At 57.2% G+C, this 51,849-nt stretch carries 50 protein-coding genes and 2 pseudogenes; 26 read left to right on the plus strand and 26 right to left on the minus strand.

The window, feature by feature from the left end; translation table 11 throughout:
• The 8 genes from FHS49_RS19125 to FHS49_RS19160 all read left to right on the plus strand — a co-directional run.
• Nucleotides 1–398: zincin-like metallopeptidase domain-containing protein (locus tag FHS49_RS19125; protein WP_246351108.1), on the plus strand; the 398-nt coding region annotated here is incomplete at its 5' end.
• Nucleotides 391–1,428 (plus strand): HEPN domain-containing protein, encoded by a 1,038-nt coding sequence (locus FHS49_RS19130; RefSeq protein ID WP_343053041.1) that lies wholly within the window; start codon nt 391–393, stop codon nt 1,426–1,428. The genes FHS49_RS19125 and FHS49_RS19130, both read left to right, overlap by 8 nt.
• A 721-nt stretch (nt 1,429–2,149) precedes the next feature.
• On the plus strand, nt 2,150–2,455 hold the full coding sequence (locus tag FHS49_RS19135) for a hypothetical protein (RefSeq protein WP_184022162.1): 306 nt from the start codon (nt 2,150–2,152) through the stop codon (nt 2,453–2,455).
• Entirely contained in the window at nt 2,452–2,805 is a 354-nt protein-coding gene (locus FHS49_RS19140; protein ID WP_184022165.1) for a helix-turn-helix domain-containing protein, read from the plus strand. Before FHS49_RS19135 ends, FHS49_RS19140 begins: the two co-directional genes overlap by 4 nt.
• A 20-nt stretch (nt 2,806–2,825) precedes the next feature.
• On the plus strand, nt 2,826–3,656 hold the full coding sequence (locus FHS49_RS19145; RefSeq protein WP_246351119.1) for an ImmA/IrrE family metallo-endopeptidase: 831 nt from the start codon (nt 2,826–2,828) through the stop codon (nt 3,654–3,656).
• Nucleotides 3,646–4,449 carry a thymidylate synthase family protein gene (locus FHS49_RS19150; RefSeq protein WP_184022170.1) on the plus strand — a complete coding sequence of 268 codons (804 nt, stop codon included), beginning with the start codon at nt 3,646–3,648 and terminating at the stop codon, nt 4,447–4,449. The genes FHS49_RS19145 and FHS49_RS19150 overlap by 11 nt, the downstream gene beginning before the upstream one ends.
• Before the next feature lie 17 nt (nt 4,450–4,466).
• The gene (locus FHS49_RS19155) at nt 4,467–5,507 is read left to right on the plus strand and encodes a nucleotide kinase domain-containing protein (protein ID WP_184022173.1); all 1,041 of its coding nucleotides are present in this window, start codon (nt 4,467–4,469) and stop codon (nt 5,505–5,507) included.
• Nucleotides 5,494–6,411 carry a nucleoside triphosphate pyrophosphohydrolase family protein gene (locus FHS49_RS19160; RefSeq protein WP_184022175.1) on the plus strand — a complete coding sequence of 306 codons (918 nt, stop codon included), beginning with the start codon at nt 5,494–5,496 and terminating at the stop codon, nt 6,409–6,411. Before FHS49_RS19155 ends, FHS49_RS19160 begins: the two co-directional genes overlap by 14 nt.
• On the opposite strand, the gene FHS49_RS19165 is transcribed toward FHS49_RS19160, so the two are convergent.
• The 4 genes from FHS49_RS19165 to FHS49_RS19180 are packed head-to-tail and all read right to left on the minus strand — an operon-like array spanning nt 6,354 to nt 9,507.
• Nucleotides 6,354–6,749, minus strand: coding sequence for a holo-ACP synthase (locus tag FHS49_RS19165; protein ID WP_184022178.1), 396 nt, complete (start codon nt 6,747–6,749; stop codon nt 6,354–6,356). The genes FHS49_RS19160 and FHS49_RS19165 overlap by 58 nt on opposite strands.
• Nucleotides 6,746–7,597 carry a dCTP deaminase domain-containing protein gene (locus FHS49_RS19170; RefSeq protein ID WP_184022180.1) on the minus strand — a complete coding sequence of 284 codons (852 nt, stop codon included), beginning with the start codon at nt 7,595–7,597 and terminating at the stop codon, nt 6,746–6,748. Before FHS49_RS19170 ends, FHS49_RS19165 begins: the two co-directional genes overlap by 4 nt.
• 16 nt (nt 7,598–7,613) lie before the next feature.
• A complete protein-coding gene (locus tag FHS49_RS19175) occupies nt 7,614–7,802 on the minus strand; it encodes a hypothetical protein (protein ID WP_184022183.1) in 189 nt (62 codons plus the stop codon).
• Nucleotides 7,789–9,507, minus strand: a complete 1,719-nt coding sequence (locus tag FHS49_RS19180; protein ID WP_184022261.1) for a patatin-like phospholipase family protein — start codon at nt 9,505–9,507, stop codon at nt 7,789–7,791. Before FHS49_RS19180 ends, FHS49_RS19175 begins: the two co-directional genes overlap by 14 nt.
• Before the next feature lie 533 nt (nt 9,508–10,040).
• Between FHS49_RS19180 and FHS49_RS19185 the strand changes: the two genes are divergently transcribed.
• The 6 genes from FHS49_RS19185 (at nt 10,041) to FHS49_RS19210 (ending at nt 14,694) form a co-directional block, all read left to right on the plus strand.
• Nucleotides 10,041–10,916: a DUF4394 domain-containing protein gene (locus FHS49_RS19185; protein WP_184022263.1), complete on the plus strand. Its 876-nt coding sequence runs from the start codon at nt 10,041–10,043 to the stop codon at nt 10,914–10,916.
• Nucleotides 10,917–11,099: 183 nt separating this feature from the next.
• Nucleotides 11,100–11,660, plus strand: coding sequence for a PEPxxWA-CTERM sorting domain-containing protein (locus FHS49_RS19770; RefSeq protein WP_246351111.1), 561 nt, complete (start codon nt 11,100–11,102; stop codon nt 11,658–11,660).
• A 152-nt stretch (nt 11,661–11,812) separates the two neighbouring features.
• Nucleotides 11,813–12,388 carry a sigma-70 family RNA polymerase sigma factor gene (locus FHS49_RS19195; protein ID WP_184022265.1) on the plus strand — a complete coding sequence of 192 codons (576 nt, stop codon included), beginning with the start codon at nt 11,813–11,815 and terminating at the stop codon, nt 12,386–12,388.
• Nucleotides 12,389–12,479: 91 nt separating this feature from the next.
• On the plus strand, nt 12,480–13,088 hold the full coding sequence (locus FHS49_RS19200; RefSeq protein WP_184022185.1) for an anti-sigma factor: 609 nt from the start codon (nt 12,480–12,482) through the stop codon (nt 13,086–13,088).
• A 78-nt stretch (nt 13,089–13,166) separates the two neighbouring features.
• Complete coding sequence (locus FHS49_RS19205) at nt 13,167–13,724, plus strand: fasciclin domain-containing protein (protein ID WP_184022187.1); 558 nt, start codon at nt 13,167–13,169, stop codon at nt 13,722–13,724.
• A 337-nt stretch (nt 13,725–14,061) separates the two neighbouring features.
• A complete protein-coding gene (locus FHS49_RS19210) occupies nt 14,062–14,694 on the plus strand; it encodes a tyrosine-type recombinase/integrase (protein ID WP_184022189.1) in 633 nt (210 codons plus the stop codon).
• A 257-nt stretch (nt 14,695–14,951) separates the two neighbouring features.
• Here the strand turns inward: FHS49_RS19210 and FHS49_RS19215 are convergent, their stop codons facing one another.
• From FHS49_RS19215 to FHS49_RS19250, 8 genes are all read right to left on the minus strand, one after another.
• A complete protein-coding gene (locus FHS49_RS19215; RefSeq protein ID WP_184022191.1) occupies nt 14,952–15,722 on the minus strand; it encodes a hypothetical protein in 771 nt (256 codons plus the stop codon).
• Nucleotides 15,723–16,146: 424 nt separating this feature from the next.
• Nucleotides 16,147–16,338, minus strand: coding sequence for a hypothetical protein (locus FHS49_RS19220; RefSeq protein ID WP_184022192.1), 192 nt, complete (start codon nt 16,336–16,338; stop codon nt 16,147–16,149).
• Nucleotides 16,335–17,264 carry an IS1595 family transposase gene (locus FHS49_RS19225; protein WP_221240597.1) on the minus strand — a complete coding sequence of 310 codons (930 nt, stop codon included), beginning with the start codon at nt 17,262–17,264 and terminating at the stop codon, nt 16,335–16,337. The genes FHS49_RS19220 and FHS49_RS19225 overlap by 4 nt, the downstream gene beginning before the upstream one ends.
• Nucleotides 17,265–17,564: 300 nt before the next feature.
• The gene (locus FHS49_RS19230; RefSeq protein ID WP_184022194.1) at nt 17,565–18,473 is read right to left on the minus strand and encodes a hypothetical protein; all 909 of its coding nucleotides are present in this window, start codon (nt 18,471–18,473) and stop codon (nt 17,565–17,567) included.
• Nucleotides 18,474–18,530: 57 nt separating this feature from the next.
• Nucleotides 18,531–19,379, minus strand: coding sequence for a tetratricopeptide repeat protein (locus FHS49_RS19235; RefSeq protein WP_184022196.1), 849 nt, complete (start codon nt 19,377–19,379; stop codon nt 18,531–18,533).
• Between the two features lie 204 nt (nt 19,380–19,583).
• Nucleotides 19,584–20,492 (minus strand): hypothetical protein, encoded by a 909-nt coding sequence (locus FHS49_RS19240; RefSeq protein ID WP_184022199.1) that lies wholly within the window; start codon nt 20,490–20,492, stop codon nt 19,584–19,586.
• A gap of 227 nt (nt 20,493–20,719) precedes the next feature.
• Nucleotides 20,720–21,733, minus strand: coding sequence for an RNA 3'-terminal phosphate cyclase (gene rtcA, locus FHS49_RS19245; protein ID WP_184022201.1), 1,014 nt, complete (start codon nt 21,731–21,733; stop codon nt 20,720–20,722).
• Nucleotides 21,734–21,762: 29 nt separating this feature from the next.
• The gene (locus FHS49_RS19250; protein WP_184022204.1) at nt 21,763–22,995 is read right to left on the minus strand and encodes an RtcB family protein; all 1,233 of its coding nucleotides are present in this window, start codon (nt 22,993–22,995) and stop codon (nt 21,763–21,765) included.
• A 255-nt stretch (nt 22,996–23,250) separates the two neighbouring features.
• On the opposite strand from FHS49_RS19250, the gene rtcR reads away from it, so the two are divergent.
• Entirely contained in the window at nt 23,251–24,840 is a 1,590-nt protein-coding gene (gene rtcR, locus FHS49_RS19255) for an RNA repair transcriptional activator RtcR (protein WP_184022207.1), read from the plus strand.
• Nucleotides 24,841–24,939: 99 nt separating this feature from the next.
• Here the strand turns inward: rtcR and FHS49_RS19775 are convergent.
• Nucleotides 24,940–25,270 (minus strand): annotated as a pseudogene (locus FHS49_RS19775) (antibiotic biosynthesis monooxygenase family protein).
• A gap of 363 nt (nt 25,271–25,633) precedes the next feature.
• On the opposite strand from FHS49_RS19775, the gene FHS49_RS19260 reads away from it, so the two are divergent.
• Nucleotides 25,634–25,954, plus strand: a complete 321-nt coding sequence (locus FHS49_RS19260) for a DUF736 domain-containing protein (protein ID WP_184022209.1) — start codon at nt 25,634–25,636, stop codon at nt 25,952–25,954.
• Between the two features lie 52 nt (nt 25,955–26,006).
• On the opposite strand, the gene FHS49_RS19265 is transcribed toward FHS49_RS19260, so the two are convergent.
• Complete coding sequence (locus FHS49_RS19265; protein ID WP_184022211.1) at nt 26,007–26,237, minus strand: conjugal transfer protein TraD; 231 nt, start codon at nt 26,235–26,237, stop codon at nt 26,007–26,009.
• Nucleotides 26,238–26,253: 16 nt separating this feature from the next.
• On the minus strand, nt 26,254–26,586 hold the full coding sequence (locus FHS49_RS19270) for a conjugal transfer protein TraD (RefSeq protein WP_184022213.1): 333 nt from the start codon (nt 26,584–26,586) through the stop codon (nt 26,254–26,256).
• A gap of 171 nt (nt 26,587–26,757) precedes the next feature.
• On the opposite strand from FHS49_RS19270, the gene traA reads away from it, so the two are divergent.
• The gene (gene traA / locus FHS49_RS19275; RefSeq protein WP_184022214.1) at nt 26,758–29,745 is read left to right on the plus strand and encodes a Ti-type conjugative transfer relaxase TraA; all 2,988 of its coding nucleotides are present in this window, start codon (nt 26,758–26,760) and stop codon (nt 29,743–29,745) included.
• On the plus strand, nt 29,742–30,215 hold the full coding sequence (locus tag FHS49_RS19280; RefSeq protein WP_184022216.1) for a hypothetical protein: 474 nt from the start codon (nt 29,742–29,744) through the stop codon (nt 30,213–30,215). The genes traA and FHS49_RS19280 overlap by 4 nt, the downstream gene beginning before the upstream one ends.
• Nucleotides 30,216–30,242: 27 nt before the next feature.
• Here FHS49_RS19280 and FHS49_RS19285 read toward each other — a convergent pair whose 3' ends face one another.
• On the minus strand, nt 30,243–30,923 hold the full coding sequence (locus FHS49_RS19285) for a TetR/AcrR family transcriptional regulator (RefSeq protein ID WP_221240598.1): 681 nt from the start codon (nt 30,921–30,923) through the stop codon (nt 30,243–30,245).
• A gap of 335 nt (nt 30,924–31,258) precedes the next feature.
• Here FHS49_RS19285 and FHS49_RS19290 point away from each other — a divergent pair, with 335 nt between their 5' ends.
• Nucleotides 31,259–32,404: an LLM class flavin-dependent oxidoreductase gene (locus tag FHS49_RS19290; protein WP_184022219.1), complete on the plus strand. Its 1,146-nt coding sequence runs from the start codon at nt 31,259–31,261 to the stop codon at nt 32,402–32,404.
• A gap of 54 nt (nt 32,405–32,458) precedes the next feature.
• Here FHS49_RS19290 and FHS49_RS19295 read toward each other — a convergent pair whose 3' ends face one another.
• The 4 genes from FHS49_RS19295 to FHS49_RS19310 all read right to left on the minus strand — a co-directional run bounded on the left by FHS49_RS19295 (nt 32,459) and on the right by FHS49_RS19310 (nt 36,104).
• The gene (locus FHS49_RS19295) at nt 32,459–33,061 is read right to left on the minus strand and encodes a TetR/AcrR family transcriptional regulator (RefSeq protein WP_184022221.1); all 603 of its coding nucleotides are present in this window, start codon (nt 33,059–33,061) and stop codon (nt 32,459–32,461) included.
• Nucleotides 33,062–33,116: 55 nt separating this feature from the next.
• Nucleotides 33,117–34,052 carry an SMP-30/gluconolactonase/LRE family protein gene (locus tag FHS49_RS19300; RefSeq protein ID WP_184022224.1) on the minus strand — a complete coding sequence of 312 codons (936 nt, stop codon included), beginning with the start codon at nt 34,050–34,052 and terminating at the stop codon, nt 33,117–33,119.
• Nucleotides 34,053–34,071: 19 nt separating this feature from the next.
• Nucleotides 34,072–34,929: a crotonase/enoyl-CoA hydratase family protein gene (locus FHS49_RS19305; RefSeq protein WP_246351114.1), complete on the minus strand. Its 858-nt coding sequence runs from the start codon at nt 34,927–34,929 to the stop codon at nt 34,072–34,074.
• Nucleotides 34,930–34,994: 65 nt separating this feature from the next.
• Complete coding sequence (locus tag FHS49_RS19310; protein WP_184022227.1) at nt 34,995–36,104, minus strand: LLM class flavin-dependent oxidoreductase; 1,110 nt, start codon at nt 36,102–36,104, stop codon at nt 34,995–34,997.
• A 279-nt stretch (nt 36,105–36,383) separates the two neighbouring features.
• Here FHS49_RS19310 and FHS49_RS19315 point away from each other — a divergent pair, with 279 nt between their 5' ends.
• Together FHS49_RS19315 and ribB are read left to right on the plus strand one after the other, a co-directional pair.
• The gene (locus tag FHS49_RS19315) at nt 36,384–38,069 is read left to right on the plus strand and encodes a class I adenylate-forming enzyme family protein (RefSeq protein ID WP_343053043.1); all 1,686 of its coding nucleotides are present in this window, start codon (nt 36,384–36,386) and stop codon (nt 38,067–38,069) included.
• A gap of 31 nt (nt 38,070–38,100) precedes the next feature.
• Nucleotides 38,101–39,234: a 3,4-dihydroxy-2-butanone-4-phosphate synthase gene (ribB, locus tag FHS49_RS19320; RefSeq protein WP_184022230.1), complete on the plus strand. Its 1,134-nt coding sequence runs from the start codon at nt 38,101–38,103 to the stop codon at nt 39,232–39,234.
• A 62-nt stretch (nt 39,235–39,296) separates the two neighbouring features.
• Here ribB and FHS49_RS19325 read toward each other — a convergent pair whose 3' ends face one another.
• The 4 genes from FHS49_RS19325 to FHS49_RS19340 are packed head-to-tail and all read right to left on the minus strand — an operon-like array spanning nt 39,297 to nt 42,499.
• A complete protein-coding gene (locus tag FHS49_RS19325) occupies nt 39,297–39,614 on the minus strand; it encodes a 2Fe-2S iron-sulfur cluster-binding protein (protein WP_184022233.1) in 318 nt (105 codons plus the stop codon).
• Nucleotides 39,615–39,648: 34 nt separating this feature from the next.
• Nucleotides 39,649–40,140, minus strand: a complete 492-nt coding sequence (locus FHS49_RS19330) for a flavin reductase family protein (protein WP_184022236.1) — start codon at nt 40,138–40,140, stop codon at nt 39,649–39,651.
• Nucleotides 40,141–40,148: 8 nt separating this feature from the next.
• Nucleotides 40,149–41,402: a cytochrome P450 gene (locus tag FHS49_RS19335; RefSeq protein WP_184022239.1), complete on the minus strand. Its 1,254-nt coding sequence runs from the start codon at nt 41,400–41,402 to the stop codon at nt 40,149–40,151.
• Nucleotides 41,403–41,416: 14 nt separating this feature from the next.
• Entirely contained in the window at nt 41,417–42,499 is a 1,083-nt protein-coding gene (locus FHS49_RS19340; RefSeq protein ID WP_184022242.1) for a zinc-binding dehydrogenase, read from the minus strand.
• A gap of 344 nt (nt 42,500–42,843) precedes the next feature.
• On the opposite strand from FHS49_RS19340, the gene FHS49_RS19345 reads away from it, so the two are divergent.
• From FHS49_RS19345 to FHS49_RS19360, 4 genes and pseudogenes are all read left to right on the plus strand, one after another.
• Entirely contained in the window at nt 42,844–43,590 is a 747-nt protein-coding gene (locus FHS49_RS19345) for an SDR family NAD(P)-dependent oxidoreductase (protein ID WP_184022244.1), read from the plus strand.
• 22 nt (nt 43,591–43,612) lie between these two features.
• Complete coding sequence (locus FHS49_RS19350; protein WP_184022246.1) at nt 43,613–44,383, plus strand: enoyl-CoA hydratase-related protein; 771 nt, start codon at nt 43,613–43,615, stop codon at nt 44,381–44,383.
• Nucleotides 44,384–44,567: 184 nt separating this feature from the next.
• Nucleotides 44,568–45,338 (plus strand): annotated as a pseudogene (locus tag FHS49_RS19355) (SDR family NAD(P)-dependent oxidoreductase).
• A gap of 90 nt (nt 45,339–45,428) precedes the next feature.
• On the plus strand, nt 45,429–45,818 hold the full coding sequence (locus FHS49_RS19360; protein WP_246351117.1) for a VOC family protein: 390 nt from the start codon (nt 45,429–45,431) through the stop codon (nt 45,816–45,818).
• A 67-nt stretch (nt 45,819–45,885) separates the two neighbouring features.
• On the opposite strand, the gene FHS49_RS19365 is transcribed toward FHS49_RS19360, so the two are convergent.
• Together FHS49_RS19365 and FHS49_RS19370 are read right to left on the minus strand one after the other, a co-directional pair.
• Nucleotides 45,886–47,520 (minus strand): flavin-containing monooxygenase, encoded by a 1,635-nt coding sequence (locus FHS49_RS19365; RefSeq protein ID WP_184022250.1) that lies wholly within the window; start codon nt 47,518–47,520, stop codon nt 45,886–45,888.
• 225 nt (nt 47,521–47,745) lie between these two features.
• Nucleotides 47,746–50,100 carry a TonB-dependent receptor gene (locus FHS49_RS19370; RefSeq protein ID WP_184022252.1) on the minus strand — a complete coding sequence of 785 codons (2,355 nt, stop codon included), beginning with the start codon at nt 50,098–50,100 and terminating at the stop codon, nt 47,746–47,748.
• A gap of 870 nt (nt 50,101–50,970) precedes the next feature.
• Between FHS49_RS19370 and FHS49_RS19375 the strand changes: the two genes are divergently transcribed.
• Nucleotides 50,971–51,777: a tyrosine-type recombinase/integrase gene (locus tag FHS49_RS19375; RefSeq protein WP_184022254.1), complete on the plus strand. Its 807-nt coding sequence runs from the start codon at nt 50,971–50,973 to the stop codon at nt 51,775–51,777.
• The last annotated feature ends 72 nt before the right edge of the window (nt 51,778–51,849 follow it).

Here is a 51,849-nt window from a genome sequence, read left to right on the forward strand (position 1 = left end):
ACGATGATTATGCCGAACTGGAAGCGCGTGATCATGCCGCTGACCGCGCCAACTCGACGCCGCGCGGCATAATCCGGGTCGCGGCATTATGGGTCTTATGCCGATATCGGCATAAGACCCATTGGACCGGAAGTTATAAGCGCCTCGACCGGCCCCAGAACAAGCGTGGTGGCGAAGGCTGGTATGCACGTGAGGAGCTGGTTGCCGAAATGACCACCGCCTTTGTCTGTGCGCGGCTTGGGATCGCACCCACTGTGCGCCATGCGGATTACCTAGGACTATGGCTGCAGGAATTGCGTGAGGATCACCGCGCCATCTTCAAGGCAGCGTCGCAGGCCAGCAAGGCGGCGGATTACATCCTCGCCTTTGCCCAGCATGGGGCAAGGGGCGATGAATGATGTGGGGCTGCCCCTTAAGCTAGCTGCAATCCCCATATCCTCGGCCAGTTTCTTCGTCGCCGCTTGCTACGACTGTCGGTTATGTTCTCAAGTCCTTGCCAAAGAGCGCCCGGTCCGTGAAAGATTGAAATCCATGCGAAACGATCTCGACCATTTGCCCGAAGACAAGCAGCGCGAACTGGAGCGCGCCGTGCAGATATTGTTTGAGGAATTTGCCGATTCTTTAATGGGCCGCAGTGCGCCGCATCGAAAAGCCGGGCGCATCCTGAAGATCATCCTTTTTGGCAGTTTTGCCCGGGGCGGCTGGGTTGATGATCGCAAGAGCGGGCAGGTCTCCGATTACGATCTACTTGTGATCGTCAATCATGAGGAATTGACCGAGAATAACGACTATTGGAGCAGTGCGGGGGACCGGCTGGTGCGGGAATTCGCCATTGCCAAGAGTTTCCGCCACCCGGTCCATTTCATTGTGCACGAGCTGGGCGACGTCAGGCGTCAGCTCAAGCGCGGCCGCCCCTTCTTCAGGGACATCGTGCGGGACGGTATCGTGCTTTATGAGGCGGAAGGGTTCGAATTGCCCGAACCGGAAATCCTCTCCGAACAGGAAATGCGTGCGGAAGCGCAGGAATATTTTGACACCTGGTTTCCGAGGATTGGCGAGGCACTGGACCTTGCTCAGTTTGCAGTGACGCGTGGAAACGCAAAGGACGCTGCGTTTCTGCTGCATCAGGCCACTGAACGGGCCTATCACTGCGCGCTTCTGGTCCTCACCCTCTACTCGCCAAAATCGCACCGGCTTGAGGAGTTGCGGTCGCGGGCGGAGGGCATCGAGCCGCGGCTGTTTGAGGTGTGGCCGCGCGATGACAAATTCAAGCGACGCTGCTTCGATCGGATTCGTCGAGCCTATGTGGAGGCGCGATATTCAAAACTATATAAAATCACCGACGAGGAAATGACCTTTGCGATCGAACACATCGAGCAGCTTCAGGCTTTGGTCGCGATCGTCTGCGCTGAGCGGCTGGAAATCTAGGGGATTTCCGCCCAATCGCCGTTCTGTTTATGGCAAGGGCTGGGACATTTGCGACAGTCGGCTTCGGAGCAGCGCAGCGTCAATTCCGGACGTCACACAGAAGCATACTGGCAGTCCGCTGGCGCCGACAACTCGGTCATTTCCGGCTCGTTTTGGGCTAGTCAGAATCTGCAATTTCGTTCACCGCCAGAAATGACAGCAAATGGACAGGCCCATACCGAATGCATTCGGTATGATACCTGCATATAGGTTCCGGTCATGCCGGATTAGCTTTGTAACATTGCCAAGGTTGGGTTGAGGGTTCGAGCCCCTGCGACAACGTCAGCCGTTATTAATTACATTCTAGGCAAGGGCGGCCCCTCGCAAGCGCAGTCGCTTTTCACCATAGAGTCCGTACTAATTGGCCCGACGCTGCGCGGCAGCTGCTCAGTGAATGGGTGGCGCGATGGCCTGCCCCGCACATCTTCTCGTGTGCCAAAGAGAATAGCTACGGCCATAACGCGGCGAACCTCTATCCCAAGGTGGCGAAGGCACCGCGCGAGAGTTAGCCGAATCAGTTTGCGCCTTTGGAGTACACTACGTCGATCTAAGCATCTAAATCGAAGCGCGGATCAAACGGATGCTCCGATTCCTGTCAAATCCGCCGATTCTTCGTACCACTCTCCCATCTTGCAAAACGGTGATGGTAAGATTATCTTACCACTCGTAAGCGGAGGACGAAATGGACGAGTTTCAAGTCACGAACGCGCTTGTCGGCGTCTTGAAGAAGATTCAGGCCATTGCCGGTCAACCATGTCCGCCGCTCGACGGCGGCAGCGTGCCGCCTGACCTATTGCCCAAATTTGACAGTACCGTATGGCCTGCGGCGGCCACCATGGTGGCCAGGGTGCTGAAGGTGACGATCCCGAACGACGTTCACATCTTCGGCGGAGAAAAAGGAAGGCCGCTTTTGACCATCAACCAGACTGTCGCGCTGATCATTAAGAAAGCGACACCGAAGAAAACGGAAGAAAAGGTCGCGGCATGACCGGTGAAACCGACCTACGTGCGCTGATCGCCCAGCGTTTGCGCGAGGCTCGTACCCTCGCGGGCCTCAGCCAGGGCCAAGTCGCCAAGATTTTGAACATGCACCGTCCGTCCATCTCAGAGATCGAAGCCGGCAACCGGCGCGTGAGCGCGGAAGAGCTAGCCCGCTTCGCGGAGATCTACGGCGTCAACATCAGCTATTTGACCGGTGACGCGTCCGATACGCTGTCCATTGATGATCCGCGTCTCAAGCTTGCCGCGCGCGAGCTGCAGAACCTGCCTGCCGAATCGCTCGACGCCCTGCTCAAAGCGTTAGCTGCGCTGAAGCATAATGAGGACAAGAAGGGCTGATGGAGAGTCGGCGGTCATTGATGCTCAACGCAATCGATGCGGCCTCTAAGGTCCGCGATGCGATCGATGTCGATCAGTTCGTGCCCGTCGATCCCTATGAAGCAGCGCGGTCGCTGGGGGTCCGCGTGACCTTCCTCAGCGCCAGCATGGAAGGCTTCTACTATAACGGTAACCCGCCTTACATCCTGCTGTCCAACCAGCGGCCGCTCCCTCGCTTGGCCTTCACCTGTGCGCATGAACTTGGCCATCATTGGTTCGGCCATGGTTCCTCGCTCGACGAATTGCAGGCTGGCGACCGACCGCACAACGAAAAGCCCGAAGAGATCCTTGCCAACGCCTTCGCGGCCTTCTTCCTGATGCCCTCGACGGGCATCCGCGGTGCGTTCTCGCGCCGGGGGATCACCCCGCAGAGCGCTACTCCGCTCGAAGTCTACACTGTCGCCTGTGAATATGGCGTCGGCTATGACACGCTGATCAGCCACCTCGCCTACAGCCTGCGCGAGATTGACGAGCACCAGCGCAAGCGGCTCGATCGCTCGAGTCCGCAGCGCATCCGGTGGGATTTGCTCGCCAAAGACTATCCCGCGCTAGTGCGCCTCGACGCCATGTCGATGGGCGAAGCTTATGATATCGAAATTGGCGGCGCGATTACGCTGCCACCGGGCTGCACCGCTGCCGGGGCCGCCATCGCTCATGTCGGAAGCACGACCGATCATGAGCTGTTCGTGGGCGCGCGCCGCGGTGTAGCCCGGATCGCTGGCATGATCGGGGACTGCGAAATCCGCGTTCAGCCCGCCAATTATATCGGCTTGGCCGCCCATCGTTCCCTGGAGGATCCCGATGACGATTGATGCTCAACCTGTCACGCTCGAAGCCGACAATCTCTCGCTAGGCTGGGGGAAAGTTCTCGAACGCCTGACCCGACGCGGGGTTACCTCTATCACGCCGCTGACGCTTACCATCACCGGGTTCAATGACGACGGTGTCGCCGCCGAAGTTCCGGAAATCCGGACAGCGGTCGAGGCTTTTTTGGAGACGCAGGATAAGCGCGACAGCGAGAACGTCGCCTGGACGATTTTTCCGCAAAACTACTGGGACCTCGCCCAGGGCGACCGCGAATATTTCTTTGAACTCTACACCGAAAGTTTCCAGCGGGTGCAGGATTTTAACCCGCGCAACAACAAGCGCGGTTCGTATTTCCAGCGGCTCGTCGATCTCTACGGCGAGGGCAAAGGCCCCAACCAACTCAAGTGGATGCTCGACGATTGGGACGCCCATCCGAAAGCGCGTCGGACCTCGAAGTTCCAGGCCACCACGTTCGATCCGCATCGCGACTACACGTCGCAGAGCCTGCTCGAATTCCCCTGCCTGCAGCAGGTCAGCTTCGTCCATCACGGCGATACGCTGGGAATGAACGCTTTCTATGCGAGCCAGCAGATCGCCCGAAAGGCGTATGGGAATTATCTCGGCCTCGCCCGGCTTGGCGCCTTTATGGCGGGGCAGATGGGGCTGCGCTTCACGCGCTTGACGATCTTCGTCGGCCTTGCGCAGATGGATGTTGGCAAGACTGACCCCGATCTTCAGACCCTGCTTGCCGTGGTTCGCCGAGAGCTGAAAACCACCGGCGATCTGGTCGCGGCGTGAAGCGTGACAGGCCTCCTGTGATCCAGCCCGCGCGCCGCATAGCCGACGTGCCGACGACGCCGGTCTATGACCTCTATTGGCGCTTTGCGACAGAACGTCAGGCAATCTTCATGCGCCGGTTGCGGGGCGAAGCTGCCCCCTGGACCTATGATCCCATCTTCCAGCGTCACCGGTTCACCAATGCCTATCGCGCGTCGGACAGGGTCAGCCAATATTTAATCCGCGAGGTCATCTACAATCCGGCCCATCCCGATATCGCGATCGAAACCGTGTTCCGGATCCTGCTGTTCAAACTGTTCAACAAGGTCGAGACTTGGAACATGCTGGAGCGCGAGCTCGGCCCCCCAAGCTGGCAGAGCTTCGACATCGAACGCTATGCCAAGGTGTTGGGCGATGCGATCGATGCTGGGCGGCGAATATACTCGCCGGCCTACATCATGCCACCCGTATCGCTCGGTCGCGGCGGTCCCAAGCATGTCGGCCATCTCAAACTGATCGACCTGATCCTGCGGTCTGACTTCGTCGCCCGGCTCCAACAGAGCCGCTCGCTGGACGAGGTGTTCGGGCTGCTCAAGGCTTTCCCGTCGCTGGGCGACTTCCTCGCGTTCCAACTCGCGATCGACCTGAATTACTCGATGGTGATCAACCATGACGAGGCCGATTTTGTGGTGGCAGGTCCTGGCGCGCGTGATGGGCTCGCCAAGACCTTTGTCGACGCCGCTGGCGTTGATCCGGTCGATCTGATCCGCCTGATGAGGGATCGCCAGCAGGCCGAGTTCGACCGGCTTGACCTCGCCTTCGAGGATCTCTGGGGCCGTCCGCTGCAGCTGATCGACTGCCAGAATCTCTTTTGTGAGATCAGCAAATATACTCGCGTTTCGCACCCGGATATCATGGGGCTATCGGGCCGCAGCCGGATCAAGCAGATTTACCGGGGCGAAGAGCGTCCGGTCCAGCCCTGGTATCCTCCGAAGTGGGGGCTGAACAAACGCATCCCCATCTTTCCAACAACCGTCCTCTCGCGCGATCTTTTCGAGGTTCATCATGAAGCTGTCTGATTATCAGGCCGAAGCGCTCAAGACCGACAAGACGCCCGGCGGCCCGCGCGGCACCGAGGCGGCGATCCTGATTCCGCTGCTTGGTCTGGCCGGCGAAGCGGGTGGCCTGTTGTCCGAATATAAGAAGCGCCTGCGAGACGGGCCTGGCCATGTTCAATTTGTCGACAGGGTCTCAGAAGAGCTCGGCGATATCCTCTGGTACGTAGCCAATCTCGCTTCCAAATATGATCTCGATCTGGAGCGGGTGGCGGCGCAAAATCTTGCTAAGGTGGCAGCACTCCATGGCGTTCTCCCCGAGCCCAGCCTGTACGACCATAGCTATCAAGAGGACGAGCGCTTACCGCGCCAGCTGATGGTCGGTTTCACCGAGGTTTGCGAAGGATCGCGCACCCAGGTGCGCATGGAGATCAACGGCCGGCTGATCGGCGCTGCGCTGACAGATAATGCTTATGACGATGACGGCTATCGCTTTCACGACGTCTTTCACCTCTCCTATGCCGCGATCCTGGGGTGGTCGCCGGTGCTGCGCGGTTTGATGAAGCTGAAGCGCCGCAGCACGCCCCTGATCGACGAGGTCGAGGATGGAGGGCGGGCGGCTGTGATCGAGGAAGGAATCTCCGCGCTCGTCTTCGATTATGCCCGTCGCCATAATTTTCTAGCCGGGGTCGATGGGATCGACCAATCGCTCCTGAACATGGTGCAGGGCATGTCGAAACATCTCGAGGTGTCTGGCGAACCGGCTTCGGCCTGGCGCCGCGCAATCATCGATGGGTTCAACGTCTGGCGCCAGCTAATCAGCAATGGTGGTGGTATCGTCCTCGCAGACCTGGACGAGCGCAGCGTGCGCTATCTAGGGCCGCCCGAAAATGCGACAACGACCGCTGCTGCACTGAAATCCGAATGAGTGATGCTGACTAGGAAGCGGCTAACGCCGAGGGCGTCGGCCCGGTCTTTGGCTGCACCATGCAGCAACAGCGAAGGCGGCTCGCTTCCGCCGCCGATAACTTCGAACTGGGTGTCAGCGAGACCGGTGCCGCCCCCGATCGCCTTATAAGCGGCCTCCTTTACCGCCCTCCGCGCCGCAAGGCGTTCGATCCGGCGGGCGCCGTTTCCGACCAGTGCAAGCTCCTCGGCGGTGAAGATCGTTTCGAGCAGCTCGATGTCGTCTCCCCCGTAGAAGCGAGCGAAGCGGTCCAGATCGACCAAGTCGAGCCCGATTCCAAAGACGCTTTCGCCGGTCATCCGGCGGCGTTCGCCGGAGCGTCGGGGGGAGATTTCAACGGCGCCACCTGTTTTGGCCGGTCGGGCAGTGGTGACGGCACGAGCTGCGGCGTCATCGGCGGTAGCGGTGTCGGCGCTGTGATTGCTGGCGGCTGCGTCAGGACCATCGGGACTTGAGGGGTTTCCGGAGCGGCGAGCAACCAACGCAGCAGGACGCCGAGCAAGGCTACGCCCAGCATGCCTGCCAGAATTTCCATCCGGTGCGTGTGCTTTTCGACCGCGACAATTTTGTCATGTAGCTCGCGCTCGGTTTCACGCAGCTTGGTTGCCAGCCCGTCGAGCGAATGAAGTTCACCGGCGACATGGTTGAGAATGGACACATCCATCTTGGTGATTGGCGCCTTGGGTGTTTTGGCATATTCGCCGGCGTCGCCATCGAGATCGGAGAACCAGATCAAGAAAATTGGATCGCCTTGGCGCAGATGGATCGTGGCCGGACTGGCATTGAACACCGCGTAGGTTAGGCGGCCCCAAAACCCCGGATCGACATGGAAGCCCGACACATTGACGAGGCCCTTCCATTTCACCCCGGCTCGGATCGAAATCAAGGCGAGACTGTTGGTGGGGACGCGGACGATCTCGTCGGTCATCAGATAGGCAAACTGGCCCGGAGGGATCGGCAACGCTTCATCCGAAGCGAGCCGCGCGAGCGTTACGGTCTGCGGATTAGACGCCTTGTCGTTGGGCGTGACATAGTATTCATGACCGAGACGAAGCGTATAGGCGGCGCCATCGATGCTATCGGGATGAAAGGGTTCGACGAGGCTCTTACCGCGCGCTTTGAGAGTTGGACCGCTCCAGAATACCATACCGCTTGTGGAACGGTCAGCGCTTAACGCTGTCGCGCAGCTTCGTATCGCTGATCTCGCTCAGGAGACGCTCGCGTTCGAGGACCAGCGCCTTCGCTTCGGCGACCACCGTTTCGACCGCCGCCTCATGACGTTGGAGCAACTTCGCGCCGCCACGCCGCTTGGTTGCCGGGCGACGGAGAGCGAATGAGCTACTTTTCAGCACTGACACCGTCCTCCAGTTCCACGAGTTCATTCTGTATCAGACCGAAGAAACTCTTCACAGCCCCCTCGATATTGATCAGCGCGGCTTGAACCTGTTGGTCGTCGACCAGTTTGGCATTGCTGTCAATCTGAACGAGAACGAAGGGCGCGCCGTCTTTGTTCAATATAGGAACGCACATCACCCACGCCAGGTTGCGCCAGCGGGCCTTGCGTCTCAAGCGATTTGCCGGCCCCGGCAAGTCGGTTTCGCCGCTGAGTGGGTAGGTTTCGAAGCGGCTTTCCCGCTCACGCCAAGCGAGTCCGGCGACCGAACCTTCCAGCGGAAGTAGCATGGTTTCGTCGGCATCATTGGCGAACCCGGCTCCATGCGAAAAGCGAAGCGATCGAGTGTATCCGCGATCGAGGCGGGCAACGGCGACCCGTACGCGCTCGCGTTTGCCATCAAGCTTCAACTCATCCTGCGCGATCGACTGCACCACGCCGCACGCGTCGCGGTACAAAGCAGGCAGCCGCAACAGCCGCTTGTCGAGCCGAAGTGTCACCGCCAAGGCGACATCGTTCACGGCTTGGCATGCGATTTCGCCCGTCACATCAAAGTCGAGCAGGTTGAGGGTCGTCGGGAGCGCAAGCCGCTCAGATGGACCCGAAACGCGGAGGTTTAGCTCGCCCGAGCCCCATAGGGTCGTAGCCACAGCCGCCGACAGCCAATCGCGATGATCGGTCGGTCGCTCCTCACCAGCGTCAATCTCGACCGTTACCGTCAGGGCCTCGGGGTCGAGTTCACGCTCCTCGTCGAACGGCCAGGCAGGGAGGTTTGAAACGATGCCGCCATCAACATGGATATCGTCGCCGACGCGCCAGGGAGCGAAGATCATCGGCAGGCAGACAGAGGCCGCGACCGCGTCGGCGACCGGCGTGTCGGGAGTTCGGTCGGCCGAGAAGAGATGGAGCCGACGCGTCGACAGATTGGCGCTGACGATCTTGAGCGCCGGACGGCCCTCCAATCCAAAATCACCCATTTTGACAGTGCGATCGGGCTCGCCGGGAAAAACCTTTTGCTGGAGTAGCGTAGCAAGTGCGTCGCGGAACGCGCTGATGTTGGCCAGGCCCCGCGCGGCACCACGATAGCAGAGAAGCCCTATCAGTCCGAGCAACACCCAGCCAAAAAGACTGGTCCAGCGCCAGATGCTCGGCACGAACACCGCCGCGGCAATTATGCTGAGCGTGAGTATGCCCCAAATCCCAAGGATGGATGGCCCGAGTGGAATGGTGCGGGTCAGCAGCCAGCGAACAGTCCGAACTCGACGCCAGCCTCCAGGGCCAAAGATATCCACGGCACGGGTCAAGGCTGGATTGATTTCCGTCAAGCGGGCAAAAATCGATTGTCCGCTCTCGGTGTCGATCATCTCCTTTGCGGAAAAGCCGGCGGCGACAAGTGCGGCAACGATTGATCCGGCCGATGTGCCCGATACACCTTTGATGTCGATGGCCCGGGCTTCGAGTGCCTTTAACGCGCCGACGTGGACGATACCTTTCGCACCACCACCGGAGAAGGCAACGAATGCACGATGTAGTTCCTTTCCGCTATTCGGTGAAGCCGGAAGCGCCGCGTCTGGTTGTGCTTTTGTCAGTGCAGTTTCCTCGGTCGTCGAAAAGCCGATTGCCGCAAGCCCGGATAAAGCTGGTTGACACCGGCTGCCCGAAATTCGTCGAGAGTTGGGAAATCCGTACTCATCTTACTCGGCATCTAACCGATACGCCTATATTTTGTAACAAAAGAGCTCAGAAAGATATTTACTGTCGACGAACGGGCTGTCGCATTAGAAAGTGCCAGATTTAGGGATTTAAGTTCGCTGGGCCGAACGACCGATTATCCGGCGCATCGCTGACGCCGGCGTCTATGAGTGGGAACTGCGGCTTGCCTCCTCTCGCGTTTCCAAAGGAGCCATTCCGGAATGTCCCACATTGATGACATTGGACAGATTCGGCGTACGTCGGAAAATATGTCCGCTTTAGGGAAAGCACTAAGTGGACACGAACGTCCGGTAATGGTCGTCAATCACCGTGGAGCGCCGCTAACATAAGCTGCGCACAAGGCTGCGCGATCCCGTTAAGCAGCCCAAGGCTAGAAATAAAATTCTACCAGCTTGGTTAAACTATTTTAACCACCTTTGCATCCAGCTGTCGCGAACGTTCGTAGCTTCCTCTGCCGAACTTCGGCGCAACAGGGAGAAGCCGCATGTCTATATCGTGGAAATTGCTTGCCATTACCGCACTGACCGTCGCTCCGCTGTCTTCAGCCGATGCCGAGCAATTGATCGGCCTCACGCTGGATCAACGGATCGTGTCATTTGATTCAGCCACGCCGACGCTGATTGAAAGCTCGTTCGCTGTGTCTGGTCTGGCGTCAGGGGACGTGTTGAGCGGCATCGACCTGCGATCATCAAACGGCATCCTTTATGGGGTCGCCGCAGCGAGCGGCCGGATTTATTCGCTGACGACCTCAGGCCTTGCCACTTTGGTCAGCACGAGCTCGATCGTGCCAACCGGCGGCATTTTGGGGGTCGATTTCAATCCCGTTCCCGATCGACTGCGGATCATCGGAGCAGACGACCAAAATCTTCGCATCAATGTCGACACCGGGGCTGCCATTGCTGATACCGGCATCACAAAGTCGGGCGGGGGGAGCATCGATATCGTGGGATCAGCCTATACCAACAGCGTTCCCAATGCGCCCGCGCCGCTTACCACCATGTTGTTCGGCATAGATTCGATCACGGATTCGCTAGTCTTCTCGGCTGCACCAAATGGGGGCGTCTACACTAATGTCGGATCGCTTGGCGTTCAACTGACCAACTTGAATCAAGTCGGGTTTGATATCTCTGGCCGGACCGGCGCGGCATTCCTCAACATCGATAGCGCGCTCTACAGTATCAACCTCGGCACAGGGGCCACGACATTCATCAACACAATCGGAAGTGGGCCATTGGTTGGATTGACGGCCAGTGGCGCTGTGCCCGAACCGTCGACATGGGCAATGCTCGTCATGGGCTTTGGTATCACCGGATACGCGATGCGCGCAAAAACGCGTCGGAAAGTGCCATCATTCATCTGAGCGGCGGCGGTGGGTCTTGGGAGGTGTGGCCGCTTGAATGCGGGCTGCATCTCCCAATGCCCAAGAAATAAGCTTATCTTAAAATAATTTTAATCATCTCTGAAACTTATCGGGATCAGGATCCGTATCTCCAGAAACCCGATCATACGCAATATCGCGGTCGCACGGGTTCAGGGAGAGAGTATGAAAACGTCATTTCGGATCGCCATTCTGGCACTGTGTTTGGGATCAGCAGCGCCTGCGGTCGCTGCGCCCGTCATTGTATCGGTAAACACCAGCTTTGCTGCCAGCCCGTTCACCTTTACATCGGGAGACAGCGTCTTCACATTCAGCGCCACCGGAGATTTCACGGCTCCAACGGCGATCAAAACCGGAGGGACAGGCAAGGTCAACACGATCTTCGGCCAGCCGACCACCAATTTCGTCGACCGCAGCACACTGACATTTGGCCGCAATGATCAATATGGTGCCTTTGCCGCAGCTACACCAATCCGCTTTTCGAACGGAGAGAATTTCATCGGCCTTCAGGCAACCAGCGGCGGCAGCATCTTTTATGGGTTCGCCTACACGTCCGACAATATCCTCAAAAGCTATGGGTTTGAGAATGTCGCTGGCCGCGCCATCACAGCGACAACGGCCGGGCCTGTGCCGGAACCCGCAACATGGGCCATGATGCTGACTGGTTTTGGCGCTGTCGGCAGCGCGATGCGGCGCCGGCGCTCCTTGAAGCCGCAATTTGCCTGAAACTGTAACGTGACACGATCTATGGGGGCCGGCGACGCCGGCCCCCGTTCATCTGGCATAGTCTTGTTGCGGAGTTTCGCCTTGCAATGCGCACGCTATGAAATTTCATCAGGCTCGACTTCGGCTGGCCCTGCCCTACAGTCTTGCTTCTGATGACAATTCCGCAGTCCCGGCAGGCCGATTTGGCGCGAACCAAGCTGGTTGAGGCGCTCGCATGCGTTGGCCGACAGGAAACGGATGCGCTTCGTCAGGTCTATGACCTTACGTCTGCGAAACTATTCGGCATATGTCTCCGTATCTCTCAGGACAGGGAAGGTGCGGAGGATATTTTGCAGGAAGTCTACGTTAGCATCTGGAACCGCGCGGCGAGTTTCGATCCCGCTCGTTCCAGTCCGATTACGTGGATGTGTACCATCGCTCGCAATCGTGCGATCGACTGGCGCCGCGCGCAACGTCTCCCCGACGCACCGATTGAAGATGCTGCCTTAAAAATGGCGGATATCCGACCGCGCGCGCCCGAAATCATGCTGGCTGCAGAAAACCGCAAGCAATTGCACGATTGCCTTGATGCTCTGGAGAACCGACAGAATGCGGCGATACGCAGCGCCTTTCTGGACGGTCTGACCTATGCAGAGCTTGCCGCGCGTGCGTCGGTGCCGGCAGGAACGATGAAAAGCTGGATCAGGCGCGGATTGATGCGCCTGAAGGAATGTCTTGAGCGTGACTGAGAATGAAGATGATGACGGCGCATCGGCGCCCGATGCGACGGCCGGGGAATTTGCACTTGGCCTGCTCGAAGGGGAAAGGCGTGCTGAGGCCATGCGGCGGATGCTTTCTGATCCGGCCTTCGCTGCAAGCGTGAATGATTGGCGTGCTCGTCTCGCGCCGCTTCATGATGAGGTTGAGGAACAACTGCCCGCACCGCATATCTGGCCGCTGATCGAAGCGCGCCTTGGTCATAGCGCGGCTGAAGCAGTAATCCTGACCCGGCTTCGGCGCTGGCGTGTGTTGGCCGTGGCTTCGACTGCCATTGCTGCCACGTTAGGGGCATTCATGATATTGCAGCCCGCACAAGCCCCTGTGGTTACGTCTTCGCCAGTCATGGTGGCACAGATTGCTTCCGACCACGCCGGACCCCTGATGTTGGCGCGTTATGACACCAGCACACGGCGGTTCAGCATCGCGCCCGCCGTCATGCAAACGGCCGGACATAGCCCTGAGCTCTGGCTGATCCCGGGCGATGGCAAACCCAGGTCGCTCGGCACGTTTGATCCATCGAGCCCCACCGTCCTGACGGTGCCCGAGGCGATGACACAGTTTATCGATGCCGATACGGTCATCGCGGTCTCGATCGAACCCGTAGGCGGATCGCCGACCGGCCAGCCGTCCGGACCCGTCGTCGCCAAGGGCAAAATGCAGATGATCTGACGTAGATGCGTCTTTCGGTTGTCAGGGCCGTATCTTCCATGCGCCTGAAAACAGGCGTCTCCGCAGGAAGGAAGCATCATGAAAGCAACATCATTCAAACGCCTGGGCATCGCTCTTATGGCGACCGCACTCATGGTCGGTGGCTCGGCCATTGCCAAAAATCCCATGGTTGGCGGCGCCGCCATGCTCGAAAGTAAAGACATCATTGATAACGCGGTGAACTCAGCCGATCACACCACGCTTGTCGCCGCCGTAAAGGCGGCTGGACTGGTCGAGACATTGAAGGGCCCCGGACCGTTCACTGTTTTCGCACCTACCAACATGGCGTTCGAAAAGTTGCCCGCAGGCACGGTGGACACATTGCTGAAGCCCGAGAACAAAGCGACCCTGACCAACGTGCTCACTTATCATGTCGTGGCTGGCAAGATGAGCGCAGCCGATATCGCAGCGGCTGCAAAGGCGGGCGGCGGCAAGGCCGTGATGACGACGGTGCAGGGCGAGACGCTGACAGCTTGGAAGATGGGTAAAGACTGGTATCTGACCGACGCCAAGGGTGGCAAATCGAAAATCACCATCGCAGACGTCAATCAGTCCAACGGCGTGATCCATGTCGTCGATACGGTATTGATGCCCTGAGCCTATGAGGGCAGTTCGGAGCAGATATGGTGCGGCGATTTTAATAAGGCGCTCATCACATCCGGCATAGGAAATTGAGAGATCCGGACCCGCCGACGCACGATTTCTGGCGGGTTCGCTTCTCGTATGTCGCATAGCCCCCCGCGAGATTGTGACCGCGAAGGTCACTCCCCTGACAGCCCATCTCGACAATAAAGCACTATGATACGCGACGAGCGCGCCGACCGTAAAAGCGGAATGTCCGCAACAACTGAAGTGGACGATTGAATCTCCGGAAAGGGTCGGGTCTCCTCTGAAGCGTTCTTCCTGCGGCCATCATGGCCACAGGAGAAGTGTCATGGGATTATCAGAATTCGATCCCGCCGCTCGCGAGCGGGTATCATGGAACACCGGACGCAAAGTTGGTGCGAAGCGAGCGCTCAAACCGCGTCAGATCTGGGCGATCCGCTTCTTTCTCGACCAATATGGGCGAGCCCGGGACCGCGCCCTCTTTGACCTCGCTATCGATAGCAAGCTGCGTGGATGTGATTTGGTCAAGATCAAGATCAGCGATATCGTATGCGATCGTAAAATTCGGACCAGGTCCACAGTTGTCCAGCAAAAGACCGGCCGGCCAGTCCAATTTGAGCTGATGGACGACGCTCGCGCCAGCCTAATGAAATGGCTCGAACTGCGCGGCGGCGCACTGGAGGATTACGCCTTTCCGAGCCGCACAGATCATTCAACCCACCTGGGCACCCGACAATACGCGCGCCTGGTTGACGAATGGGTGACGGGAATTGGCTTGCCCAGCGAAGATTACGGAACCCATTCGCTGAGGCGAACGAAGGCGTCGATCATCTACAAGGCGACCGGAAATCTTCGTGCCGTCCAGATACTGCTCGGGCACACGAAGATCGAAAGTACCGTCCGATATCTCGGAGTTGATGTGGAAGATGCATTAACTTTGGCGGAAGGCACCGAAATCTAAGGGGCCTATATACGTGTGTGACCCACTAGACGGTGGATTACCTTTCCGGCATGATCGTAGGGAAGGAGAACGGTAGTGGGTCATGAAAAGGAAAAACAGATGGCAGACGATGCTCGCGTCCGCGCCCATCTGCCCAGATGTGAAATTTGCGATACGCCTGTCGAAGGCTACGGCGAAAAGCTGTGCTATGGGTGTCGGGAGGCGATGAGCGAAGACAAGTAGCAAAAAGCCCGGCGGGTTAGGCCGGGCTTGACGGACTACTGGACCGTCTCGTCATCTTCGGTATCGCTCGCTTCGGTGTAGACCGCTAGGAGCAACTTGAGCGCGGCAATTTTCTTTTCGAGCAGCACTAGGCCCTTTGAATCGAGGAGGCCACTGATCGCGACCTGATCGCCACGAATGTCCATATTAATCTTATTCAGGTCCGCAGCGACGGGAAATGTGAGCGTCGCTGGAACGACCGTTGCCGGGGCCATAGCGGGCTGCTGTTGCGGTTGCATCGGTGTCTCCTTTGGTTGGTCGCCAGAGTCTGCGCCCTCACCCCCATCGGCTCCACTTCTTCCGCTTTCTTTCGCATTCTCCGCAAAGGCGTTTGTTTCCAGATAGGCGCTGATCGCTGGCCCAATGGCGACGTCGCCGAACTCCATTTGAATGAGATACGACCGCAGTGCGTTTTGCGACGGCACTCCTTCCGGGAAACGGTCCCGCAACTGCTGGAACAGTCCGGGCGCAAAGGCGGCCTCTTGAATCGCTTCCGTCCGGTCATTCTCATCAACCGAGTGCAGGATATCAACCGCACGCCTTGTGACCTTGATGTCACCTTTACCTGCCTTCTCGATCAGGCCGAATTGAGCAAGCGCAGCTAGCACGGTCAGAGACCTGCCAGTCAGACCGCTGTAACCCATATCCTTCGCTGCCGTTTCGCGAGTGATAACACTAGTGCGATTAGACTTGTGCAATTTAGCAACTAAATCAATAGCTTGTGGAAGCGAAAGGCTCGGATATTGCGGGCTGCGCGCTCGGGTCACTGCGTCCTCCTGTTTGATATACCGACTACATACTGCCGAAACCACGAAATGTCTAAGAAAATCTAGCATACGCCGAATGTGGAACGCAGTAACGGGTTGCGCGGGCGATCCGACTGTGCGATATGGTGAATCGACCTCACGTGGCACGCGTCGCGCGGGCAGGAAGGCAGGGTGGCATCTTGGTATAGGGACACGGCAGCGGAACCGGAAAGCCGCATCGAAAAAGGGCCGATCTTTCGACCGGCCCTCTCCTGTTCAATCGGACGGCGAACCGCGCTGATCTCACTGTGTGGACTTTGAGAATCGCACGATAGCCGCCCCAACGCAAGGATTTTGCGTAATGGTGCATGTTTGCGCTTATTACCGGATCAGGTTCGGCCGGGTGGAGCATGTGCGCTCCCACTGGCGCTCCCAGCCCTAAAGGCTAGTCCGGTTCGCTAGCTTCAGGCTTCGGTCTGGATTTCTCATCAACACCTGGGGATCGCTTCGGCGGTCCCTTTTTTTGTCTTAGCTTCACGTTGTCCGGTAGCTCGTCGGGATCAACCCCTATGAACCTTTCCAGTGCTTCGGCGAATGGCATCTCCAGCCCTAGGGGCTTCTCGCGCTTATCGGTCATGCCTTCAACGCCTTGTAGGTGAGGCGACCAGCGGTCTGCGCAAGAAGGGCGTTCACGCGGTCGCCTTCGCCAATGCTCCGGAGATTGAAGCGCCATGTCATCTCGCCAAGGTAGGCGTTCAGATGCTTGGGCGAAAGGAAATGGTGGGTGCCGATGATCTGGCGCTTGAACAGCGCCCAGACGCTCTCGATCCCGTTGGTGTGCAGGATATAGTGGCGGACATACTCGCCAGCACTGTGGTTCACGCGGTGGTGATTATAGGCGTCTGACAGGCCGACGAACGCGCCATGCTCATCGGTCATCAGGTTAGCGCCCGACTTCACGTTGTCGCGGATGACGGTCTGCACGGCCTTGGCGCTCAGGTTCGGCGTGGTGCCGGTGCGCAGTTCGCCGTCGCGCTCCAGCATACCAAGGACAGCGACCTTGCCCTTACCACCCTGCTTGCCGCCGGTGCGCTGGTGAGCGTGCTTGTTCTTCTCTTTGCCGCCAATGAAAGTCTCATCGGCCTCTACAATGCCGTCCAGCGGGCGGTTGAAAGACTGGGTTTTGATCGCGTAGCGCAGGCGGTGGGTCATGAACCACGCCGTCTTTTGCGTCACGCCGATATCCTTGGCGAGTTGGGTGCTGGCAATGCCCTTCTTGTGCGACGTGATAAGCCAGATGGCCAGCATCCACGAACGCAGCGGGATTTTGCTGTCCTCGAAGATCGTGCCGACCTTGATCGAAAAGCGCTTACGGCAATCGCCGCACTTATGGGTGCGATTGTCCGAAAAGTGATAGACCCTAGTGGACATGCAGTGCGGGCAGAACGCGCCGTTCTTCCAGCGGATCGCGCGGAAATGGTCGATCGCGGTCTGTTCGTCGGGGATCGCGGCCATCATCTGAAGGATGGTGTCGAACTGCTGCATGGCGGGCTTCTTGCTCATGCAGTCTAATTAGCAGGCTCTCCCGTTTGGGTCAAGCATGTATATAAGTCCCAAATCTAACACACTGGCTCCTCGTCGTCGCGGGGAGCCAGAACCGACTAAGTGACAGCTTTGCGCCAGAATGAGGGTGCATAGGACCTCGAAGCAGTCGGTCCGCTCTTGGGGAGCGAAAATTACTCTCTGAATGGCGACAAATGGTCGAGGGCGGAAGACAGAAGGCAGGCCACTCGGTTATTTTGAACCTTTATAGCAGATGAGAAATAGAAGCTAGGTTATCAGCCGCAGCTTTCTTCTAAGGGTCTATAATTCTACGCCAGGAGGTTCTGTTCCTTTCCAAGGCGTTATCATCCAGACATGCAGGATATGAAAACTGGGAGGCCCCCAAAGATTTCCGCAGCCTGTGTTATCTTGTCCGTAATATTCCTTATCCCACTCAAACGCGTGATGATAAATTATGCCGTTTTGATAAGTATCCCAACGGTTCGAGTGGGGACGAAATCGACCATCTTCGCTGTAATTTCTAGTTGCCAATCTAGTCCAACCTTTCCCTCCTTGATATTCGACCTGAAAACTTTGAAGCCCACTTTTCAATTGATCGCATTGCTTGATGCCCGGCGGCGATTGATCGTGTGAAATGCGAGCGACTTTTCCCTCAGTAACGAGGACACGCACAGTTTCGTCCAAAATTTGCATGCCGAACGTACTGCAACGATACCTGTACAGGGTACCTTTGGTCGAACTATCGATGCTCTTCGATATTGCGTAATTCCATGTACGGCACTTCAAAATGGCCTCGGCCGCTGCTTCGAGCTGTATATCAGTGGCAACGGCATTGAAGGTCAGTCCAAAAAGCTGACCGCGCGCGGGCGTTGTTGTTGCTTTTGTGGCGGCTTGCTGGAGAGCTTCCTCCCTTTTTGATACCGATTGGCTCTGGACCTGATCGTCAGCAGCCGCCTGAAGAATTCTTACTTTCTCTTCCTGAGCTTGCCGAATTTGAGCTTTGTCGATTGTGGCGACCGCCTCCGCACCTGGTGCATGTCCCAATTGCCCGCTGATTATAAATTCTTTTCGCGCGGCTGCTAGTTTGCCCTCAAGCGCAAGAGAGCGCCCTAATTCCATGTGGGCAAGCGCCAAATTGCTTTGATCGACATCGGGCATACTGATTAGATCCCTCAAAACGATCTGAACATATTCCGGACTTGCTTTCACGACACCATCATTGAGAAGGCTGGCGTAGCGTACGCCCGCGCGATAATCACGCCGATCCTATGCGCGCGTGTACCATTGCAGAGCCTGCTCCTTGTTACTGGCAATGCCGCCTCTGCAGCTCTCGAGAAAATAGCCATACATGTATTCGCCCGCAGGATTGCGCATAAATGCAGAATTTCGCGCTAAAAGAGCTGCTTCAGCCTCACGTCCTTCTTGGCCAAATTCCGCGGAGATTAACATCCGAGAGAACTCAGCCATTGCCTGAGGATGACTTAATTCGGCTGCTTGCCCAACGAACTCGAACGCTCGACTAAGATCTGCTGGACCGCCCAGACCACCCCATTGCAGCCACCCCTGCAGATAGAGACCATTTGCGCTGCCTGCGCCGACAGCTTCGTCGATTAGCCGTTGGCCTAACACGCTATCCTTTTGGGTGCCTTTGCCCATGAGATAGGCGAGTCCCAAATGCGCCTTGCCGAATATGGCGCCGTTCTCGACAGCCCGCTTCAACAACGAAAACCCTCGCAACGGATCGGCAACCTCCGGATCCGCCGAATATAGAAGGTCTGCCCCCTGGACAGCCATTGCGCGAATGTCGCCAAGCCCGACGGCTTTCGAGAGATAGATATGAGCGTGTTCCGATTGCACGTGAAGGGATTTAGGGTTCATATGAATATATGCGAACACCACCATCGCTCTGACGTCTCCGCTATCTGCCAAACCTTCGAGATCAGCGTAGTCCCAGTTGAAAGCGTCTGTCTTTCTGAGGAACGTTTCGGTCTCGGCCCGAAGCCATTCATCACGCGAAATCGCCGACAAGTTGACTTGCGCGCAAGCCACCCAACCGAAAGGCAGTATTGAACTTGCAAATGCAATGATCAATAAAAGCCACTTTGCAGATCTCATTGAACCTCCATCTAGGTTTATGATACCCGTCCGACTGCTTTTACGATATTTCGTATACGCATTCAATCTATGGCTCGCTATTTGCACGATATCGGATAAAATCGCGCATCTATATCAACATGAAATCCGGATAATTTACATTACAATTCAAAAGACAATTTATATAACTACTATAAATTAGACCAAATAATTTTTTTAATAAAATTATTCGATCATTTTTAATAGCTTTTTGGCATTGATCCAGTCACCTGAGTAACTTCGGCCACACGTAGCAGTTTCGTCTTGATTATATTTGTCCTGCAATCTCATTAAAAGAGTATAATTACTCCATTTATTTCTAGATCGTATTACTCTCGCAGATGAGTTGCTTGCGGCACATGAGTAATACCCCTCTTCTCGTTCATTCCCACCGCAACTGCCAATGTTATCGCCAATATCAATATTGTTGCCGTAGCAAATGCGAGTTTTGGGGTTAACTAAGGACGATAATCTGGTTCCATTATCATTTTGAGTGTCGCGTGGTGCAGGAAGGCTGGCAATACGCGTTTTAACGGCCGAAATTTCAGTTTCTAAAAATGATAGTTCGTTACCTAGTGTAGAAAGCCGGTTGTAATGTGCCCCATAAGCAGCCGTGATCTCTGCACGACACTTGAAATTTCTACCCATAATTTCAGCAATAATGTGGGGTTGGCCGAATGCCGACTTCACGAAGGCGAACCACTGCTCTATATCCATGGCAACGCTGATCGCCATTGGCGCATGCCTAGAGGCAACTTTTTCCCATGAGGCATTGCCGGCGTAAAGTGCGACCTTCGCGGCTGACTCTCGATTGCATTGATTGATCCACTCTGGCGCGAGTGATTTTGCTCTTTGAAATGCTGCAAATTCACGCCTCATGCCATTGAGTTTTTCATCTCGATTAGCTGTTAGCTCATTTTGCAGGGCATTCAATTCGGCATGGCTCAGCGGGCTCACCGTGACACGAGTCCCGGTCGGCAATTTACTGGTTTGCGCCAACGAGGCGCCCGGAATAATTGCTAATAAAACACACGTTAACAAAGCAGCTCTAGTACAACGCATCCCTCTGCCCCTCGTGTTGACCACGATATGCATTGCCTTACATGTCGAGTGCAGTCCACCAAGATAATGACCAGCCAACACGGCCGGGTCTGCTGGAGGATCCAACCTTAAGCCGCAACCGGTAGGTCAGTTAAATTTTGCACAGCGATCTAGCAGATTGGAGCTATCGTTCCTGAACAAACAGACGTTCCGCTTTCAGAGAGTCTAATTGGTGCGCTGAATGGCGGAAATTGGTCGGTACGCGACCCTTCGATCAGGAATCAGACGGGAGCCACCAAGTGGCTCCCGTCTGCAAGCTGCTCAAACTCAAATCGCTTTCCTGTAAACATGGCGATCACGTCTGCAGCCGTTCTCGCGTGCTGGCTCGGCTTCACCGTCGTAAATGAACCGCCGCCCGCCAAAGCGAATGGAAGAAGAAGCTGATCGGCCAGATAAGGTCCTGCGAATGCAGTTGACCCGAGGTAGCCCGACATCCTCTGAGATGCGGTTTTCGCAAGAGATTCTGCGGAGACACCCAACTTCCCAAAACCCGTCACGATTTCCGTCACATGTTCGAAAGCGGATTCCAACAACAGCACGTTTCCCGGTCCCAAATCCTCGGGGAGCTGCCGCACGGCGAACGCATTGTCGGGCCAATCCAGAAGTTTGCGCGCCGTACTGATCTCCCGATCAGCGATGCCGAAGGGCAGGCCAGCGAAAAGGGCCGTGGCCGAGCATGAGATTGCCTGTCCTCGGTCCGTGCATTCGATCGGCGCAAGTCGGGACGGCGAGATGACGACCTCAATCTTGCCGCCACCACGGGGATAAAAGCCATGCCGGATCAAGCGTGCTTCAACGCGCGGCCCCATGCGGCCGATGATCGGCAGAAATGACCGCTCAATAAAATCGAATGGAGGGGCCATCATATTATGGGTTCCACCTTCCAAGAAGATGCGAGATGGTTTGCCCGCTGCAATGAGCGGCATCAGGATAGTCTGCAGCACCAGGCCGGTGCTACCGGCCGTGCCTACAGAAAAATGGTAATCGCCCGGCTCAACCCGTCCCGGCCGGAACTCGATCTCCAACGAGCCTACCGCTAGACCTGAGCATTCAGCATTGCCGATGGAACACGCCGCTTCGATTGCGGTCATATGCTGCCGCATAAGACCGGGCTTTGCACGCTTGCCCCTGATGTTCGTGATACGGAATGGCTCGCCAGTAACCAGCGACAGGGCAAGTGCATTCCGCACGACCTGACCGCCCCCTTCGCCCTCCGCACCGTCTATAATGATCATGATTTCCCCTTCGTAGAGGCGTGAAGGGCTTAGCCCTTCACGCACACCACCTGCTTCAACGTATGGACAATCTCGACCAGGTCGCTCTGCGCGGCCATCACGGCTTCGATCGATTTATAGGCCTTGGGCGTCTCGTCGATTACGCCCTCATCCTTGCGGCATTCGACACCCTGGGTGTCAGCCACATGCTCGGCCAGAGTGACCTCGCGCTTTGCCTGGGTGCGGGACATGACGCGCCCTGCTCCATGGCTGCAGCTGTCGAACGACTCCGGATTTCCAAGCCCGCGCACGATGAACGATTTCGCGCCCATCGATCCCGGGATGATGCCCAGAACACCCTTGGCTGCCCGCACCGCGCCCTTGCGGGTCACCAGCACGTTCTGTCCAAAATGGTTTTCCCTCTGAACATAATTGTGATGGCAGTTCACCGCCTCCAACTCTGCATCGAACGGTTTCGCAATCTGGGTCCGGAGGGCACGGATCACATTCGTCATCATCATGCGCCGGTTCAGCGCTGCAAAATCCTGCGCCCAGCCAACCGCTTCGACATAATCGTTGAAATGATCTGTTCCTTCAGGAAAATAGGCGAGATCTTCGTCGGGCAGATTGATGAACCATTTGCGCATGTCCTGCTTCGCCAATTCGATGAAGAAGGTGCCGATGGCATTGCCAACGCCGCGCGATCCGGAATGGAGCATCACCCACACCCGCTGCTCAGTATCGAGGCAAAGCTCGATAAAGTGGTTGCCGGTGCCCAATGTCCCCAGATGAACGAGGTTGTTGGTCTTGCCGAGCTTGGGATATTTGGCGACGATCTGCCCAAAACGCTCTGCAGGTGACGCCCAGGCTTCCACGATGGCGGCCGGGGGGTCGCCCCAGGATCCCGTGTCGCGCTTACTACGTCCGACTGAACGGCCATGCGGAACGGCCTGCTCAATCGCCGAGCGAACGCCCTCCAGATTGTCGGGGAGATCGCTCGCCATCAGCGAGGTGCGCGCAGCCATCATTCCACAACCGATGTCGACGCCAACGGCCGCAGGGATAACAGCGCCCTTGGTCGGGATCACCGAGCCGACGGTAGCGCCGATCCCGACGTGCACATCAGGCATTGCGGCGACATGCTTAAAGACGAACGGCATCAGGGCCGCCCGCGAGAGTTGATCACGCGCCTTGTCGTCGATCGGCACACCGCGCGTCCACATCTTGATGGGCACACCGCCTTCAACGTGCTGGAAATCGAATTTGGCTTCGGTCGTCGACATAGAAATCTCCATTCCGCTTGGGGCGACCGGCCTATTCCGGCCGCCCCGTCACCGCGGGTCGTGCATGAATTCGCATGCACGACATCAATCACTGAGCATGTGCCGTGCCAGAATCTAATTATCCGGGAGGTTTTAAGATAACCAATTGTATTTTAATGTTTTTATTAAAGCATTTTTTTCTCAGCCTGAATCTCACCAGAATGAACATCTATATTTACGATTTCATCATATAGTAGTTTATCCTATAGGATAAATATGAAACCACTCGTCGTTATAGGATTTCTCGGTTCAACGCTGGATGGCAGCAAATTTGGCCCGTCCAGGTGGAATAAGTGGCGGCCGTCCGTTGGCATCACGATGCAAGAGGATCTGCGCGTCGACCGGTTTGTGCTGTTGCACGGCACTCCCCATGGGCGGCTCGCGGAATATGTTGCCGAGGACATCGCGTCCGTCTCGCCCGAAACGACAATTGATTTACGTCGCATGGACTTCAAGAACCCGTGGGACTTTGAGGAGGTTTACGGAAAGCTGCTCGATTTCGCCCGCGCTGAGCCGTTTGACCCTGAGGTCGAGGATTATCTGATACACATCACAACGGGCACGCACGTTGCTCAGATTTGCCTGTTTCTATTGACCGAAGCTCATTATCTGCCAGGTCGCCTCCTTCAGACACAGCCATCACGCGGCACAGTTAGTCCCGTTGGCGAATGGAATACGATCGATCTGGATCTCTCACGCTACGACAGCATTGCCACGCGTTTTGCGGTGGCTTCGGCCGAAAGCCAGTCGTTCCTCAAATCAGGCATCGAAACGCGCAACGCTGGGTTCAATGGCATTATCGACGAGATTGAGCACGTCGCGCTACGTTCAAAGGCTCCCGTTCTCTTGATGGGCCCGACGGGCGCCGGGAAGAGCCAGCTCGCCCGCCGCATCTATGAACTGAAGCGCCTCAAACACCAGGTCGGCGGCGCCTTTGTCGAGGTGAACTGCGCGACCTTGCGCGGTGATAGCGCGATGTCGGCCTTGTTCGGTCATCGCAAAGGCGCCTTCACAGGTGCTGCAGCAGACCGGCCCGGCCTCTTGCGCAGCGCAGACAAGGGGATGCTGTTTCTGGATGAGATTGGAGAGTTGGGCCTTGATGAGCAGGCGATGATCCTGCGTGCTATAGAGGATAAACGCTTTCTGCCTGTCGGCGCAGACAAGGAATCCGCTGCGGATTTTCAGCTCATAGCTGGGACAAACCGCGATTTGGGGGAGGCGGTTGCGTCAGGTATATTCCGTGAAGATTTATACGCCCGCCTTAATCTGTGGACCTTCACGCTTCCAGGACTTGCAGAAAGGCGTGAGGATATCGAGCCCAATCTGGACTATGAACTGGATCGTTTTGCCGAACGCGAGGGGCAGCGGGTGAGCTTCAACAAGGAAGCGCGTCAGCGCTATCTCGCATTCGCCATATCGTCCGACGCGCGCTGGACCGGGAATTTTCGTGATCTCGCTGCGAGCGTGACGCGCATGGCAACGCTTTCTCCGCGTGGCCGGATCGACGTGGATTGTGTCGACAGCGAAGTCGCGCGGCTGCGCAAGCTGTGGCTTCACGCCAATGCGGTCGATGATGGACTTGCCTCTCTGCTGTCGGATGAAGCGCTTGCCGCACTCGATCCCTTCGATCGCGTCCAGCTTGCCGAGACCGTCCGCATTTGCAGAGCAAGCCGCTCGCTTTCCGAAGCGGGGCGATCCCTATTCGCCGCTTCCCGAGCAAGGCGCACGAGTGCCAATGATGCGGACCGTTTACGCAAATATCTGACGCGATTTGGGCTGGACTGGTCCGCTGTTGCGAAAAATTAGCGTCCGCTATTGGGATGCTAAAAACGGCACGCGAGCGGCAATAATGGGTCGACAGCCGCCACAAAAAACCAGCACGCGCAAGGCTTCTCCAACTCCTCCCTATCCCAGTTTTCGCGAACGCATCAACAAATCATCGGTGACCGTCATCGTGAATATCGGATATGCGTCGGCTGGAACCTCAGCGATGGCATCCTCGAAAGCAGCACGGGTTTCGGGTTCATCATAGACCATCTTCTGATCGAACGCCGTGCGCCAGGTGGTTTCGTCGGGCCATTCGGCATAGCCAACGAACCGTCCATCGGCATCGCGGTGCAGTCTCGATCCGTAGCTGCCGTAGCGCGCGGATGAGATCGGTGCCGCGCGCCCAGGCGCGCCTGAACTGATCTTCCTTGCCGGTTTTGACCCGCCACCAATAGACCGCGACGAACATCTCTGCCTCCTGCCGTGGATTGCATTCCATCGCTTCAACGCATGGCGGGATAGATCTGCCCCTATCAACCTTTGTCGATCATAATTCCTGCTGCCCAGTCAAATCCGTCTCCATCGCGCCAGGAACCGATCCATGGACTTTGACGCCTGGGTCTAAGGCGGGGCCGCGGTTTCAAAACCATCGCGGCCGGATCATTTTCCCCGCAAGGCTTCGCCTGCTCCTCGCGGAACCAAAATGACCCGCCGCTTCCGGTCCTGCGCTGTCGCTTCGGCCTGTCGGTTCGAACCCGCTTTCTGCCCCGCCTTTGTGACCGTCGTGTCGCCCAGGGGATGGTCCCTTGAGCCATATGAAGGATACAAGACAATGCCAGCCATCGGATATGTGAACCTCGCCAAGGACGGCAGCTTCAAAGGCCAGATCAAGACCCTCAGCATCCGTGCCGAGATTGCCATCAACCCCGTGCCAAGCAAGACATCGCCAAGCCATCCCGACTATCGCATCGTGTCGGGCGAGACCGAGATCGGCGCGGGCTGGATCCGCACCGGCGAGAGTTCGGGCAAGGACTATGTATCGCTGGTCCTCGCCGCCCCTGAGTTCGGTCCGCGCCGGCTCTATGCCAACCTCGGCCGTGCCGCCGGTGGCAAGGACGATGCATTCGTCCTCCTCTGGAATCCGGCTGACTGATCCCGATATCCCCGCAGCTTGCGCTGCGGGGATATTCGCGTGTTCGGTTTTGCTATTCTCGCTTCTCCGCCAGAGCTTCTGCCTCCATCCGGAACGCGCGCTTGCCGCGGCGCTGCCACAGCGCGATTTGTGATTGCGCGTTTTCGCTCTGCAGCTGGGCCGCGATATCGAGCATCGCGCCGTAAATCGCGAACCGATCGTCCTCCACAAGTTCGACCAAACCCGATTTGATGACGAGCCCGCCCAGCTCGATCAGATGATGGGTGCGCTCCCTGCGCTTCACCACCCAGGCCCTTTTGTTATGCCGCGCCTGACTGAGCTGGATCCGATAGCGCAGCGCCCGCAGCCGTCGTGTTGCCGCTCGGGACTTTCCCAGATCCACGACGAGCGTTTGACTGGGCGCTGCTGCCTTGAAAGAAGGCAGCCCCGCGCCTGCGCCAGTCCTCCTTTATAGCCTTGTCGCGATTGCCCGATCCCTCGAGCAATATCCCGGCGAGCGTCTCGGCATCGAGATCGCCGGCCCCGCAAGCGGTCACCAGCTCGCCGAGCTGCTGGATGCGTCTGGCCTTGAGGTCGCGGGTCTTCGACTCAAGCGCTTTGAGTTCAGCATCATAGTCGCGCAATTTTCGCATCGGATGACTCCTTGGGATGGCCCTTCGGAGTGGAGATTGATCGATTGTTTCAATGATGCAAACACGCTGCTACACAGTGGGACAAAGTATTCTCGAAAATCATGAAATGTTTTGAGAGCGCGCTTATACGTCGTGCCGACGGGCTTTTTTAGGTGTAGTTGGATTGCCGTCATGGCGATCTATCATTTCTCGGTAAAAGTGATCTCACGCGCTGCGGGCAGCAGTGCGGTGGCCGCGGCTGCGTATCGTTCGGCATCGCGCCTGCATGACCGGCGGCTCGACCGCGGGCATGATTTCTCCAACAAGGCAGGCGTTGTCCATAGCGAGGTGATGCTCCCGGAAGGCGCGCCCGAGCGCTGGCAGGACCGCGCCACTTTGTGGAATGACGTCGAGGCAGCGGAGGTGCGCAAGGACGCGCAACTGGCGCGCGAGATCGAATTTGCGATCCCGCGCGAACTGACCCAGGAACAAGGCATCGCCTTGGCGCGCGATTTCGTTGCGCAGGAGTTTGTCGCCAACGGCATGGTCGCCGATCTCAACGTGCATTGGGATGTGGGCGCAGGCGGTGAGGCCAAGCCGCATGCCCACGTCATGCTTGGCATGCGCGAGGTGTCGGAAGACGGGTTTGGGCCGAAGGTCCGCGACTGGAATCGGACCGATCTGCTGCAGCAATGGCGCGAGCGCTGGGAAGCGCATGTCAACACGCGGCTGGCCGCGCTGGATATCGACGCACGCATCGATCGGCGTAGCCTTGAAGCGCAGGGGATCGATCTCGAGCCGCAGAACAAGATTGGGCCTGCGGGCGCGAGGCGACTGGAGCGCGGCGAGAATGCCGAACGCGCGGTCGATCATGTCGAGATCGCGCGACGCAACGGCGCGCGGATCGCGTTGCAGCCTTCGGTGGGCGTGGAAGCGATGACCCACCAGCAGGCGACGTTTACGAAGCGCGATATGGCGATGTTCGCGCATCGCCATTCCGCCGATCACGATCAGTACGATCGGGTGCTGGGGGCTATGAAAGCCAGTCCCGAACTGGTCGAACTGGGAACGGATGGCCGGGGTGAGGCGCGGTTCACATCGCGCTCGATGATTGAGAGCGAGTTGCGCCTGCAGCGCTTTGCCGATGGGCTGGAACAGCGCCAGGGTCATGCGGTTCCGGCCACCGCGCTCGCACGAGGGATCGCGGCAGCCGAAACCCGCGGCCTGCAATTGGGAGGGGAACAGCAAGCCGCTCTCCATCATATAGGAACAAAGACCGACATTGCATTGGTTGTCGGATATGCCGGCACCGGTAAGTCCACCATGCTCGGCCTCGCGCGCGAGGCTTGGGAAGAACAAGGCTGTACCGTGCGCGGAGCCACGCTGTCGGGCATCTCGGCTGATAACCTTGAGTCCGGTTCGGGCATTCGCTCGCGCACGATCGCAAGCCTTGAACATCAATGGGGCCAGGGCCGCGATCTGCTCACATCGAAAGATGTGCTGGTGATCGACGAAGCCGGGATGATCGGCGCACGGCAGATGGAACGGATCGTCGCGGCCGTCCACAAAGCCGAAGCCAAGCTGGTGCTGATCGGCGATGTCCAACAGCTCCAGGCGATCGAGGCGGGCGCGCCCTTCCGCGCGCTGGCCGAGAGACATGGCGCGGTTGAGATTACCGAGGTGCGCCGTCAGTCCGAAGACTGGCAGCGCGATGCGACCAGACAGCTTGCCACCGGCCGCACGGGTGAAGCGCTTGAGGCCTATGATCGCGCGGGCATGGTGCATGAGCATGCGAGTCGCGAGTCGGCGCGAAAGGCGCTGATCGAGGGCTGGAATCGCGAGCGGCAGGCCGAACCGGAGGCCAGCCGCATCATTCTGACGCATACACGGCAAGAATGCGATGAACTGAATGCGCTGGCACGCGATGCCCTGCGCCGTGATGGGACATTAGTCACTGATATTGCTGTCAAAACAGTACGTGGCGAGCGCTTGTTTTGTGAAAATGATCGTATCATGTTCCTGCGCAACGAACGCGCGCTTGGAGTGAAGAATGGGTCCGCAGGCACCATCGAACAGGTCAGCAAAGACCACATGCGGGTCACACTCGATGATGGGCGCGGCGTCGCGTTCGACACCAAGACTTACGCCGACATCGACCATGGCTATGCGACCACCATCCACAAGGCGCAGGGTGTCACGGTCGACCGGGTGCATGTGCTCGCCACACCGGGTCTCGACCGGCACGCCACCTATGTCGCGCTGTCCCGGCATACGGACAGCGTGCATCTTCATTATGGCAAGGATGACTTTGCCGATCGGGGCAAGCTCGTCCGCACGCTCGCGCGCGAGCGCGCCAAGGATGCCGCACTCGATTATGACACCAACGCCTTTGCCGAGCGCCGCGGCATCCGCGTCGCCATCGCGCAGATGTTGGCGGCTGAAAAGGTGCCGGGATGGGATCAGCTTGAGCTTCCGGTGCCAGAGCCAGCCAAAATCGAAATCCGGCGCGGGATGTTCGACGGGCTGCGACTTAGTGTGCCGGGTGCGCCATCACTCCCGCGCGCGCCTGGTATGTTCGCTGGGATCAAGCTCCAGCCGATGCCCGAGCGTGCTTCTGCCGAACAGTCCCTGCCCAGTGTCGCCACGCAGCGGCGGGCGATCCAGATCTATGCGCAGAGCCTGTTGGACGCACAGCGCATGATCGATCGTGGCCTGCCCGTGCTCGAGCATCAGAAAAGTGCGCTTGCGCGCAATGAGCTCTCCCTTGAGCAGACCCGACCGCATGCGCTCGCCGATATGCGCGAGGCATTCCGGCAGAATCGATCTCTGATTCAGGAAGCTGCCGCCGGCCGCACCGATGCGTCAATCGGCGCCATGGCCCATGAGGCCAATGTGCGGACTGATCCTGCGCTTCGCGCCGACCGGTTCGTCCAGCGGTGGAACCGGATGCGCAAACAGCTTGATGCAGCCGAGGGCCGCCAGCGTGACGGCGTCGGCAAAGCGATGAACATGATGGTCGACGGTCTCCACCGGGACCCTCAGCTCGAATCCCTTTTGCGCCAGCGTAAGCAAGCGCTTGGCCTTATGCGCGATGAAGATCGCGTGCATCCATCCCGCGGCCTGTGCGGAGATCTGATCGACATGATCGGCCACGGACGTTCACGAGGACTATCGCTATGAATGAAACGGTGATGACGAGATCCAATACGGCTGACGATGCGGCCCAGGCGTTTGAAGGCATGCGTCGCGAGATTTTCTCGCAGCGCGGTGAGATGGCGCTGCTGATGCGCAAGGTCGAGGAGGTCTTGCTGCGCGATGATATCAAGATCCCGGATTATACCGACACGCTGGCAGTAACCAACGAAATACTCTCCAAGCAGACCAAGACGATAGCTACTTTGGCAGGAAGCCCGATGCTCAAGCTGCTGCCTGATGATTACCAGACCCAGATGGAAAGCGCGCGCAGCAAGGAGCGTGAAGCGTTGCGCGGCGTCACGGCGGCGGCGGTGAAAGCGTTCGACGATGCCGCCAAGTCGGTGAGCGCTACGCTTGTGCAGGTGCACAGCGTCAGGCAGCAGCGGCAACTGATGGGCGCCGCCGCGGTGTTTGGCGCCGCGCTATGGGCGACAGGTTCTTGGCTTATATCCTAATTACCGAGACCGAACATCTCCGCGCGCTCACAAATTTTCGCTTGGCGCTGACGCGAGCCGGAGCGGCATGCACATACCTTCCACAATCTGCTCCATCGTGTCTTCCAGTGCTTCTGAAAAGGTTTCCCCAAATGCGGATTCGTCAGTCCCGTGGTGGCGCATCAGAATATTGAGGAACATCAGACTGACGCTTATCAGGCGCCGCTGGGCCACGAACGGGGGAAGATAATCGATCCGCTCACGCATGAGATGCAGTGCTCGTGTTAGATTGGGTGGCTCCGATCCGCTGAAATCGCCAAATTCGGGAGACCGGCTTTGAAGTAGATATTGGCTCAGGAAGCTGGCGTAAGAGTGGTTGCCGTCAGCATCTTGCAGATCGAGTTGAGGTAGCAGGATGATTTCCAGGATCGTGCGCGCGTCTTTTAGGCGTCCATGCGTCTGGGCGTTATCCAACATGGCGCCACGCGCTGTTTCCATCTGATCCATGCGATAATCAAAAATCGCGCGAACCAAACCCTCGCGCGAGCCGAAATGATATTGAACTGCAGCGTGATTACCTTGCCCCGCTTTCGTCGCGATTTCTCGCATCGAGGCGCCATTGATCCCATTTTTGGCAAAGAGCTGTTCGCCCGCAAGAATAAGCCGGATTTTCCCGTCCAAATTGTCGATGGACGGGGTCTCTGCGGTCTCGACGATGATGTTTGCCAAAAAGAATCATCCTAAAACAAGTGTCATAAATTATCCTCCTCGCAGATGCGGGAAGGCCGAAAATCGAACCCGATAGTGGGTTGAATTTCCTCGCATGGTACAGGAATGCTGCGCGATGGCAAAGCTCACGCTACTCAAAGCCCCGGAATCTTATCGGTTTTAGGTGGATATTCGACAAGTGAAACCCGCATCGAGGTCGTACGGGTCTAATTTACACTTGACTTAAAATACGTCTCAAGATTATCACCCTAATCGTCATTAGACAGCGACGCAGCGGAACCGCGAAAAGACGGTAAAAGCCGATGCGATGCAATCGACGCTTAAGGAGAGAATTCATGGCGATGGAAACCGGCCTCATTTTTCACCCCTATATGCGTCCAGGACGCACCGCGAAGCAGACGTTCGAATGGGGTGTTCAGAATTCCGTAGCCTGCGACAAGGCGGGCTTCACATCTATGATGATCTCCGAGCACGCTTCGCAGATCTGGGAGAATATCCCTAATCCCGAGCTGATCATCGCCGCCGCAGCCCTGCAAACCAAGACGATTAAGTTTGCACCGATGGCGCATTTGCTGCCGCATCAACACCCGACAAAATTGGCAATGACGATCGGCTGGCTGTCGCAGATACTCGAAGGTCGCTACTTTCTTGGCATTGGTGCCGGCGCCTATCCGCTCGCCTCCTACATGCACGGCATTCGGGGCGAAGACCAGGAGACCGAACGGCTGAATGACAGAGTTCGCGAGTCGTTATCAATCATGGAGCAAATCTGGAAGCGCGAGCCGTTCTTCTTCGAAGGCAAATATTGGAGTGCCGGCTTTCCAGAGGAGGAAGAAGCCCTGACCGAGGAAGACGAGCAGCACAAGCTCGCCAATTATTCACCTTGGGGTGGCGACATGCCCGAGATCGCAGTGACCGGATTCAGCAAAAATTCGCCGTCGATGAAGCTAGCCGGGGAAAAGAATTTCAAGCCGGTGTCGATCTTCTCCGGGATCGATGCGCTCAAGCAGCATTGGAAAATATACTCTGAGGCCAATATTGCGGCTGGCTTCACTCCAGATCGGCAGCGTCACGCCGTCTCGCAGACGGTGTTCTGCGCAGACACTGACGCCGAGGCGAAGAGCGAAGTGATGAACGGACCAATCGGCTATTGCTTCAACAAATATCTAATTCCGATCTGGCGCAGATTCGGCATGATGGACGGCTTCGCCAAGGACGCCGGGATCGATCCTGCCGATGCCGATCTGGAGTTCCTCGTTGATAACGTCTTCGTGGTCGGGTCACCGGATACGGTTGTCGAAAAACTAAACACGTTGTTTGAACAGTGCGGTGGCTGGGGCACCCTGCAAGTCGAGTCACACGATTATTATGACGATCCGTCACCGTGGTGGAACTCCCTGGAGCTCATCGCCAAGGAAGTGGCTCCGCGAGTCAAACTCCCTGGCGCCACAGCAGTGGCGGCAGAAAACGTAGCCGCTTGAATGTGAGGCACGATAAGAGGGCGGGGAGTGACATCCCCGCCTTTCTGAATCGCCTTAAATGGCTGCAGAGCTGGGATTGGCAAACCCGTGGAGCAACAGATCGGCTGCCTGCTCTGCGATCTGAGCTGGTCCCAACTTCCCTGGTCGATACCAGGATGAGCAAGAATCCAGCATTGCGATCAAGAACTTCCTGACCACGGTCGCGTCCAGCGCTGCGCTGGCGCTCCCGTCCGCCTGGGCAGCGACAATCAGGTCGCGCCAATAATTGTCGAAGCTCGAATAGGCCGCAAGAACCCGCCGCCTCATTTCGTCAGGCAGATCGTCAAATACGCGCGCAACCGCGGAGGAATAATCGTCGCCTGACAGCAGGAAGTCGATGTGAGCGACAATGGCAGCTCGGAGCCTTACCACGGGTGCCGCGCCTGGGCCTAAAACCTCCACGCGGGCCACAATATGGCGGCTGTTGTGGTAAATCCCTTCCATCATCACTTCCTCGACCAGATGGTCCTTAGACGGGAAATGATGATAGATGCTGGGCGCCAGCATACTGGCTCCCTTCGCGATCTCACTCAGTTTGGCGCCGGCAAGCCCCTTCTGTCGAAGGACTTTTGCCGCTGAATCAAGAATGCGGGTTCGGCCATTATCTGCGTGTACCATGGTGCCCCTTAGCAAAAATATGGCCGAAAGACAGTCTTATGGATGCTTTCGCCCTTTAACCGGCATAAGCGCAGTTAGGCACACCGGGCGCGGGGGGATCAAGTATCTCGAACAATCCACCTGCAAGGGGCTGCTGAGCAAAAGTTTCGGCAGAGAAGCCCTGCGACCCGGTAATCAGGAACAGGCGTGAATGGTCGCTGCCTCCAAAGGCTGGGCGAAGCCCTCGGCGCACTGGCAAGCGACGCTCCTCAAGCAGTGTCGCGTTCGGCGTAAATCGGCGCAACACCCAGCTTTCATAGAAAGCCATCCAGATGCAGCCATCGACATCGACCGCCATGCCGTCGGGATAGCCGTCCTCCGGCTTGAACTTCAGAAAGTCACGGCGGTTCGATAATGTACCATCGTCGGCGACATCATAAACCCAGCTTACGAGCGGCATCGAGTCGTTGACATAGGCTGTCCTGCCGTCTGGGCTGAACGCCGGTCCGTTGGCGGTCACGATATTACGCTCCTGCGTACTCACCGTACCATCTGAGTCCAGCCGGTAGAGTTCACCAGTGTTGCGCACGTCCAGATTTCCCAGAGTGCTTTCCTTGTCGTCCGTCGTCGTGCTTTCGTCCCACTGACTAGAATCGCAAGAACCAGACCAGTAGCGACCCTTGCGATCGGTCACGCCATCGTTCAACCGCGCGATCTTGGGATTGGGAATCGGATGAATGAACGGCGCGTAGATATTCTTCTTGGGATCGACATGCGCAAAGCCGTCCGCGCATGAAGCGACGAAGCCACCGCTGGCTCGCGGCGCTATTGCGCTGATCCAGGCGGGGGCCGCCCAGCGTCCGGTTTGGCCGCTGTCGAGATGATACCAGTTAATGCTGGGCGCTTCGATGTCGACCCAGTAGATGCAACCGTCCCGCTCATCCCATACCGTGCTTTCGCCCAAGATCGCCTTGGCATCCCATAGGCAACGCCAGCCTTCGCCTTCCATCATCGCTTATCCTATTCTGGTTCTATAACTTGACCATTGGGTCGCCAAAGGGTTCGTCACGCTGGCGCACTGCCTCTTTCAGTCCTTGGGTGCGCACCGTATCGTTGAACTGCGTACGACTGGCTGCGAGGTGACCGCGCGCGTCCATTTCTGCGGCCATGCGTTGCAAGGTGCGCGCACCCATCAGTTCCAGCCCGACATTAACGATGCGCTTGTTCGCACTAAGTAGATCGGTGTCGATCTGGGCGAGACGTTTTGCCAGCGCAGCCACTTCCGCGTCCAACTGGTTGGCAGGAACCGCCTTGAGAGCCAAACCGATGTGCGCCGCATCGTCGCCGCGGATTGAATCTCCGGTAAGCAATAGCCGCTTGGCCCATTGTGGCCCCACCAAATATAACCACATGTGGCTCGGAAGCGATCCTTGCGAGCGTGCAGGGGGGAAACCGAACAAGGCGTCGTCCGCACAGATCACAATGTCGCACAGCAGGGCAAGGTCGGTTCCGCCCGCCAAGCAACGGCCATGGACCTGGGCGATGACGGGCTTGTGCATATCGAACAACGCCATGCGCAGGCGCTGCGCCCTCTCCTGATGCCAAGTGTCATCATCGAATTTCGCCCGGCCGCGCTTGTGATCGATGTGCCCTGGTATTGGCTGGTCGTATTTCTGAAGGTCGTAGCCGGAACAGAAATCCGGGCCGGCAGCTTTCAGAACGACAGCATGGACGCGATTGTCCTCATCCGCTTCCCACAATAAATCGTGAAGTCGCTCCTGCAAAGGTTCGCTCAGCGCATTGCGCTTTTCGGGACGATTGAGGGTGATCCAGGCCGTGCCGTCACGGACTTCGTACAGCACCGGCTGTGCAGCGTCTTCCATGTTCATCCTCTTATCCCTTCCACAGCAACGTCTTGCGCGTTGCTGTGGATTAGCGTCGACATAATAGCAGGTCAGCCAACCGATTGAAGTGGTGCAGGCGCCATGGCCGGGGCAGAAACATCGATGTCTTTCAGATGTGGCAGAACCTTGCGGGCGAAAAGCTCATAATTGTCCCGACCCACTTCGAAGGGCATATCACCGAACTGGGTGTAGATGATGAAGCTGCCGACATCGAAGCGATCCACCATCGATGTCAGCTTTTCTACGACCTCCTCCGGCCGCCCCCATATCTGGAGATCGGCGAGGAAATTGTTGAATTTCTCTATGCCGTGCTTTTCAACGCTGTTGGCCAGCGCGCCATAATATTCATAGCCTTCGATCTTCTCGAATTCCTTGTTACCGAACTGGTAAAAAGAGGACGTGGAACGCGCATATTCAACCAGATATTTGTCGCGCATTTCTTGGGCTTTGGCGGCATCTTCGTGGACTGCAACGAAGGCGACGACGACTGGCTTGGGCGCCGGTCGGCCCTGCATGGCGAAGAAGCGGTCGCGATAGCTTTTCACGTCTTCCGCGACCCTATCCCAGGGCTTCTGGGCGATGATCATCAAGCCGACGTCCAGGTTCGCCATCAGCTTGACCGACTCAGGCGATACGGCCGACGCGAACACACGGCCACGGTAGCTGGCGTAAGGGCGGGGGCGCAGCTCGACGCGCGGCTGCTGAAGATATTTGCCATTATATTCCATGACGCCAGTTTCCAGCGCCTCCAGCAGCGCTTCTGCATATTCACGGAACCGTTGGCGGGCCTCGCCCATAGGCACCTGAAATCCGTCAAACTCGCCTTTGCCCAGACCCCTGCCGATGCCCAGGATCGCGCGGCCTTCGGACAGTTGATCAAGGAGGAGAAAGCTTTCGGCGATGCGAACGGGATTTTGCCACGGTAAAACGGTTACCGTCGTGCCCAGTTTGATCCGCTTCGTCTTAGCGGCAACCCAAGACAGGAACTGCGGCACATTGGGCGTCATCATATAGCCGGTGAAATGGTGCTCGGGTGTCCACACAGAATCGAAGCCTCGATCTTCAGCCTCCGCAGCCAAAGACAATTCATGCCGGAACACCTCGATATCGCTGACCTGATCCTTGAGATTTTGGAACGTCAGCCCCAAACCCACATCCATATACGCCTCCAAGAACTTCGTGCTGAAATCAAACTAACGACAATTAGGGTGAGTTGGCAACCCCCTGTCGAAACTCCGCTGACGCCCTTGAGAAATCAGGTTATGGAAGACCCACATAATCTTGTTAGAATAATCCTTGGAAATCAATAGATTATGATATTTTTATCCATCGCCTCAGGCTCAGAAATCGCTACTTAGCTGGGGCAAAAAATGGATGATGCTTGACGCAAAAGGCCAAAGGCGACATATGAATCATAATTAGGTAGAGGGGATGTTGCTGTGATCGAAGCCATAGCAGAACGGCGTCAAGCCATGTCTGACCGACATCCCGTCTGGTTGGAAATGAGCCTGAGCGCCTATCTCGTGCGCGCACAGCAACATTTCGCTGCCAAGCCCCTCGTTATTACCGACGCTGAAACGCTGAGTTATGCCGCGGTTCTGAGCCAGTCCGAGCGATTTGCTGCAGCCCTTTCTGCGCTTGGGATTGGCCATGGCGATCGTGTCGGGCTATTGCTGGCCAATTATCCGATCACGGTGTCATTGATGTTTGCGATCTGGCGAACGGGTGCGGTCGCTGTGGCCATCAATACGCTCTATGGTCCCAAGGATCTCGAATATGCCGTTCGGGAATCAGGTTGCAATCTTATCATCAGCATGGCGCGCTTCGGGTCGCGCCGCTATGACGTCGAACTCGATGCTCGGGTTCCGGGATGGCGCACTGGCGAATGCGCCGCCCTTCCGGAGCTGCGCGCAGGCCTTGTATATGACGCGGAGGCGCCTCAGGACTTTCTCGCCTCCCTCCCGACGGGCGAACTGCCGACGCAGAACGCGGACCCGCATGATCCCGCCGTCATCATGTTCACGTCGGGCACGACCGGATCGCCGAAAGGGGTCATGCTAACTCATGACAACCTTTTGAGGGCGGCTTATGCGGGCGCGCACCATCAGGCGTTCGATGAAGGCCGACGCGCGGTTTTCTCGCTTCCCCTATATCATGGCTTTGGTCTCGTCGTGGGCCTGTTGTCCGGCATGATCGTGGGTGGATCTATCGTCCCCCTGCTTCGGTTTGATGCAGATGCTCTGCTGTCGGCGACTGAGCGACATCGTGCCACATATCTGATGGGCGTTCCCACCATGACGATCGCGATGATGGAGCGGGCAAAGATCAAGGCTTATGATCTGAGTTCGCTCACCGCCGTCCACAGTGCCGCAGCGCCTACTCCAAGCTGGGTCTGGCGGGAAATCCAGGAGACGTTGGGTTGCAGCGAGATTTTCACAAGTTACGGCCAGACCGAAGCGACCGCGACGATCGTATGCACCCAACCTGGAGACTCGATCGAGGTGGTGGCGGAAACGCAGGGCTGCATTGTACAAGCAGGCGTCGCCGGAATTGCTGAGCAGGATGGCCGAATCTGCGAATTTAAGACCATCGATCCCGTCACCGGCGCCGATCTGCCAATGGGCGTCGCTGGCGAACTGTGCACAAGGGGGCCGATGAACAGCTTGGGCTATTTCCGCCGCCCGGAAGAAACCGAAAAGCTTTTCCTGCCCGGTGGATGGCTGCGCACCGGGGATCTGGGTCAGTTCCGACCGGACGGAAACCTGTTCCTGACCGGCCGTTCAAAAGAATTGTACAAGAGCCGGGGTGAGCTGGTGTCGCCCAAGGAGCTCGAGCAGCTTGTCACCACCCATCCCGCAATCGCGCAGGCCTTTTTCATCGGCATGCCCGATGATCGCTGGGGCGAGTGCGGCTGCGCATGGATCGTCCGCGCCGAAGGCCATCATCTGCCTGAGGACGACATAATCGCCTGGCTGAAACCACAGGTCGCGGGGTACAAGCTGCCACGCGACATCTGGTTCATTGCAGAGGGGGACTTGCCGAAAACCGGTACGGGCAAGGTCCAGAAGAATATTTTGAAAGAGATGGCGCTGGCTCACCTCGCCGCGCAACGAGGCGCGGCCTGAGAACGCCGCCCAGACATGGAAAGAGTGACCGATGAGCAGCGAAGGCATTTCGTCCATAGAGGACATCATTCACGACGCGATAAACGGGCTTCCCTATATATTGGTCGATGCCGATGATCGCGAGAATGAAGGCGACGTCATTATCCCAGCCCAGTTCGCGACCCCGCGGCAGATCAACTTCATGGCAAAACATGCACGCGGATTGATTTGCCTGGCAATGACGAAATCCCGGGCGGAACAACTGAACCTGCCGCCAATGGCCGTCAACAATCAGTCAGGCCACGGTACAGCATTCACGATATCGATAGAGGCCCGAGAAGGTGTCACTACCGGGATTTCCGCACATGATCGCGCGCACACCATCGCGGTGGCCGTTGATCCTACAAAGATATCGGCGGATATTGTGTCACCGGGACATGTCTTTCCACTGACAGCGCGCGATGGCGGCGTATTGGTACGCGCCGGACACACTGAGGCAGCCGTGGATATCTCACGCTTGGCGGGTCTGACACCGGCGGGGGTCATTTGCGAGGTCATGAACGATGATGGCAGTATGGCGCGCCTTCCCGAACTGCTCGTCTTTGCAAAAGAACATGGGTTGAAGGTCGGCACGATCGCTGATCTGATCGCCTACCGGCGTCGCTTCGAAAAGCTGGTGGAGCGCGTCGCGAGTGCGCCTTTTCACAGTTTTTACGGCGGAGATCTGACAATCCACGTCTATCGCAACCTGGTCGATGGTGGCGAACATGTGGCGCTTGTAAAAGGCGAGGTCCGCCCGGAGCGTGATACGCTGGTCCGTGTACATCAGGTCGACATGGCGACAGACATGCTTGGCTGGTCTCAGGCCCATCCCGATTATGTCCCACAAGCGCTCAAGGCCATCGCTGCGCATGAAGGTCAGGCCGTGGCTGTCTTTGTACGCGACCCCAGCCCCGATTCTATCTCCAAGCGGATCGAGGGCGGACGCAAGACCTATCATGACACTAACGCAACGCGCGATTATGGCATCGGCGCGCAAATCTTGCTGGACCTGGGCGTTCGGCGAATGACCTTGCTCACGTCGAGCAAGGCGAAATTAGCGGCACTCGAAGGATTTGGACTAACGGTTGTTGATCGCGTGCCTTTGCGCGATCCGATGGCGGCTGCTGAACATGCCTTTGGCTGAGTGGCAGAAATGATGACTGCGCCACATCTGGCACAGCCACCACCAAGACGCGACAGATCGCCTCAATCTTCGGGCGCGATGGTCAGTTTGATCGGCCCCTGCTCTCCATTGACAATCAACTGACACGAAAGACGGCTCTGTGCCGTGCGATGATCAGAGCTATCGAGAAGGTCGTTCTCGTCTTCGGTCATAGGCCCGAACCGGTTATCATATCCGTCTTCTACATAGACATGGCAGGTCGCGCAGGAGCAACATCCGCCACATAGCGCCAATAACTGATCCATGCCGCCATCGCGGATCGCTTCCATGACCGACAGTCCTTCGGCCGCTTGCAAATTATGTTCTTGCCCGGAACGATCGGTGACGATCAAATTGCCCATTGAGCTGCTTTCTCCATATTCACCCGAATGTTGTTCAAAGAAGGGACGCGACTTTTCCGTAGCTACCCTTGTGAAACAGCAAGGGGGCGCCAGGATGATGGATGTCGAGCGCGTGCACCTCGCCGATTGCGATGTAATGATCTCCGGCTTCGTGGATCGCATGGAAGGAACAGTCGATCCATGCCAAAGCCCCATCCAGGATCGGTGCGCCACGTTCCGAAAGATGATGTGGGACTCCGTCAAATTTGTTGAGGTCCTTTGACGCAAGCGTACGACAAAGTCCCTCCTGATCATCCGCCAGTACGTTCACGCAGAATCCGCCGCATGCTTCGATCTTCGGCCAACTCGACGAACCTTTGTCAGGGAAGAAGGCGACAAGAGGAGGGTCCAGCGACACAGACGTAAACGATCCGACGATCATGGCAGCGGGCGTACCATCCAGCTGCATAGCCGTTATGGCGCACACACCTGTCGGGTAATGTCCCAATATCTGCCGGAACGCGGCTGCATCAGCGGCGATTGACATGCCTTGTCTTAAACCTCCCAAACGAGTGGAATATCTTCCACTGCCGCAACAATACCCGCGTGATAAATAGGGGCGGCCCCTTCCTTGAGCGAAAATCGCGGTATGCGAGCCAACCATTCTTGCAACATCACCAGGACTTCCAGGCGCGCCAGATGCATACCGGCGCACCGGTGCGGCCCTTGCGCAAAGGTCGAATGCGAGACGTTCCGGCGCGACAGGTCGACCGCCATGGGATCGTCATGCTGCGTGTCGTCCAGGCCGTGCAGCGCCGTCGGCAGGAGTATGAGGTCGCCTGCCTTCAACTGCGTGCCGTAATATTCCATGTCCTCGACGACATAACGTGCGTCTGACACAACCGCAAAGCGGCGGAACATCTCCTCGACGCCGCGCTGAAGTTTCATAGGGTCGGCAACCATCTCTTCGACCGTTTCGGGATGGCGCGCGAGATAGATCATCATGAAGCTGAGGAAATTCACGACAGTATCCAGTCCGCCCAGCAGCAGCAGCGAAACCAGGCCCAGCATCTTGTCCTCCGGCATCGGCGCGCCGTTGATTTCGCTGTTCACCATCTGGGTGATGAGGTCGGTTCCGGTTCCGCCACGGCGCTCCGCAATGATGGGGGCTACATAGGCGAAGAACCCCGCATTCGCCGCTTGCAGTGATTTTCCCTGCTCCTCGGGCGTGTTTCCGGATGGGCGGGTCATTTCCTTTGCCAGCGCGTTCAGCCTCGCCGCGTCATCCATCGGCAGGCCGGCAAGCGCCAGGAAGACCTTCACCGGAAAGATATTGGCAAAATCCCTGGCGAAGTCGCATTGTCCGCTGGCCGCGAAACCCTCGATCAGTTCGATCGCCACAGCCCGGACATCGCTTTCGACCTTGCGAATCTGGGCCAGGTTGAGACCTTTATCGATGGCCTTGCGATAGGGCGTATGTTCAGGCGGATCCATCTTTGTGGGAACCATGTCATAGGCCTCGCCCGCCTCGCGCGGCACCCATATGACCCGGCTCGAAAAGCGGTCTGGGCTGCGATAGATCTCGTCGATCAGCGCGCCGCGCGTCGCGATCCAGTGACCGCCGGTAAACGGCGTCCAGACCAGCGGCGGCGTGTCGGGCTGCTGCACTTTTTTCCAAGCTTCATGCACGCCTTCCTCTATGCCATCGAGCGCATAGATATCGACCTCCCGCACCAGTCGGGCAGGGACATAGTCGGGAATCGGCATTCGATGTTTAGCTGATGGCGGGGCTATCGTGTCTGTGTCCATGCCAGCGTCCTTTCTCAACGGATGGTGGGGTCGATGACAGCCTTGGTGGCGACGCCGTTCTTTGTGACGGTGAGTGCCTCGGCTGCCTGGCTGATACTGAAGCGATGACTAACCAGGCCAGCAAGCGGCACCTGGTTTTGCACCCGCGCAGCGAATTGCATCCCCTGATAATAGTTTTTGGGTGCCGGGAAGGATGCGCCGCCGATCGTCAGGTTCTTAAGCGTCAGATCACGAGGGGAGATCGGTTGGGTGCCGATCGCACCCCAAAGCCCCAGGATGATATAGCGGCTATGGATGCCGCTGATGTCCACACCCTCCGGAAAGGCCGGTAACGCACCTGCTGCCTCGATAACAATGTCCGGACCCTGCTTTCCAATCAGATCATAGATCATGCGTTTGCGCTCGTCCGCAGCCAAGCTGAGCGACACGGTCGAAGTTGCGCCCAATGTAATGGCGGCCTCCAGGCGGGCTTGCGCGCCATCGATGACGATGATTTCCCGCGCACCAGCCTGCGCCGCAACGAGGACGGCGGACAGGCCGACCGGCCCCGCGCCCTGGACGACGACAGAATCCCCGAAGCGAACCGGGCCGCAGCGGTCGAAGCCCCGCAGCACAGTCGGAAGTGCGCAGCCAAGCGCCGCGACGGCTTCGGGCTGCGCGCCGTCGGGCAGACGATAGAAGGGCATGTTGTTGGGCAACCAGGCATAGTCAGAATAGCTGCCCCAATTGGGTTTTGCCGCATCCTCGAAATATTGGCTGTTTTCGCACGGGGTCTGCTCCAGGACGGTGCAGGAATAGCATCGATGACACAGCGCAATCGGCGACCAGATAACCAGGTCTCCGGCCTTTACCGGCGTTCCGGCATAGTCGTTGAAAACGCCAGCTCCGAGCTGCGTGATCTCGCCGACGCCCTCATGCCCCAGAATGATCGGGAAGGGCATTTCGCCCGCTTCCCCGGTCAGAATATGGACGTCGCTGCCGCAGACGCCGCCCAATATCGTGCGGACAAGCACACCGCCTGGCTCGGGCGCATGGACCTGGACATCCCATGTTTCCAGTCGGTTCTTTTCAACGAGCACTGCGGCTTTACCGTACATGGCCTATCCTCTCGACAACGACCCAATTTGATCATGCCATTTTGCTTTCATGGTGTCGCGCCAGCTTGATCCGGCATCCGACCTCATTCAAGCTAATCGTAATTAGTTAAAGGTTGCAAGAGCGAATCGACGCGATGCCCAGCTGCATATTCCAAGCCGAGGGGAGGTCTTTCAATAATATTCATTTATATCAATATTATAGCATATATTTCTCGCTTCAGGCCAATCAGAAAATGCCTGAAAATGGGCATTGTCGATATGCCGTCCTTGACTTTATGTTCGGCCGGGAGTTGAATAATCAAAATTAGGCTGAGAGTGAAGATCAGCAGGTAATAGGAGAGATTATGGGCCGCCTTACCGGAAAAATTGCCATCATAACGGGCGCGGCGCGCGGGATGGGGGCGTCGCACGCCCGTCTCTTCGTGCAGGAAGGCGCCAAGGTCATTCTCACTGACCTCAATGTCGAAGGCGGGCAGGCGCTGGCGAGCGAGCTGGGCGACGCCGCGATCTTTTTGGCGCATGACGTTACCAAACCAGATTCCTGGGCCAATGTTATCTCAAAGGCCGTGGGAGCCCATGCCACCATCGACATTTTGGTCAACAATGCCGGCATTCTGGGGCCAATGGCTCCCACGGCCGAGCTGACCGAGGATGGCTATGCTCAGGTATGCGCAATCAATCAGCATTCCGTATTCTATGGCATGAAAACTGTTCTCCCGATCATGGTCAAGGCAGGGCGTGGGTCGATCGTCAACATCTCATCGATCGCGGGAATGGCAGCGAATTACGGCTTTCCAAGTCTGGCCTATGTGGCGAGCAAATTCGCTGTGCGCGGCATGACGAAAGCGACCGCCGTCGAATATGGCAAGCACAATATCCGTGTAAATTCCGTCCATCCGGGTTTCATCCAGACGCCGATGATGGTCGAGGCGACGGATGAAGTCGGAGGTGAGGCGCTTGCACAGATTCCCCTAGGACGCATTGCCGAACCCATCGAGGTCTCAAACCTCGTCCTGTTCCTGGCGTCTGATGAATCGTCCTACATCACCGGATCGGAACATCTCGTCGATGCCGGAATGTTGGCCCATTAGGTCGTAAGGCGGAATCAACGCCATGGCATCGATCGAATTTGACGTTCGAGGACATGTGGCCGAAGTTCGTCTGAACCGGCCTTCGGTCCTCAACGCCATCGATGCTGAAATGGACCGGGCGCTGGCTGAAGCCTGGGCGCGGATTGACGCCGATCCCGACATACGCGTCGCGATTCTCACAGGCGCCGGTGATCGGGCATTCTGCGCAGGCGCTGACATTTCGGACCCGCCCAACGGAGCGGACGGGCTTTCATTTGGCGGCGGACTGACAGGCATCGGCGGCAGGCTGGTTCGCCTTCAAAAACCGCTAATCGGTGTGGTACATGGCCATGTTCTCGGCCTCGGCTTCGAACTTGCCATGTGCGCCGATATCCTCATTGCATCCGACGATACCCAATTTGGCCTTCCCGAAGCGCGCGCCGGGTTCATCGATCACTGCGGTGTAACGCATCGCGCCATCCGCCAACTTCCCCATCATGTGGCATTGGCGATGATCGTTGCGAGTGAACCCCTCGACGCGACCCGTGCGCTTCAGTTTGGACTGATCAATCAAATCACGACGATAGAGGATCTCGCTGCGGCAAGCGAAAGATGGGTCGATAAGGTTCTCGCGTGCGCCCCCCTGGTTTCCCAAGCTGCTAAGCAGGCGGCCCTTGCCGGTCTTGAGCATGGGCTAGAGAAGGCGCTCGATCGACGATATCCGCTCATTGATGCCTATGCGGTAACGGAAGACTTTATCGAAGCATCGTCAGCGTGGAAGGCGAGACGAACGCCGCATTGGCGAGGCCGGTGAGCACACAATTCACAGATCGTACTCGTTCACGTGGGCGCGCGCATAAGCGAACCAGGGACGGTGGTCCTATCCAAGCATCTTCGCGCAGCGATCTTTGAAGGACGCTGAGACCGACCGCAGTCGCATGCGAAAAACGGCCATTGCATCGAATACAATTTATTACTGACGGAAAGGTGCCCAGCTCATGGAATTGCACGACAAGAAGATCATTGTAACCGGTGCGGCGCAAGGCATTGGGGCTTCGGCCCTTCGCGCTTTTGTTGCCGCAGGCGCTCACGTGGCAGCGATGGACATCGACGCCGAAAACGGGGCGGCGGCCGCATTGAGCGCGAGCGCGGCAGGTCCGGGTTCTGCATTCTTCATCCAATGCGATGTTGGTGATCGTGCAGCAGTCGACGCTTCGTTTGATGCGGCCGTAGGTCAAATGGGCGGGCTTGATGTGCTTGCCCATATCGCAGGTGTCCATCGTCATGCACCGACACATGATGTGCCTGACGAGACCCTGTCCTGGCTGTTTAACATCAACGTAAACGGCACGATCTACACCAATGGCGCGGCCTATCGGCACATGCCCAAGGGAGGGTCGATCATCAATTTCGGATCGGAATCTGGACTTACGGCCGAGATCAACAATGCCGTTTATGGCGCGTCAAAGGCGGCCGTACACGCCTGGACCCGCAGCGTCGCGCGCGAGTGGGGCAAAAGAAACATCCGCATGAACGCCGTGCTCCCCTATATCGTTACGCCGATGTACGAGCGATTCCGCGAGGCATTGCCCAAAGACGATCTGGCGGCCCATGACAAAGCCACTGCCGAACAGATCCCATTGGGCGGTTAATTCGGCGATGCCGATACCGATCTTGCACCTGTGCTGATATTTCTCGCCAGCGATGCATCCCGCTTCATTACCGGCCAGCTCCTCCCTGTCGATGGCGGGCTGATTTCTGTTCGTTAACTGCGGCGCAAGCATCATCCTTGCGCTTGGGTATCCTGGCCAGCATATCGGCCGCTCAACATTCGCGGCAATCACGCAAAGGAACGATTGATGCGGATCACTGGGATCGACCATGTCGTACTTTTAGTGACGGACATCGATCGGATGATCGACTTCTATACGGTGGTCCTCGGCTGCCAGGTCGAGCACAGTCAGGATGACATCGGTCTTGTGCATCTGAGGGCCGGGACATCCCTCATTGACCTTGTCGACCGCGCTGGAACGCTTGGCGCGCGCTCACCGGACGACGCCGGTCCAGGGCGAAACCTCGATCACATCTGCCTGCGCGTTGAGGCGTTCGATCCTGATGCAGTGCGGGCTGAACTTGCAGTTCATGGCATCGAGTGCGATCCGAGTGCTCAGCGCTTCGGTTCCACCGGGCAGGGCCATAGCCTCTATCTGTGGGACGTTGAAGGCAATGGGATCGAGCTTCGGGCGTGAAGGAGCATGCCGCCAGAGGCTCCTTCGAAACGAGGTCTCTAACGACGTCCCGCTTGCCCGCTGATCGTCACGACAGCTCGAAGCCTTCATAGCCGTTATACGCCACTTCTTCACACCGCTTGCGATACTCCGGACCTCCGCCAACATAGACCAGCGTGCGGCGAACCACGGTTCCGTCCGGCTTATTGGTAACCTTGATCCACCAAGCATTGGTATCTGCCATCAACGTCCTGGCGAAGTCGGCATAGACGGCGTTCGTCCATTCATCCTCCGCCGCCTGCTTCGGCTGCGCATAGGTAAAGCCGCGCGCGTTCATGTAGAGCAGCATTCTTGTGACCCATTCAGCCTGCAATGCCCCGCAGACGCCGACATTGCAGAATGCCGATCCGTTATGCGGACCGACCAGAGTGAAAAAGTTGGGAAAGCCCTTGGCTTGGAGGCCAAGAAAGGTTGACGGGCCTTCAGCCCATGCGTCGATCAATCGCTGACCGCGATGACCTCGGATATCAATCCTGTCGAGCGACCCGGTCACGCCATCAAAGCCAGTGGCGAAGATGATGACATCCAGCTCGCAAATCTCATTGCCGATCTTCGCGCCGCCCTCGACAAATTCGTCGATGGGACTTTCCTTGATATCTACAAGGTGAACATTTTCCCTGTTGTAGGTCTCATAGTAATTGGTTTCCATCGGGACACGCTTCGCGCCAAATGGATGATCGACGGGAATGAGCTTCTCGGCGACCTTGGGATCGTGAACGCGCTGTCTGATTTTTTTTGCCACAAAATCAGCCAGGAATTTGTTCGAATCCTTGCTCATCAGCAAATCCCGAAACCCGCTCAACCATATGCCGTAGCCTGGCCGATCATAGAGATCCTCGAAAAATGCGGTGCGTTCCTCTTCCGAGACCTCGCTCGCCTTGCGATTGTCGCGGTGATAAGGAAACGCCGTAGGCGTCGTTTTCACATATTCTAGAATGGTCGGAAAACGGCGGCGGATAAGGTCCATCTCTTCCGTGCTCAGGGCCGAATTGCCCAGCGGCGTACACCAGTTGGGCGTGCGCTGGAATACGAAAAGATCCTGCGCTGTTTCCGCGACGATCGGAATGATCTGGACACCGGTTGCGCCGGTGCCGATCACCCCCACCCTCTTTCCGGCGAAGTCTATATTCTTAGCCTTCCCGTCCTGATCTCTTGGCCAACGCGAGGAGTGGAAGGCCTCGCCTTGGAATGTGTCGATGCCTTTGTAATCCGGCATGTTGGATGCTGACAGCGGGCCAGTGGCCGATATCAAATAGCGGCAGGACAGATCCGTGCCATCATCCAGTTTGATATCCCAGACGTTGGCGTCGTCATTATAAAGTGCGGAAACAACTTTCGTCTTGAACTTGTAGAGACGCCTGATGTCCATTTTGTCTGCCGCCGCGTTGACGTAGCGGAGCATTTCGGGCTGCGCGGCAAAATTCTCGCTCCACGTCCAATCTGGCATTATGCCTTTCAGGGCAAAATATCCGTAAGCGTAGCTTTCCGTGTCCAGTCGGCATCCGGGATAACGGTTCCAATACCAGGTGCCCCCGACATCTTCGGCAGCGTCAACGCCAAGCACGCTCATCCCGTTCTGGTCGAGGAGATAGGTTTGATAGATTCCGGTAACGCCCGCTCCGATTACAAGCGCGTCAAAGTCCGGGGCTATTTTATTTGGCATGTCCTGTGACCTTCTTGGCGCGATAGGGCGACCGAGCTTCGCCAGTCGGTGTGCGACGGCTTGGTCGCTTCGATGAAAGCGGACTTTTGTCGATGCGAAATGAAATTCGGGAGCGGCAGGCCGGTCTGTAGCTAAAGGCCATCGCTTTTCGCTCGTCGGTGCGATGCTGACAGATTAGAGTATCGTGGGCAGGAAAAACGCTCCCCTGCCCATCACGAGATGGTCTCAAAACCGGTATGAGATTTCTGCGCCGAACGTCTGAGGCTCACCCCAAATCGCTGTGTTGAAACCGCCGCTTCCGCCTTCGACATAGCCTGAATTGTAATAGAACTCGTCGAGGAGGTTCTTGGCATAGGCAGCTACCGAGAAGCGACTGCCCATAACGTCGTTCCAGCTCAATCGAAGGTCGACGGTGACATAGCCGGGCAATTGGGTGCGCGGCGTTATGGACCCTTCATTGTTCGAAAAATGCGTCAGCGTTTGTCCGAACACATCCCCACGAAGCTTCACTTTACCGATATCGTCCGAGAGCGGCATAGTGACCTCGGCGAACGCCGAACCCGCCCATTTGGGGGCATCGGCATATGTGTCGAAGGGAATGACCGGCCCGCCTAGCGGCCCAAGATCAACAATATTCTTTGTGAATTTTGCATCGGTATAGGCACCGGCAATGCCTAGTTCCAGCCAGTCGCTGGGCCTGACATTGACGTCCAGTTCGACACCCTGAATACGCTTTTCAGGGACATTCACGGTGAAGGCCGAAGGACCAGCGCCAAGATCCGCGAAAATCGAGTGCTGCGCATCCGTCACATATTGTCGGTAGCCGGCTACACTGATCCGCGTCGGCATAGAACCCAAATAGCCATTGTATTTGTAGCCGAGCTCGAAATCGTAAGTGTTCTCGTTGCCAAAGAAATTGACGTTGTTGAAGGGGGCAACGGCACCGTTAAACCCGCCCGCGCGAAAACTGCCGCGCTGTGCGAAATAGATCATATTGCTCGAGTTGAGCTGATATTGGACATTGAAGGTCCAGCTGGGATCCTTCAGGTCGGCTTCCTGATTGAGAGGCGTAGCGCCTGTCAGATTGAAGATGCTTCCCGGGTCCTGACGGAGGCTCACAGTTTCCCAAGTATAGCGTCCACCAGCAGTCAAAGTGAGTTTGTCGGTCAGCTCATAGCTGAGCTGTGCAAAGACTGCCTTTGATTCATCGCCCACGGTGTAGTTGTAGGCAATGTCAGCCAACGGCGTCGCGAGTTCCGCGCCTACGATGACCGGGATATACTCGTTCTTCTTGGTGTCGGAATAAAATGCACCAATAATGTAATCGAGCCGTCCGGATTTTCCCTGTAGTTGAAGTTCATTTGACAGCCGTTTCGTCCTGAACACCTCGCCCCCAGGAGGGCCATTCCCGAGCCCGGAATTGTTGTACAGGTTCAACGAGCCGAATGGAGAACCCGAGAGAATGCCTGGCGTGCGCGCAAACGCATCCGCAAAGCTAAAAATGTTTTTGAGGACCATGTCATTGCCGACCTCTGCTTCCACCGTATTGGTGATAAATCCGGTATGGGCCTTGTGCGGGAGGTCATAGCTTAGCCAGACTTCATAGGGATGCGCTTGCTGCCAAGCTAGATACCCCGGCACAGCGCCAGGCCATGTGCCATCACCCATCGGTCCGTCACCCAGCAAGGGAGCAAAAGGGCTGTTCAGCCCGTACAATGAGTCGAGGGTCGTGTTCAGGACGTAGCCGTTGTTTGTCTCGCCCACCGAATGATAGGAATAGAGCCCGCCCGCACCTTCGGTACCACCGAAATCGCTATATTGAGCAACGGTCGTCATTTTAAAGCCGTCCGCAGGCTCTAATACAACCGTGATGCGCCCCGAAAGGGCATCCGTGTCACCTAGGGTATTCCCCGTTTTGGCGTTACGGATATAACCATCCTGCTTGTTATAATCTCCAGCGACACGAACGCGGATGATGTCGGACACGGGTATATCGAGAGCGCCCTGAACTTGCAGATAGTTACGCTCGCCACCCTTCACGGTGAGGAATCCGCCAAAATCGTTGCCCGGCTTAGTGGTCTCATAGAGTATAGCTCCGCCGGTCGCATTGCGACCGAATAACGTGCCCTGCGGCCCCTTTAGAACCTGCACCGAATTGAAGTCGAAGAACGCTGTTGACGTATTTCCTTCTGTCGCTGGCGCCTCGTTGATGTAGGTCAGCACGGCCGGACTGGAACCTGAAAATGGATCCAGTGTCTGCCCGCGCATAGTGAAATTGAGCTGGTTCGAATTTTGGCCGCTCTTAACAATCAAGCCGGGGACCAGCGAAGCCAGATCCTGCTCGCTGCTGATGTTGCGCGACTGAAGCGTCTCCGCATTGAAAGCAGAAACTGACACTGGAACCTTGGACAAGGACTGTTCGCGGCGCTGAGCGGTTACGACGATATCGGCGGGAGCTGCAGCGCTTTCGCTGCTCTGATCTTCACCTTCTGCTGCGGGCGCATCTTGGCCGTATGCCGAAGTTCCGGCGATGAGCGCTAAGCCCGCTATCCCGCAAGCCAACTGCCTTTTGAGATTCATTTCTCTCTCCCATGCTAACGCACCCCCTGTGGGGCATCTCTGACGATATCAAACTAACGAAGATTAGGGTGATGTCAACACGTTGGTTAGCTAGATTGAGGTTGGAATTCTAACACGCTGATGTCAGGCGAGCGACCAAGAGTATATATCTTTGAGAATCAGATATTTATTATGAATTCATTGGCTTGAGAGGGCAGGAGAGGCGGCAAAGCTTTCAGCCGGCTGCATCGCCGAAACGCTTATCGTAGCCAAATAGTAATTAGGTATAGCATTCTAGGTGTCCTGATTCTGTAGTGGGCAATGCGACTCGTCCTGGACCGGCGCGACCGTCACCTGGTGAGCGCCGACCCAGCAGTCACTATAGGCGGAAGAAATCTAGTTGAGGGGCGGTGCTGGCCGGATATTGGCTTCGCCGACCAGGCCGATACGGATTTTCGGATTTTGGAAACGCTGGAGCGCGGGCGCGAACCCTAGCTCAGGCCGGAAATAATGGAAAGGTAGGGCAGCGATTAACAGTTTAGGAATTGAGTTAAGAGACAGGAAATGTCAATATACGGTACGATGTGGGATACATTGATATAACACTCGAACCACTACAATAAGTTAACATCGGGCCATTAAACGGGCCATTGAATGTACTATGAAAACTATTGTTTTTGTTATCAAGATTTTACTTAAAACAAGTGAGTTCTCTTCTGGCACCAAACACCAGTCCGTTAGGGTCCGTAGACGTCCACTAACGGTCTGGTTTTTAAAGCTTTTTTCTGCTATCTCGTCCAACGTGGTTCGGGCCGATCCACCCCCATATACCCTCACTTTTAGGGTACATTTGTGGTCACCTCTGCCCGGTTTCTGGATGGAGATACCCTCATGTCCCTGACCGCGATCGCGATCAAGAATGCTCGCCCCCGACCCAAGGCCTACAAGCTCTTCGATGAGAAGGCGCTGTTCCTCCTGGTAATGCCCAAGGGCGGCAAATATTGGAGAATGAATTACCGTCATCTCGGTAAAGCCAGGACGCTGTCGATCGGCGTGTGGCCCGACGTCAGCCTGGCGGATGCACGAGAAAGGCGCGACGCTGCCCGCAAGCTGGTCGCAGACGGACTGGATCCGCACGCGGAGCGCAAACTGGTGAAGGTTCGCGCGCAGTTTGAAGCCAACATCACATTCAAGGCCATTGCTGAAGAATGGATGGTCAAGCTGCACCGCGAAGAACGGGCAAGGCGTACGATCGAAAAGGTACGGTGGCTGCTCGAGATGGCTTACCCGGTGATCGGCGACAGACCGATCAACCAGATCGACATACAGGAAATTCTCGTTGTCCTTCGAAAGCTGGAGGCGAGGGGCTGCTACGAAAGCGCCCGACGCATGCGCAGCGTCATCAGCAGGGTCTTCCGATATGGGATCGCGACCGGACGCGCGCAAAGAGATTTCGCGTCTGATTTGCGTGGGGCGATCGTGACACCGAAGACCAGACACTATGCCGCGATAACAACCCCGAAACGTGCGGGCGAGCTTATGCTCGCCATCCAGAACAGCTCAGGGCACGAAATAACCAGACTTGCATTTCGCATGACGCCGCATGTCTTCGTTCGCCCCGGCGAACTCAGGCAGGCCGAGTGGAGCGAATTCGATCTGGATCGAGCAATCTGGTTGTTGATTGCCGCTGAGAAGTGACCCGGGGAAGCCAGTAATTTCCACTGAGAAGTGACCCATGTTTGAACCCGTCCCTGGCTTTGATGAGCGGGG

Source organism: Sphingobium boeckii (assembly GCF_014199215.1).
GTDB lineage: Bacteria > Pseudomonadota > Alphaproteobacteria > Sphingomonadales > Sphingomonadaceae > Sphingobium_A > Sphingobium_A boeckii.

What these genes read in the sequence shown, in the direction of transcription:
- FHS49_RS19330 (WP_184022236.1), bottom strand. Translation starts at nt 40,140, where the DNA reads ATGTCAATCGCCGCTGATGCAGCCGCGTTCCGGCAGATATTGGGACAT.
- FHS49_RS19240 (WP_184022199.1), bottom strand. Translation starts at nt 20,492, where the DNA reads ATGCATATCGTGGTCAACACGAGGGGCAGAGGGATGCGTTGTACTAGA.
- FHS49_RS19170 (WP_184022180.1), bottom strand. Translation starts at nt 7,597, where the DNA reads ATGGTATTCTGGAGCGGTCCAACTCTCAAAGCGCGCGGTAAGAGCCTC.
- FHS49_RS19235 (WP_184022196.1), bottom strand. Translation starts at nt 19,379, where the DNA reads ATGAGATCTGCAAAGTGGCTTTTATTGATCATTGCATTTGCAAGTTCA.
- FHS49_RS19325 (WP_184022233.1), bottom strand. Translation starts at nt 39,614, where the DNA reads ATGGGCAATTTGATCGTCACCGATCGTTCCGGGCAAGAACATAATTTG.
- FHS49_RS19220 (WP_184022192.1), bottom strand. Translation starts at nt 16,338, where the DNA reads ATGACCGATAAGCGCGAGAAGCCCCTAGGGCTGGAGATGCCATTCGCC.
- FHS49_RS19165 (WP_184022178.1), bottom strand. Translation starts at nt 6,749, where the DNA reads ATGACCGGCGAAAGCGTCTTTGGAATCGGGCTCGACTTGGTCGATCTG.
- FHS49_RS19145 (WP_246351119.1), top strand. Translation starts at nt 2,826, where the DNA reads ATGCTCAACGCAATCGATGCGGCCTCTAAGGTCCGCGATGCGATCGAT.
- FHS49_RS19370 (WP_184022252.1), bottom strand. Translation starts at nt 50,100, where the DNA reads ATGAATCTCAAAAGGCAGTTGGCTTGCGGGATAGCGGGCTTAGCGCTC.
- FHS49_RS19770 (WP_246351111.1), top strand. Translation starts at nt 11,100, where the DNA reads ATGAAAACGTCATTTCGGATCGCCATTCTGGCACTGTGTTTGGGATCA.
- rtcA (WP_184022201.1), bottom strand. Translation starts at nt 21,733, where the DNA reads ATGATCATTATAGACGGTGCGGAGGGCGAAGGGGGCGGTCAGGTCGTG.
- FHS49_RS19195 (WP_184022265.1), top strand. Translation starts at nt 11,813, where the DNA reads ATGACAATTCCGCAGTCCCGGCAGGCCGATTTGGCGCGAACCAAGCTG.
- FHS49_RS19185 (WP_184022263.1), top strand. Translation starts at nt 10,041, where the DNA reads ATGTCTATATCGTGGAAATTGCTTGCCATTACCGCACTGACCGTCGCT.
- FHS49_RS19350 (WP_184022246.1), top strand. Translation starts at nt 43,613, where the DNA reads ATGGCATCGATCGAATTTGACGTTCGAGGACATGTGGCCGAAGTTCGT.
- rtcR (WP_184022207.1), top strand. Translation starts at nt 23,251, where the DNA reads ATGAAACCACTCGTCGTTATAGGATTTCTCGGTTCAACGCTGGATGGC.
- FHS49_RS19225 (WP_221240597.1), bottom strand. Translation starts at nt 17,264, where the DNA reads ATGAGCAAGAAGCCCGCCATGCAGCAGTTCGACACCATCCTTCAGATG.
- FHS49_RS19375 (WP_184022254.1), top strand. Translation starts at nt 50,971, where the DNA reads ATGTCCCTGACCGCGATCGCGATCAAGAATGCTCGCCCCCGACCCAAG.
- FHS49_RS19295 (WP_184022221.1), bottom strand. Translation starts at nt 33,061, where the DNA reads ATGGTACACGCAGATAATGGCCGAACCCGCATTCTTGATTCAGCGGCA.
- FHS49_RS19305 (WP_246351114.1), bottom strand. Translation starts at nt 34,929, where the DNA reads ATGAACATGGAAGACGCTGCACAGCCGGTGCTGTACGAAGTCCGTGAC.
- FHS49_RS19250 (WP_184022204.1), bottom strand. Translation starts at nt 22,995, where the DNA reads ATGTCGACGACCGAAGCCAAATTCGATTTCCAGCACGTTGAAGGCGGT.
- FHS49_RS19335 (WP_184022239.1), bottom strand. Translation starts at nt 41,402, where the DNA reads ATGGACACAGACACGATAGCCCCGCCATCAGCTAAACATCGAATGCCG.
- traA (WP_184022214.1), top strand. Translation starts at nt 26,758, where the DNA reads ATGGCGATCTATCATTTCTCGGTAAAAGTGATCTCACGCGCTGCGGGC.
- FHS49_RS19310 (WP_184022227.1), bottom strand. Translation starts at nt 36,104, where the DNA reads ATGGATGTGGGTTTGGGGCTGACGTTCCAAAATCTCAAGGATCAGGTC.
- FHS49_RS19260 (WP_184022209.1), top strand. Translation starts at nt 25,634, where the DNA reads ATGCCAGCCATCGGATATGTGAACCTCGCCAAGGACGGCAGCTTCAAA.
- FHS49_RS19200 (WP_184022185.1), top strand. Translation starts at nt 12,480, where the DNA reads ATGCGGCGGATGCTTTCTGATCCGGCCTTCGCTGCAAGCGTGAATGAT.
- FHS49_RS19210 (WP_184022189.1), top strand. Translation starts at nt 14,062, where the DNA reads ATGGGATTATCAGAATTCGATCCCGCCGCTCGCGAGCGGGTATCATGG.
- FHS49_RS19140 (WP_184022165.1), top strand. Translation starts at nt 2,452, where the DNA reads ATGACCGGTGAAACCGACCTACGTGCGCTGATCGCCCAGCGTTTGCGC.
- FHS49_RS19345 (WP_184022244.1), top strand. Translation starts at nt 42,844, where the DNA reads ATGGGCCGCCTTACCGGAAAAATTGCCATCATAACGGGCGCGGCGCGC.
- FHS49_RS19365 (WP_184022250.1), bottom strand. Translation starts at nt 47,520, where the DNA reads ATGCCAAATAAAATAGCCCCGGACTTTGACGCGCTTGTAATCGGAGCG.
- FHS49_RS19150 (WP_184022170.1), top strand. Translation starts at nt 3,646, where the DNA reads ATGACGATTGATGCTCAACCTGTCACGCTCGAAGCCGACAATCTCTCG.
- FHS49_RS19135 (WP_184022162.1), top strand. Translation starts at nt 2,150, where the DNA reads ATGGACGAGTTTCAAGTCACGAACGCGCTTGTCGGCGTCTTGAAGAAG.
- FHS49_RS19360 (WP_246351117.1), top strand. Translation starts at nt 45,429, where the DNA reads ATGCGGATCACTGGGATCGACCATGTCGTACTTTTAGTGACGGACATC.
- FHS49_RS19130 (WP_343053041.1), top strand. Translation starts at nt 391, where the DNA reads ATGAATGATGTGGGGCTGCCCCTTAAGCTAGCTGCAATCCCCATATCC.
- FHS49_RS19300 (WP_184022224.1), bottom strand. Translation starts at nt 34,052, where the DNA reads ATGATGGAAGGCGAAGGCTGGCGTTGCCTATGGGATGCCAAGGCGATC.
- FHS49_RS19340 (WP_184022242.1), bottom strand. Translation starts at nt 42,499, where the DNA reads ATGTACGGTAAAGCCGCAGTGCTCGTTGAAAAGAACCGACTGGAAACA.
- FHS49_RS19290 (WP_184022219.1), top strand. Translation starts at nt 31,259, where the DNA reads ATGGCGATGGAAACCGGCCTCATTTTTCACCCCTATATGCGTCCAGGA.
- ribB (WP_184022230.1), top strand. Translation starts at nt 38,101, where the DNA reads ATGAGCAGCGAAGGCATTTCGTCCATAGAGGACATCATTCACGACGCG.
- FHS49_RS19280 (WP_184022216.1), top strand. Translation starts at nt 29,742, where the DNA reads ATGAATGAAACGGTGATGACGAGATCCAATACGGCTGACGATGCGGCC.
- FHS49_RS19160 (WP_184022175.1), top strand. Translation starts at nt 5,494, where the DNA reads ATGAAGCTGTCTGATTATCAGGCCGAAGCGCTCAAGACCGACAAGACG.
- FHS49_RS19205 (WP_184022187.1), top strand. Translation starts at nt 13,167, where the DNA reads ATGAAAGCAACATCATTCAAACGCCTGGGCATCGCTCTTATGGCGACC.
- FHS49_RS19270 (WP_184022213.1), bottom strand. Translation starts at nt 26,586, where the DNA reads ATGCGAAAATTGCGCGACTATGATGCTGAACTCAAAGCGCTTGAGTCG.